This is a genomic window from Streptomyces sp. NPDC006372, assembly GCF_040612515.1.
Classification (GTDB): Bacteria; Actinomycetota; Actinomycetes; order Streptomycetales; family Streptomycetaceae; genus Streptomyces.
The window spans coordinates 56,652-111,496 of record NZ_JBEXQJ010000026.1 but is presented as its reverse complement, the minus strand read 5'-3'; the positions used below and the strand labels follow the sequence as shown (position 1 = coordinate 111,496).

Below are 54,845 nucleotides of genomic sequence, written 5' to 3'. Positions count from 1 at the left end.
TGCGGGGTGCGGCCGGTCGTGTCGCGGACGTGCAGGAGGAGCGCGGCCAGCGCGTTGGGGATCGAGGAAGACTCCAGCGTCAGCACGCGGTAGCGGTTGTGGAGCACCTCGCCGCGTACGGTCAGGCTCGCCTCGAACTCGGACGGGTCGGTGACCGTGACCTCGACGAAGACGAAGTCCTCCTGCTCGGAGAGATCGTTGTCGTTGCGTATCTGCTCGATCTTGTCGCGGTACTCGGCCTTGTCCCGTCGGTCGGGCTCGTTGGCGATGAACCGCATCCGGCGGCTGGCCATGTCCCGGACGAAACGTTCCGCCATGGGGTCCAGCGTCACGCTGGTCACGCGGAGTTCGAAGGCACGGGCCAGCCGGGACAGCAGGGAGACCAGGATGATGCCGGCGATGAAGCAGGCGCCGATCTTCACGCCGTCCGGGCGCTCGATGACGTTCGCGACGGTGGTGTAGAGGAACACCGCGGAGATGACCGCGAACGCGATGGTCCAGTTCCGCTGCCGGGCCTTGCGGGCGGCGATGGTCACCGCGATCGCGGCGGAGCTGATGAGGACCAGCACACCGGTGGCGTAGGCGCCGCCCTGGGCGTTGACGTCGGCGTCGAAGATCCACGTGACCAGGAAGGCGATCAGCGTGAAGACGATGACCATGGGCCGTACGGCGCGCGCCCAGTGCGGGGCCATGCCGTAGCGGGGCAGGTAGCGCGGCATCAGATTGAGCAGCCCCGCCATCGCGGAGGCGCCGGCGAACCACAGGATGGCGATCGTCGAAATGTCGTAGATCGTGCCGAAGGAGTTGCCGAGGTACTCGTGGGCCAGATAGGCGAGCGCGCGCCCGTTGGCCGGGCCGCCCGGCTGGAACTCCTTCTCGGGGATGAGGAGGGTGGTGATGAAGCTGGTGGTGATCAGGAAGACGCTCATGATGAGAGCGGCTGTGGTGAGCAGCTTCTTGGTGTCGCGGATGCGGCCGGTCGGCCGCTCCTCCGTGTCGTCCTGGTCGCCCTTGACGTGGGGCATCACGGCCACACCGGTCTCGAAGCCGGAGAGGCCGAGCGCCAGCTTCGGAAAGACGAGCAGGGCCACGCCGATCATGAGGAACACGTTGCCGTGCTGGGCGGTGAGCGCGCTGGACCAGTCGGTGACCACATGACCGGCCGTGACGACGTGGTAGAGGCCGACGACCACCACGACCGCGTTCAGCGCGAGGTAGATGCCCACCAGGGCGACCGCGACGCCGATCGCCTCCAGGAAGCCCTTGAGGAACACCGCGCCCAGCAGGGCCACCAGGACGAGGGTGATCAGCAGCTGCTTGTCGTGCAGGACGTCGGTCAGATGCGGGTTCTCGACCAGGTGAGTGGAGGCGTCGGCGGCCGACAGGGTGATGGTGATGAGGAAGTCGGTGGCGGCGAAGCCCAGCAGGGTCAGGACGAACAGCTTGCCCTGCCAGAAGGAGAGCAGCCGCTCCAGCATGGCGATCGAACCCTCGCCGTGCGGGCTCTCCTCGGCGACCCTCCGGTACACCGGCAGGGCGCCGGCCAGGGTGACGATCACCAGCACGATGGTCGCGATCGGTGACAGCAGGCCGGCGGCGAGGGCCGCGATGCCCGGCTGGTACCCGAGCGTGGAGAAGTAGTCGACACCCGTCAGGCACATCACCCGCCACCAGGGCTGCCCCTTGTGCGGGGGCTCGGGCTCGGCGTGAGGACCGGTGTGGCCGCGGCTCTTGCCCATGTCGGACAGGCCCTCCAGCATCCAGGCGCGCAGGCGGCTGGATGGGGCGGGCTCCGTACGGCTCGGTGGCCGGTGCTCGGTGGTGGCCATCGACGTGCTCCCGATGTGGTTCAGCGTGGTTCCGGCCATCCCTGGACGGCCCGATCAGCGTAAGCGGAGCGTGATGCAGTGGCCTCTGAATGAGGGGCCCGAGCGCGTCAAGCTTCCGTTAAGACTGGGCCCGAGCGCCCCGGCCGGGGGCGGTCAGCGAGTCGAAAACGCGAGCTGAGGGTGTGTGACGCGGCTGCCGAGCCGCCCGCCGGTGCGGCTGAGCGGCGGCCGCGGTCGATCCGTGGCCGGCCCGCGATGAACACCCTGTGTGATCGGGAGCGTGTTTCCTCCGTAACGTTCGTCTGGCAAATCGAATGTTTCGCCCACCGGTCAACGTCCCTTCAGGGACTGGAGATTGCCTCATGCCGAGGGGTTGTCACCCTTTGGCCGCTGTCTCTAAGGTGCGGCATCAACGCAGCTTTCTGAATCTGAGCCGAAACTTTCGAGGAGCGCATGATGGCCGACCCGGCACTGTCCCGCCGCGGCTTCCTGGCGGCCTCCGCCGCTGCCGGTCTGGGGATGACGGCACTGACCGCATGCGGCGGGGACTCGGACGGAGGGTCGTCGGGGACGACCACCATCGAGTGGTGGAACATCTCCACCACCCAGCCGACCAAGAGCGTGTGGGCCGCTCTCGCCCGGAAGTTCGAGGCGCAGAACCCCAAGGTCAAGGTAAAGATCGTCCAGCTCGAGAACGACGCCTACAAGTCGAAGATGACGGCCCTGACCTCCTCGGGGAAGCTGCCCGACATCTTCCACACCTGGGGCGGCGGCGTACTGCGGCAGCAGGTCGACGCCGGACTCGTCGAGGACCTCACCGACAGGACCAAGCCCTGGGGCGACGCCCTGCTGCCGGTCGCCAAGAAGCCGTACCTGATCGACGACAAGGTCTACGGCGTCCCGTTCGACATCGGCATGATCGGCTTCTGGTACAACAAGGCGCTCTTCAAGAAGGCCGGCATCAGCGCGCCCCCGACCACCTGGAGCGGCTTCCTCGACACCGTGCGCAAGCTGAAGTCCGCCGGCGTCACGCCCCTGGCGCTCGCCGGCAAGGAGAAGTGGCCCGGCATGTACTACTGGGCCTACCTCGCGATGCGCACCGCCGGCGCCGGGGCGCTGCAGAAGGCCTACGACGCCAAGGACTTCACCGGCGCGCCCTTCGTCGAGGCGGGCGAGCACCTCGAGGAACTCGTCGGCCTCCAGCCGTTCCAGAAGGGCTACCTCGGCGCCGCCTACTCCTCCCCGACCGGGCAGGCCGCCGCCGTCGGCAACGGCAAGGCGGCCATGGAGCTCATGGGGCAGTGGGCGCCCGTGGTGCAGGCCGACGCGGGCAAGGGCCTGGGCAAGGACCTCGGATTCTTCCCCTTCCCCGCGGTCGAGGGCGGCAAGGGCGCCATCACCGAGGTGTTCGGCGGAGGCGGCGGCCACGCCCTGCGCCGGGGCGCGCCGCAGGAAGCCGTCGACTTCCTCAAGTTCTTCGCGTCCGAGGCCACCGACCTGGAACTGGTGAAGAAGACCGGCGTGCTGCCCGTCGTTCCGGCGGCCGAGAGCGCCATCGCCGACCCCAACATCAAGGCCGTACAGGCGCAGTTGAAGAAGGCCACCGGTTTCCAGCTCTACCTCGACCAGGCGTACGCGCCCGCCGTCGGCCAGGAGATCAACGACAGCGTCGCCGCGCTCATCTCCGGTTCCAAGTCGCCGGAGCAGGTCGCCCAGTCGGTCACGAAGACCGCGAAGGAAGAGCAGTAGCCGGCGATGACCTCGACGTTCCTGCCGGACAAACGGACCGGCCCCGGCCCCGGCCTGCCGCCCCCGGTCGCGGACCGGCCCCGGGGGAGGGCCCGGCGCCGCGCGCTGAACTGGCTGACCGCGGTCGGCTTCCAGCTGCCCGCCCTGGTGCTGTTCATGGGGCTCGTGCTGCTGCCGATGCTGTTCGCCCTGTACACCGCCTTCTTCCGCTGGGGCGGCTTCGGCATGCCCTCGGACTACGTCGGCGGCGAGAACTTCACCCGGCTCTTCCAGGACGACGTCTTCCTCGGTGACCTGTGGCGCTGCCTGGTCCTGGTGGTCCTGACGCTCGCGCTCCAGCTGCCGTTCGCACTCGCCATGGCGGTCCTGCTCAACCAGCGGATGCGCGGCCGGGCGGTCTACCGGATGCTGTTCTTCGCCCCGTACGTGCTGTCCGAGGCGATCACCGGCGTCCTGTTCGGCATGATCTTCGCCCCGGACGACGGCTTCGCCGACCAGCTCCTCGGACGTATCGGACTGGACGGGCTGGGCGGGGAGTGGTTCGCCGACCCGTCCACCGTGATGGCGACCCTGTTCCTGGTCATGACCTGGAAGTACTTCGGCTTCCACATGATGCTGTACCTGGCCGGGCTCCAGGCCGTCCCCAGGGAGCTGACCGAGGCGGCGCTCATCGACGGGGCCGGGCCCTGGCAGCGGTTCCGCAACGTGACGCTGCCGCTGCTCGCGCCCACGCTGCGCATCAGCGTCTTCCTGGCGGTCATCGGGTCGATCCAGCTCTTCGACCTGGTGTGGGTGACCACCGCGGGCGGCCCCGACCACCACTCCGAGACCATGGCCGTGACCATGTTCCAGTACGGCTTCAAGCGCTACCAGGTCGGCTACGCGAGCGCGATCAGCGTGGTCATGTTCGGCATCAGCCTCGTCTTCGCCCTCGCCTACCAGCGGTTCGTGCTCCGGCGCGACCTGGAAGGGGCCACCACCACCATGCGGGGTGACGGAAAATGACGGCCGGTCAGCGATCTCGCAGGGCCCCCCGGGGCAAGAACCTTCCTCTGCACCTCGTCCTGATCCTGGTCGGCGCGGGCATGGCCGTCCCCCTCCTCTACGCCGTGCTCTCCGGCTTCAAGTCCACGGATGAGCTCTCCCGCAACCCCGTCGGTCTGCCCGAGTCGTGGGTCACCTCCAACTACACGCAGATCCTCGGCTCGGGGGACTTCTGGCGGCTGATCGGCAACAGCACGCTGATCGCGGTGGGCACGACCGTCCTGGTCGTCGCCGTCTCCGCGCTGTCGGCCTTCTCCTTCGCGCGGTTCGCCTTCCGCGGCCGGGAGGTGCTGTTCACGCTGTTCACGATGGGGCTGATGTTCCCGTTCGCGGTCGCGGCCCTGCCGCTGTTCCTGCTGCTGCGCTCCCTGGACCTGCTGGACAACCCCCTGGGTGTGATCCTCCCGCAGGCGGCCTTCGGGCTGCCGATGACCATCATCATCCTGCGTGGCTTCTTCCGGCAGATCCCGGGCGAGCTGGAGGAGGCGGCCACGCTCGACGGATGCAGCTCGTTCGGCTTCTTCTGGCGGGTGCTGCTCCCCATGGCGCGGCCCGCGCTCGGCACCGTCTCGGTGCTGGCCGTCGTCACCAGCTGGAACAACTTCTTCCTGCCGCTGCTGGTGTTCACCGACGCGCAGTGGTGGACGCTGCCGATCGGTGTGCAGCAGTTCCAGGGGCAGTACTCCGCGGAGTACGCCAAGGTCTTCGCCTATCTGGTGCTGGCCATGGTCCCCGCCCTCGCCTTCTACTCGGTCGCCGAGCGCCAGCTCGTCGGCGGCCTCACCGCCGGCGCGACGAAGGGCTGACGCGCCGCGACCGTCCGGCTCACCGACCCACCTGATCGTGAGGAGTCGCACCATGCGCAGGACCGCCATACGACTCGGACTCGCCGGGGCGCTCGCCGCCGTGCTCGTGGCCGGAGGCATCGCCACCGGGCCCGCGGTACAGGCGGCGGAGCGGCACGGCAAGGAACCGACCCTCGCCGACCTCGCCCAGCGGCACGGCCGCTACTTCGGCAGCGCCACCGACAACCCCGAGCTCGTCGACGAACCGTACAAGGCCCTGCTCGGCAGCGAGTTCGGCCAGATCACGCCCGGCAACGGCATGAAGTGGTACGCGACCGAGCCGCAACAGGGCGTGTTCGACTTCTCCCAGGGCGACGAGATCGTGAACCTCGCCCGCGCGGGCCGGCAGAAGGTGCGCGGCCACACCCTGGTCTGGCACAGCCAGCTGCCCGGATGGCTGACCGGGCGGGAGTGGACGGCTCCGGAGCTCAGGGCCGTGCTGAAGAAGCACATCCAGACCGAGGTACGGCACTACCGGGGCAAGGTGTTCGCCTGGGACGTCGTCAACGAAGCGTTCAACGAGGACGGTACGTACCGCGAGTCGGTCTTCTACAAGACGCTCGGGCCCGGCTACATCGCCGACGCGCTGCGCTGGGCGCACCAGGCCGATCCGCGCGTCAGGCTGTACCTCAACGACTACAACATCGAGGGGATCGGCCCGAAGAGCGACGCGTACTACCGGCTGGCCAAGGAGCTCAAGGCCGCAGGTGTCCCGCTGCACGGCATCGGCCTCCAGGCCCATCTGGCCCTCCAGTACGGCTATCCCACCACCCTGGAGGACAACCTCCGCCGCTTCTCCCGGCTGGGGCTGGACACCGCGCTGACCGAGGTCGACGTACGGATGCAGCTGCCCGCGACCGAGGAGAAGCTGGCGCAGCAGGCCGAGTGGTACCGGGACCTGACCGAGGCGTGCCTGGCGGTGCGCCGCTGTGTCGGCATCACCGTCTGGGACTACACCGACAAGTACTCGTGGATCCCCGCGTTCTTCCCGGGCGAGGGCGCGGCCCTGCCGTGGGACGAGCAACTGCGCCCGAAGCCGGCGTACTTCGCGCTGCGTGGAGCGCTCGGGGGCAAGTAGCGGGGCGAGTGCGCCCCGCCGTACGAGGGCTGGTGGGGCGCTTGCCGGGACGACGTCATCGCCCCGTTGGGGGACGGCCTGTTGGGCGAGGGGGAGGTGGTGCCGTGCTCGCCCTGACGACCAGGTCCGTTCCCAGTTCCACCCGGGGTGAGTCCGGCTGTTCGTCGCGGGCGAGGCGGAGGACCGTGCGGACGGCCAGTTTGCCCATGTCGGCCAGGGGCTGGCGGACGGTGGTCAGCGGCGGAGCCGACCAGCGGACTTCCGGAAGATCGTCGAAACCGACCACGCTCATGTCCTGCGGCACCCGCAGCCCGCGTCGGCGCAGCGCCTCGATCGCTCCGAGAGCCATCTGGTCGCTGGCCGCGAAGACGGCGGTCGGCGGTTCGGGCAGGCCGAGCAGCGCTTCGCAGGCGGCGAAGCCGGACTCGGGACGGAAGTCCCCTGGCACGACGAGAGACTCGTCCAGCGCGATGCCGGCGCCTTCCAGGGCCGCGCGGTAGCCGTCCAGCCGGGCCCGGGAGCACAACAGCCGCGGCGGGCCGGCGATCAGGCCGATCCTGCGGTGGCCCAGTGCGAGCAGGTGCTCGGTGGCCGCCATGCCGCCCGACCAGTTCGCCGCGCCGATGGTGGGCGCCTCCAGGGCGGGCGAGCCGGCCGGGTCGACGACGACCAGCGGGACGCCGAGAATGCGCAGTTCCTCGTGGAGCGTCGGCTCCAGTGCGGAGGTGACGAGGATGACGCCGTCGGAGGCACGGGCCCGCAGATTGCGCATCCACTCGCGGGCGTCGCCCGACCGCCCGTGGATCGCCGACACCACCGTGCCGACCCCGGCCGCGTGGGCCACCTCCTCGACCCCCCGGATGATCTGTACGGCCCAGGGACTGTCGAGGTCGTTGAAGACCAGGTCGAGCAGGGCCGCACGGGTGCCCGGGGACGCGGCGCGCCTGCGGTAGCCGTGCCGGCGCAGCAGGTCCTCGACCCGGGCCCGGGTCTGCGGCGACACGTCGGACCGGCCGTTCACGACCCGGGACACGGTCGGTACGGAGACGCCGGCCTGCCGGGCGATCTCCGTGATCGTGACCTTGCCCCCGGTGTCGGCCTCACGTGCTGCCACTTGCCCCACCTCCGTCGACGTACGACCGCGAAACTTCCAGGAGTCTTCCGGAAAACGGGCATCCGTGGGAAGGCGTACGGGCCATGGACGGGAAGTCGCGAGGGGTGACAGGCAGTGACGGCGCCCGGACATGCGTCGGGGCCGGTTCGCAATCGAGCTGCGGCCGGCCCCTCTTTGTCTGCGGGCGGACGGCACTCCGCCCGGCGGCTCTCAGGCCGCCGTCATCACCTGGCTGCCGGCCAGCGGACGGTGCGGGTCGATGACCCGGCCGTCGGGCAGGAGCTCACCGGTGTCCTCGAAGAGCACCACGCCGTTGCACAGCAGGCTCCATCCCTGCTCCGGGTGGTGCGCCACGAGGCGGGCGGATTCCCGGTCGGCGGAGTCGACGGAAGGGCACGGTGTCTGGTGCTGGCACATGGGTGGGATCTTTCGCTCTGTCGTGGTGGATGAGATGACCGAGTCCGCTGAATCGGCTGTGTCGGCTGTTTTGTCTGTTCCGCGGCTAGAAGTATCGTTCATGGCCGCCCCCCGTTGTCATTAAGTCGTCGGAACCCAGTGTTGCCCCACGGGCGTCAATCCGCAGGGATTTCGCGGCACCGCTTCTCACAGGTTCATGACGCGTCACCCGCGCGGACGGTTCATCCCAACTGGACTGTCACTTCGGGTGGTTCGCGGTGGCCGGATGGGGCTAGTCCGGTCGGGCCAGGTGCCTTTTACGGCTCGTACGAGCTATTCGGCGCTCGTACGAGCGATAAAAGCGGACCCCGCCGCCGGAAATCCGGCGACGGGGTGCGGGAAACCTCGCGGGGCGGCGTTTCAGGCGGGTGAGCCGAGCAGTCTCGTGGGAGTCGCCCGATGGGTCAGCACCGGGAGCAGTTCGGCGACGCGGTGCGGGCGGTGGGCCGCGATGCCGGGAGGAGCGGGTGCCAGCGGGACGAGCAGGTCGGTGGCGGCGGGATGGCCGGCGGCGCCGTCCGCGGTGCAGTCCTCGTGCAGCCAGAGCGTCAGCATGTACAGGCTGGGCACTGACAGCAGGCGGGGCTGGTACGGCTGCGGCATCGTCTCGGCCTGACGCAGGGCGTGCTCGGTGGAGGTGATGTACGGGCCTTCGAAGAAGTGGGAGAAGGCCCAGCCGTCGGGGGTCAGCATGGTCTCCGCCGCGGCCACGGCCCGCTCGCCGCAGCGGATCAGGAAGCGCCATCCGGCGAGCCGGGTGGCCGACACGCCCTCGGCGGTGACCCGGTCGAGGACGTGGACGGGTAGCGGGAGTTCGGGAGTGGCGGGCCCCTGGGCGCGGAGCAGGGAGGGGGTTCGGGCCTCGCGGACCGCGGTGGGCGAGGAGAGCGCAGTCAGGACGGAACGGAGTGCGGGCGCGGGAGCCGGAGGGACATGCAGCGGCATGGTGGGTCGCCTCTCATTCAAAAGGCACGGTGGCGCGAGGGCGGGGGCGGACGGCGCTGTCAGCTCACGAGGGTGGGCGGAGGCAGGGGCCGGGTCTCCAGAACGAGAGGGGGGTGGGGTCCGCCGAACTCGCTTCGACGACAGGACCCGTCGACCGTGGGCGCCAACCTTCTGCCTTGTTCGCGGAGTTTATACGACACGGGTTCAGACTGTGTTTCGTCTAGCCGTTTCCGGTGAGTAGAACAAGGGTACATTCGGTCGGCGATACGCGAGAATTATCCCGATTTCAGAGGGCGGTGCGAGGCGGTGACCTCGGTGAATGTCCGCGAGGCGGTCGGCCCATTCTCGTCGGCGTTTTTCACGAGTTCGCGGTACCCGAAAACCGGGCCTCTGCGTCATGCCGAGTGAATGTGCCACCGGTTACACGTGGCCAGCGTAGCGGGCCGCGGTCCCCTCCGGGACGTTATCGATCGCTTTTGCTGGGCATCCTCCACCTGACCGGGACCCCGGCGGCCGGATCTTCGGCCCGCATCATCTGAGGAGGGACGCATCGATGGGGGAGAAGGTCGTGGCAGGCCAGTTCGACCTGTCCGATCGCCAGCGCTACCGCGACAAGCTCCGTCGGTGCCTGGCGAGCTTGGAGCGGCTCCTGGCGGAGAAGCGGTTCGATCGCCCCAAGAACCTCATGGGGCTGGAGATCGAGCTGAATCTCGCGGGCGCCGACGGCATGCCGAAAATGTTGAACGCACAGGTCCTTGAACGTATCGCCAGTCGTGATTTCCAAACAGAACTCGCCATGTTCAACCTGGAAGTCAACATTCCTCCACACCGTATCGACGGCCGGGTATTCGACCGGCTGGCGGAGGAACTCCGTACGTCACTGGCATATGCCGACCGAAAAGCCGGTGAGGTCGACGCCGGAATCGTGATGATCGGTATTCTGCCGACCCTCGACCGGGACGACCTGGTCTCGTCGAACCTCTCCGACGTCGACCGGTACACCCTCCTCAACGACCAGATCGTGGCCGCCCGCGGGGAGGAGTTCACCCTCGACATCGACGGCGTGGAGCACCTGAGCTGCACCTCGAAGTCCATCGCTCCGGAGGCCGCCTGCACCTCCGTGCAGCTGCACCTCCAGGTCACCCCGTCCCGCTTCGCCGACGTGTGGAACGCGGCCCAGGCGGTCGCCGCCGCACAGATCGCGGTCGGCGCCAACTCGCCGTTCCTGTTCGGCCGCGAGCTGTGGCGCGAGTCGCGGCCGCCGCTGTTCCAGCAGTCCACCGACACCCGCCCACCGGAACTCCAGGCCCAGGGCGTCCGGCCGCGTACCTGGTTCGGGGAGCGCTGGATCACCTCGGCCTACGACCTCTTCGAGGAGAACCTGCGCTACTACCCGGCGCTGCTGCCGATCTGCGACGACGAGGACCCGCTCGACGTGCTCGACCAGGGCGGCACCCCGGCGCTCGCCGAGCTCGTCCTGCACAACGGCACCATCTACCGCTGGAACCGCCCGGTCTACGGCGTCGCCGACGGCGTCCCGCACCTGCGGGTGGAGAACCGCGTCCTGCCCGCCGGTCCCACCGTCATCGACGTCGTCGCCAACGCGGCGTTCTACTACGGCGTCGTCCGCGCCCTCGCCGAGGAGCCCCGGCCGGTGTGGACCCGGCTGCCGTTCGAGGCGGCCGCCGCCAACTTCGACGCCGCGTGCAAGGACGGCATCGACGCCCGCTTCACCTGGCCCCGCCGCGGCCGGTACGGCGGCACCACGCAGGTCGACGCGGTGAGTCTGATCCGCGACGAACTGCTGCCGCTCGCCGAGGCCGGGCTGGACGCCTGGGGCGTCGAGCCGGCCGACCGCGACCTGTACCTGGGCGTGATCGAGGAGCGGTGCCGGCGCCGGGTGAACGGGGCGAGCTGGCAGGCCGCGACCTTCCACCAGGCCCTCGACGCGGGCCTCGGCCGGGACGACGCGCTGGCTGCCACGACCCGGCGCTACCGCGAGCTGATGCACAAGGGAGACCCTGTGCACAGCTGGCCGGTGGGGCTGCCCGAGCCGGTGGCGCTGAGCTGACACCGCCGCCGGGGTGACATGCCGCTGCCGCCATACTGATCCGACAGGTCGGTGAAGTGGAGGCAGGTGTGCAGGCGGAGGCGACCCCGGTGGGCGACGATTCCATCCCCCAGCAGCGGCTCTCGCGGCGGATGCTGCGCAACGAGACGCTGCTCGTGCTGGCGCTCTCGCTGGGGGCGAGCGGAGTCTCCGCGCTGATCAGCTTCATCGGCTCGGTCACCAAGCCGGGCGGGCTCAGGGACCAGGCGGCCACGATGAACGCCTCGGCCGCGCCCGGACGCCCCTGGCTCGACCTGGCCTGGCAGCTCTTCGGGATCACCACGGCGCTCGTCCCCGTCGCCCTCGTCGCGCACTTCCTGCTGCGCGAGGGCGCGAGCCTGCGCACCGTCGGCTTCGACCGCACCCGCCCCTGGCCCGACCTCGGCCGCGGCGCGGCGATCGCGGCGGTCATCGGCAGCACCGGAATCGCCTTCTACCTGGGCGCCCGCGGCCTCGGCTTCAACCTCACCGTGGTGCCCGAGGCGCTGCCCGCCGTGTGGTGGAAGTACCCCGTGCTGATCCTCTCGGCGATCCAGAACGCGGTGCTGGAGGAAGTGATCGTCGTCGGCTATCTGCTGCGCCGCCTGGGTCAGCTGGGCTGGACTCCGACGGCGGCCCTGGTGGGCAGCTCGGTCCTGCGCGGCTCGTACCACCTCTACCAGGGCATCGGCGGCTTCATCGGGAACATGGCCATGGGCGTCGTCTTCGTCTACCTGTACCGGCGCTGGGGGCGCGTAGGCCCGCTGGTGGTGGCTCACTCGCTGCTCGACATCGGGGCGTTCGTCGGATACGCGCTGCTCGCGGGCAAGGTGGGGTGGCTGCCGACGGCCTGACCGGTCGAGGGAGGGGCGTACGACGGTGTCGTACGCCCCTTCGCCGGTTCTAGGCGAGCAGCTCGCCCTCGATGACGGTCACCGCCCTGCCACTCAGCAGGGTGCGGTCGCCGCGCAGCTCCGTGCGGACGCGGCCGGAGCGGGCCGAGGCCTGGAGGCCGGTGAGGACCGGGCGGCCGAGGCGCTCGGACCAGAACGGGGCGAGTGCGGTGTGGGCGCTGCCGGTCACCGGATCCTCGTCGATGCCCACGTTCGGGAAGAAGCAGCGCGAGACGAAGTCGTAGCCTCCGGCGGGGTCCTGCGCGCGAGCCGTGGCGATGACACCGCGCTCGGACTGGGCGGCGAGGGCCTTGAGGTCCGGCCTGAGGCCGTGCACCGACTTCTCGTCGGCGATCTCGACCAGCAGGTCGCCGATGTTCGGGCCGGTGTCGAGGACGGTGAGGGGCTCGGCGCCCAGCGCCTCGGCCAGGCCGTCCGGAGAAGCGACCCGGGAGAGCGGAGCCGTCGGGAAGTCGAGCGTGACGGAGCCGTCGCCGGCGGGCGTGGCGACGAGGACGCCACTGCGGGTGGCGAACCGCACCGGGCCCTCGTGGGCGCCGGTGGTGTGCAGGACGTGGGCGGTGGCCAGGGTCGCGTGGCCGCACATGGCGACCTCGGTGGCCGGCGTGAACCAGCGCAGCGCCCAGTCGGCCTCGCCGCCCTCGGGGAGGGGGTGGGCGAAGGCGGTCTCGGCGTGGTTGACCTCCAGGGCGATGTCCTGGAGCCGGCTGTCGTCCGGGAAGGAGTCCGCGTCGTTCAGGAGCAGTACTCCCGCCGGGTTGCCGGAGAAGGGGCGATCGGTGAAGGCGTCGACGATTCGAATCCGCATGCCCAGACGCTAGAGGCTCCGCGAAGGCGCGAACCAAGGCCAATTCGAGAGTGCTGGCCCTGGTTTGCCGGCCGGAGGCCAGGGGCGCGCCAGTGAGACCGGTCTTGTCCGGCGAACTATTCCGATATATCGTTGAAGCATCGCGACAGATCAACGATGGAATGGAGAGTGGTTGCGATGCGTACCCATGGTTTCGAGCACGGGCATGGACATGGCGGACCGCGGCACGGCCGGGGCGGTTTCGAGGGGCTGCGCGCGGCCTTCGGTCCGTTCGGGCCGGGTGGCCCCGGCGGTCCCGGCTGGGGAGGGCCCGGTGGTCCGGGCTTCGGTCCCGGCCCCTGGGGTGGCCGAGGGCGTGGCGGGCCGAGGGGAAGGGCCCGGCGCGGCGATGTGCGGGCCTCGATCCTGGCCCTGCTGAAGGACCGGCCGATGCACGGCTACGAGATGATCCAGGAGATCGCCGAGCGCAGCGGCGGGGCGTGGAAGCCCAGTCCGGGCTCGGTCTATCCCACCCTCCAGCTGCTGGAGGACGAAGGGCTGATCATCAGCGAGTCCGAGGGCGGCAAGAAGCTGTTCTCGCTCACCGAGGCGGGCCGTGCCGCGGCCGACGAGGGGCCCGAGGCGCCCTGGGAGGAGGCCTCCCGCGGGGTCGACTGGGAGGCCCTCGGTGAGATCCGCCAGGCCGGTTTCGGGCTCATGGAGGCCTTCGGGCAGGTCTGGAAGACCGGCAGCAAGGAGCAGCGGGAGAAGGCGCTCGGCGTCATCAACGAAGCCCGCAAGAAGCTGTACCTGATCCTCGCCGACGAGGACTGAGGTTCAGCCCTTCGCGGGGCAAGCCACGCGTGGAGCAGGCGCCCCTGGAGCGATCCGGGGGCGCCTCGGCGTGCCGGGCGGTCAGGTCACCAGCCCGCCCAGCTTGCGCAGCGACTCGTTCAGGGCCGCCGTGCCCGAGTCCCTGAGCTTGCCCGCCATCAGCGACACCGCCGCGCCCGTGAACTCGCCGTCGATGCGGACCGTCGTCGCCGAGCCGTCGGGTGTGAGGGTGTAACGCGTCGCCACCGTCACGCCCATCGGGCCCTTGCCGCGAATGGCGAGCAGCCGGGCCGGTTCCAGCTCCTCGACGGTCCACTCCACCTCGGCCGGGAAGTTCATGAGCCTCATGTTCTCCTGGAACGCGGCTCCCACTTCGAGGGGCTCGGGACCGCCCGAGGGAAAGCTGGTGTGCGTCGCGTTCCACTCGCCGTGCGCGGGCCAGTCGGTGAGCTTGGCCCACACCTTCTCGGCCGGTGCCCCAATGCGTGCCTCCGCGCTGACTTCGGCCATGCGTACACCTCTTCGTGTCGGGCTGAGTGTCGCGGAACGTAGCCGGGTGAGCCGCAATGTTCAATACTGACGAACTGTCAGAAGTGTGGGTCGTCTCGGGCGCAAGGGTCTGATCTCCTCCTTGAGGAGGAGATTCCGGTCGGCGAAGTCCACTTCCTGTGGGACGCGAAAATGCTTCGCTCCGAGGATGCCCCGGGCTCTCGGGACTGATGGGGTGTGGGGTGTGCAACGCCCCATCCCCCGGCAGTCGGCCCATGAGCACGGCAGCCGCCGCGCGGAGAACGATGCCAGGCTCGGTGACGAGCTGGCATCGGTGATCGGAGGTGCCCGCCGCCGGGCGGTCCGGGACGGGGACCGGCAGATCGACACCGCCCATCTGCTCCACTCGCTACTGGAGTCCGACCCCGAGTTGCGCGCCGCCATCGGTGACGGGCCGCAGGTCGCGCGACTGCTCGGGTATCTCGTCCAGCGCAGCATCGGTTACGGACTGCGCTGGCAGAGCGGTGTGGAGGACTCCGGCGCCGTCCCGCTGGTGACGGAGACGGCGGGCTTCTCACCGCTGGCCGCCGCGTCGATGGAGTACGCCTGTGAACGCGCCGCCCGGCACGGCGGACCGGCCCGCGGGGCCGACCTGCTCGCGGCGATCCTCGTGGACCGGCAGGCACGCGCCGTCGAGGTGCTCGGACGGGCCGGGATCGACCCGCGCGGGGTGCTCGCCCGACTCGATGGCCGGCCCGACCGGCCCGAGGAATGGGTCGGCGGCGGCGATTCCGTTCGCTGACCGTACGGCGGCGCGCGGCGTCCAGGCTGTGAGACAGGTGCCATAGAGGGTGACGCTCCTGTCAGGTCCTGTCATCATGTGCCGGTGCGTACGTCTGACAGCAGCGCGAGCAGGCGCGGCAGGGGCGCGGGGCTCGGCCTCGCGCTCGTCTCCGCGGTGGCCTTCGGCGGATCCGGTGTCGCGGCCAAGCCGTTGATCGAGGCGGGCCTCGACCCGCTGCACGTGGTGTGGCTGCGCGTGGCCGGGGCGGCCCTGGTGATGCTGCCGCTCGCCGTGCGCCACCGTGCCCTGCTGCGCCGCCGCCCCGGACTGCTCGCCGGGTTCGGGCTACTGGCCGTCGCCGGCGTCCAGGCCTGCTACTTCGCCGCCCTCTCCCGTATCCCCGTCGGCGTCGCGCTGCTCATCGAGTACCTGGCCCCCGCCCTGGTGCTGGGCTGGGTGCGGTTCGTGCAGCGGCGGCCCGTCACGCGTGCCGCGGCGGTCGGTGTCGTCCTCGCGGTGGGTGGACTCGCGTGTGTCGTCGAGGTGTGGTCGGGCCTCGGCTTCGACGCCCTGGGGCTGCTGCTCGCACTCGGCGCGGCCTGCTGCCAGGTCGGCTACTTCGTCCTCTCCGACCAGGGCAGCGACGCCGGGGACGAGGCGCCCGACCCACTGGGGGTCATCGCCTACGGGCTGCTCGTCGGCGCGGCCGTGCTGACCGCCGTCGCCCGGCCCTGGCGCATGGACTGGTCCGTGCTCACGGGTACCGCGCGCATGGACGGCACACCCGTCGCCGCCATCGCGCTGCTGGCCTGGATCGTCCTCGTCGCCACCGTCGTCGCGTACGTCACCGGTGTGCTCTCCGTGCGCCGGCTCTCCCCGCAGGTCGCCGGGGTCGTGGCCTGTCTCGAGGCGGTCATCGCCACCGTCCTGGCCTGGATCCTGCTCGGCGAGCACCTCTCGGCGCCGCAGATCGCAGGCGGTGTGATCGTGCTGGTCGGCGCGTTCATCGCGCAGTCCTCGACACCGGCGAAGGGGTCCGAGGGCCCGGTGGCGAGCGGCGGCCCGGAAAGGGAGTTGTCCAGGCCAGGAACGGCCGCCTAGAGTGCCGATCATGTCTTCGAACGCACTCGTTCTTCCGCCTCCGGCCGCCTGAGGCGGGCCCTCCGGAAAACGCGCCCGGTGTTGTCGCCGGGCCGAACGGTGCTGCCCGCAGACGAAGTCCGCGGACCCCGTCGATCCCACTGATCCGGGGTTCTTCCCGAACTTCCGCGCACCAGCCGCCGCCGATGCCGCGCGGCGCGCCGTGCGCGCCTGCGGAGAGAACACGTGTCGAAGACCGTCTCCGGCCTGCCCGTCGGGCGAGGCCTGCTCTATCTGATCGTCGCCGGTGTCGCCTGGGGCACCGCGGGCGCGGCTGCCTCACTGGTCTACCGGACCAGTGACCTGGGACCCGTCGCCCTGTCGTTCTGGCGCTGTGCCGCCGGTCTGGCGCTGCTGCTCGCCGTGCGCCTGGTCCGGCCCCGCGCCCGGGCGGCCGTGACCGAGCCGCTCGGCCGCAGGGCGCTGCGGGCCGGGGTCACCGGGCTCGGGCTCGCGGTGTTCCAGACGGCCTACTTCGCGGCCGTCCCGGCGACCGGCCTCGCCGTCGCCACCGTCGTCACCCTGGGCGCCGGGCCCGTGCTCATCGCACTCGGTGCCCGGCTGACCCTGGCCGAACGACTGGGCCGGGGAGACACCGTGGCCGTCGTGGGTGCCCTCGCGGGGCTCGCGGTCCTCGTGCTGGGCGGCGGGGGGACGGCCGTACGCCCGTGGGGTGTGCTGCTCGCGCTGCTGTCGGCCGCCGGGTACAGCGTGATGGCGCTGCTCACCCGCCGGTGGGGCCGGGACGGTGGAGCCGATGCCTCCGGGACGACCGTCGGGGCCTTCGCCGTCACGAGCCTGTGCCTGTTGCCGTTCGCGCTGGCGGAGGGGCTGGTGCCGCACACCGTGGAACCAGGGCGGCTCCTGGCGCTGCTGGCGTACGTCGCCGCTGTCCCGACCGCCCTCGCCTACGGGCTCTATTTCGCCGGGGCCGCCGTTGTGCGGTCCGCCACGGTCTCGGTGATCATGTTGCTCGAGCCGGTGAGTGCGGCGGTGCTCGCCGTTGTCCTGCTCGGTGAGCGGCTGACGGTGGCGACGGTGGCCGGAACCCTGTTGATGCTGGGGTCGGTGGCGGGGCTTGCGGTGGGGGAGGCGCGGGGGCGCGGGAGGAGCCGGGTGCGTTCGTCCGATGGCGGCTGCGAGCCGTCCCCGGCTGGTCGCGCCGTTCCCCGCGCGCCTTCAGGTCAGTGAGCCTCGAAGGTAGTCGGGCAGTTCTGTGCCGGCGGCGAGGCCGGGGTCGGGGATCGGGGTGCCGTAGGTCTTCCGCACCGGGACCACTCCGGCCCAGTGGGGGAGGGCGAGGTCTTCCGGTTCGTCGTTCACGCCTCCCGTGCGGAGCTTGGCGGAGACCTCCTCCAGGTCCAGGCGGATCACCGCCGTGGCGGCCAGCTCCTTCTTGTCGGCCGGCCGGGAGTCGGCGGCGCGGCCCGGTACGACCTGGTCGACCAGCGCGTCCAGGGCCTGGCGCTTCTCCTCGGGGTCCGTCACGTCGCGGGCGACCCCGTGCACCACCACGGAGCGGTAGTTGATCGAGTGGTGGAAGGCCGAGCGGGCCAGGACCAGGCCGTCGACGTGGGTGACGGTCAGGCAGACCGGCAGGCCCGGGTCCGCCTGGCCGGCCGCCCGGAGCGGGCGCGAGCCCGTCGAGCCGTGCACGTAGAGCCGCTCACCGACCCGGGCGTACAGCGTCGGCAGTACGACCGGCGCGCCGTCGCGGACGAAGCCGAGGTGGCAGACGTAGGCCTCGTCGAGTATCGCGTGCACCAGGTCCCTGTCGTACGCCGCCCGGTTCGCCGAGCGGGTGGGGACGGTGCGGTCGGTCGGGGCGTAAGCGGTGGTGGGCTGCGACGGCGTCTGCGCGGTCCCCTGCATGGCGCTCTCCATTGCACTAGTGCATAATTGGCTTTGTGCTAGGAGAGTATCCGATCAGCGGACGCCGTGCAGCGGACATTTCGGCGAGCGTCGAGCGGGCGGTGGGGACCGGCGCCTTGCAGCCCGGTCAACTGCTCCCGCCCATGCGGGAGTTGGCGGAGCGGCTCGGGGTGAATCCCAACACGGTCGCGGCCGCGTACCGGACCCTGCGGGAGCGCGGGGTCATCGAGACGGGGGGTCGGCGCGGCAGCCGGGTGCGCTCCGCGCCCGCGACGACCGGGCGGGATCACATCAGGGTGGACGTCCCCGAAGGTGTGCGGAACGTGGCGAACGGCGATCCGGACACGGCGCTGCTGCCGCCGCTCGCGGCGGCTTTCGCGGCGGCCGCCGCCGAGGGTGACCGTGCGCCCGTGCTGTACGGGCACGATCCGCTGGATCCGGAGCTGGCCCGGCTCACCCGCGCCGGGTTCGACGCAGACGGAGTGCCGGACGGGCCGCTCGCCGTGGTGTCGGGTGCGCTCGATGGTGTCGAACGGGTGCTGGCGGCCCACCTCAAGCCCGGCGACGCCGTCGCCGTCGAGGACCCCGGCTGGGGCCGCACCCTCGACCTCGTGCCCGCGCTCGGGCTGAGGACCGTCCCCGTCGGCGTCGACGACGAGGGGCCGCGCGCCGACGACGTGCGGCGGGCGCTGGCGGCCGGGGCGCGTGCCCTGATCGTCACGGGCCGGGCGCAGAACCCGACCGGCGCCGCGGTGAGCGCCACGCGCGCGCGTGCCCTGCGGTCGGTGCTCCCGGAGTACCCGGAGACCTTGCTGATCGAGGACGACCACGGCCACGGCATCGTCGACGTGCCCCTCCACCCCCTGGCCGGCGTCACCCGGCACTGGGCGTTCGTGCGCTCGGCCGCCAAGGCCTACGGGCCTGATCTGCGCCTCGCCCTGCTCACCGGGGACGGCGTCACCGTCGACCGGGTCCGCGGACGGCAACGGCTCGGGCCGGGCTGGGTGAGCCTGCTGATGCAGCGTGCCCTGGTGCGGCTGTGGGCCGACGGGGCGGTGGACACACGCGTGGTGGCAGCCACGTACGGGCGGCGCCGGGACGCGCTGATCGGCGCGCTCGACCGGCGCGGCGTCGCGGCACACGGGCGCAGTGGCATGAACGTGTGGGTGCCCGTACCGGACGAGACCGGTGCCGTCGCCCGGCTGCTGCACGCCGGCTGGGCCGTCGCCCCCGGTGCCCGTTTCCGGTTGAGCGCACCGCCCGGCGTCCGGGTCACCGTCTCGACGCTCACCGAGGACGAGACCGAGGCACTGGCCGACGCGATCGCCTCGGCGCTCCGGCCGTCTCCCGCGCGGAGTTACGTCTGAGGCGCGGAGCTACATCATCCGAGACATGAGTTACATCTGAGGCGGAGGCGGCCTGAGCGCCGGGGAGGGGGACGCGTCACGACCGGGGCTTCGGCCGGACCTGTGTGAGTGCCGCGCCCGTCAGGACGATCACCGCCCCGACCGGTGTCGACCACGCGAGCGACTCGCCGAGGAGCGCGACGCCCGCCGCCGTGGCGATGACCGGGATGAAGTACGTGACCATCTGGGCCGTCGTCGGGCCGACCTCGGCGACCAGGCCGTACTGGAGGAGCACCGCGAGGCCCGTGCCCAGCGCCCCCAGGGCGGCGATCGCCAGCAGCGGCACGGGGGACAGCTCGGCGGGCAGGGTCGTGAACAGCGGGGTGACGACGGCCAGCTGGACCGTCGCCAGCAGCAGTTGCGCGCCGGTCATCGACAGGTGCGAGTGGCCGGTGCCCGCCAGGGTGCGGCGGACGTAGATCCAGCCGATCGGGTAGCTGAGGGAGGCCAGCAGGGCCAGCGCCGTGCCGCCGGCGTCCAGGCCGTGGAAGCCCTGCCAGGCGCCCAGCACGGTGAGGACGCCGAGGAAGCCGAGCCCCAGCCCCGCGACCCGCACCCGGGTCGGACGGTCCTCCGACAGGGCGACCAGCGACAGTGCCATGCCCCACAGCGGCGAGGTCGCGTTGCAGATGCCCGCCAGCGTGGACGGGATGGTCAGCTCCGCGTACGCGAACAGCGAGAACGGCAGGGCGTTGAGCAGGAACGCGGAGACCGCCAGATGCCCCCAGACACGCGCCCCGCGCGGCAGTCGCTCACGGCGTACCGCCATGGCGGCGGCCAGCACCGCCGTACCGAACACCAGCCGGCCGAGCGTGACCTGGAAGGGCGCGTATCCCTGGGTGCCCACCTTGATGAGGAGGAAGCTGAAGCCCCAGATCAGGGACAGGGCTGCGAAACGGAGACGCCAGTCGAGACGGCGACGGGGCCGGGGGCCGCTCGAAGGGGGCGCGACAGTGACCCGGCTGCGGGGGGTGACGGTGCTCATGGCAGCCACGATGGTGGACAAGACCTCGTAGCACAATCGAGATTTCACACCCGGTACTGCGTAGTATCGCTTACATGTTGAACCTGGAGCGCCTGCGCACCCTCGACGCCCTCGCCCGGCACGGCTCGGTCAGCGGCGCGGCCGAGGGCCTGCACATCACGACGTCCGCGGTCTCCCAGCAGATGTCCAAGCTGGAGCGGGAGGTCGGCCAGCAGCTCCTCGCCAAGAACGGCCGGGGCGTGCGGCTCACCGACGCCGGCCGGCTGCTCGCGGAGCATGCCGCGCGCATCCTGTCCCAGGTGGAGCTCGCCCAGTCCGATCTGGAGGCGCAGCGCGGGCAGGTCGTCGGTGAACTCAGACTGTCGGCGTTCCCCACGGCGGCTCGCGGGCTGTTCCCGCTCGCGCTGTCCGCGCTGCGCCGGGAGCATCCGGCGCTGCGGCTGCGCTCGTGCGAGCTGGAGCCGGAGCACGCCCTCGCCGGTGTGGTGCGCGGCGACCTCGACCTCGCGGTGGTGCTCGACTGGTACAACAAGCCGATGGCGCTGCCCGACGGCCTGGTCAAGGCGCCGATCCTGGACGACCCCGCCGATGTCGCCATGCCGGCCGGCCACCGGCTCGCGGGGCGCGACGAGGTGGACCTCGGCGAGTTCGCCGACGACGAGTGGATCACCTGGGGCGACGGGGAGTTCTGCCACGAGTGGCTGATGTTCACGCTCCGGTCCCGGGGCATCGAACCGATCGTCGGCCACCGCGCCGCCGAGACCCACACCCAGCTCGCGCTGGTCGCCGCGGGCCTCGGCGTGTGCATCGCTCCGCTGCTCGGCCGCCGCCCCGTACCCGACGGGGTGGTGACCGTCCCCGTCGCTCAGCGGGTGCGGCGGCATGTGTACGTCGTCTGGCGTGCGGACGCCGACCGCCGCCCGTCGATCCGGGCGGCGGTGAAGGCCCTCCAGGCGGCGGGGGAGAGCCTCGGCTGAGGCGCTACTGTCCGGCCAGCTTGCGGAAGTCCCAGGAGACCACCTTCTCGGGCGTCAGCCGCAGCCAGGCGTGCCGGCCGTCGTGCGGCATCTCCTCCAGGCCGAAGTTCTTCCGGGCGAACAGCATCTCCGGGACGTCGAGTTCGGCGCGCAGCTCGCCGGTGCGCGGTATCTCGCCCACGAACTCGACGGTCCCGGACAGCTCGGCGCCGCGCAGCTCGTCGTACTCCTCACCGGTGTCGACCACGATGGCCACCCGCGGGTCGCGCCGCAGGTCGGTCCACCGCTTGCTGCGCACGACCGAGTACAGCCACATCGACCTGCCGTCCCAGGCGAACCACAGCGTGCTCACATGCGGAGCGCCGCCCGCCGACACCGTGGCGACCCGGCAGGTGCGCTGCGTGGTGAGGAAATCGTCCAGCTCACCGGGCGTCATCATGATCTTCCGGCCCCGGCGCTGCTGCGTGACGGTCATGCTCCCCCTCTTTCTTTCTCCCACGTCGTGCCAGAGGGAGATCCTCTGACATCACGTCAGAAAAAGAATGCGATGTCTTCCTTCCGTGCGCAACGGTGGCTACGCTCGCCCGACCCGCCACCGGCGCCCAGGGGGAACCGTGCCCTCGTACGCAGAGCTCAGTGAACTCCTCGATCCGCCGACCACCGTGCTGCTCACCGTCGAATGCCAGGAAGGCGTGGTCGGAGAGGACAGCGCGCTGCCCGAACTCGCCGAGGCGGCCCGCTCCGGCGGAGTGCTCGCCAACGTCGCCCGCCTGGTGGCCGCCGCCCACGCGGGCGGTGTCCAGGTCGTCCACGCCATCGCCGAACGCCGCCCCGACGGCCGCGGCGCCAGCCGCAACGCCCGCCTCTTCCGCGCCGCCGAACGCCTGCCCGTACGGCAGCTGACCGGCACGCACGCGGTGCGCGTCGCGGCCCCGATCGAGGTCGCCGAGGAGGACCTCGTCGTCCGGCGCCTGCACGGGCTGTCGCCGCTCCAGGGCACGGACGTCGACCCGCTGCTGCGCAACCTCGGCTGCCGCACGCTGATCGTCACCGGCGTCTCGGCCAACGTGGCGGTTCCCAACGCCGTGTTCGACGCCGTGAACCGCGGATACACCGCCGTCGTCCCGGCGGACGCCATCGAGGGGGTGCCCGCCGAGTACACCCCCGCGATGATCCGCCACACCCTCGCGTTGGTCGCCACGGTCGCGACCACGGACGAGGTGCTGGCATGTCTCACGCGTCCCCGGGACGAGCTCAGGCGAGCGTGATCGAGTCGCCGTCGACGGTGATCTTCATCTCCGGCAGCGGCTTGGGCGCCGGGCCGCTCTTCACGCTGCCGTCGGTGATCGAGAAGTTGCTGTTGTGACAGGGACAGTTGATGACGCCGTTCGCGATGCTCTTCACCGCGCAGCCCTGGTGGGTGCAGGTGGCCGAGAACGCCTTGAACTCGCCCGCGGTCGGCTGGGTGACGACCACCTTCTGGTCGGCGAAGACCTTGCCGCCGCCCTCGGGGATGTCGGCGGTCGACGCGAGCGCGCTGCCTGCCGCGGCACCGCCCCCGCCGCTCGACGGGGTGCTGCCCGCCCCCTGGTCGCCCTGGGCGGTGCCGGACGAGCCGGAGGAGTCGACGGAGCCGGACGAGCTGTCGTCCGAGCCTCCGCAGGCGGTCAGCGCGGCGGCGAGGCCCGCCGCTCCGGCCGCCGCCACGACGGTACGACGGGCCGGTCCGGATGCGGGCTGGAGCGATGCGCTGGTCATACTGACATTTCCCTTCGGGAGGCTTGCGATGATCTGCCGGGAGGTACGGGCCCGGCGGACCACCTGTTCAGACGGTGCCCAAATCCTGACCCGGCCGGGAGCAGCTGTGGACAAAACCTCGCTGTCGGTTCGCTGTCGGTTTCCCGCCCGCCGCCACGACGCCGACAGCGGTCCCGGGCCATCGCGTCAGTAACCTGGGGCGATGCTCAAGGAAGTGATCGCGACCCGTTTCGTCACGCCCCTGCGGGAGGGCGGTTCGCTGCCGGGACTCGTCGAGGCCGATGACTCCGGGACGTACGTCCTGAAGTTCACCGGCGCGGGACAGGGGCGCAAGACGCTCGTCGCCGAAGTGGTGTGCGGGGAGCTCGCCCGCCGGCTCGGGCTCCGGGTGCCGCGGCTGGTCACGGTCGAGCTCGACCCGGAGCTGGGGCTCTCCGAGCCCGACCAGGAGGTGCAGAGCCTGCTCAGGTCCAGCGGCGGGACCAACCTCGGCATGGACTTCCTCTCCGGTGCGCTCGGCTTCGACCCCCTCGCGTTCCCGGTCGGCCCGGAGGAGGCCGGGCGGATCGTCTGGTTCGACGCGGTGGTGGGCAACGTCGACCGGTCCTGGCGCAACCCCAACCTGCTGATGTGGCAGGGGGAGTTGTGGCTCGTCGACCACGGGGCGACCATGATCTGGCACCACAACTGGCCCGGTGTGCAAGCCTCCGCGGCCCGCCCGTACGACGCCTCCGACCACGCCCTGGCGCCCTTCGGGCCCGATGTGGCCGGTGCCGCGGCCGAGTTGGCGCCGCTGGTCACCGAGGAACTGCTCGCCGACGTCACGGCCCGCGTCCCGGACGCCTGGCTGACGGGCGAGCCCGGTTTCGACACACCCGACGACCTGCGGCGGGCCTATGCGCGGCCCTTGCTCGCCCGGGCCGCCGTCATCCACGACCGTATCCAGGGGATCAAGTGAGCGACCGGCACATCATCAGGGGCGGGACGCGGGACCGCCAGGTCTACGAGTACGCGATCCTGCGCGTCGTCCCGCGCGTCGAGCGCGGCGAGTGCATCAACGCCGGGGTACTCGTCTACTGCCGCGCCGAGTCCTACGTCGGTGCCCGCACGCACCTCGACGAGGCACGCCTGCTGGCCCTCGACCCCCGGGCGGACGTGACGGGCATCCACGCCGCCCTGCGGGCCGTGGAAGGCGTCTGCGCGGGCGGCACGGCGGCCGGCCAGGCATCGGGAGACGATCCGGGCCGCCGTTTCCGCTGGCTCGTCGCCCCCCGTTCGACGATCGTCCAGCCCGGCCCCGTGCACACCGGCCTGACCACCGATCCGGCGGCGGAGACGGAACGGTTGCTGGACCTGCTGGTGCGCTGACGGACCGGTCGGGGACACGGTCGGGCCGGGTCCCCGACGTCACCGCACACGCACCTCGGACGTCACCGCAGACGTGACTTCAGACGTCGCCTCAGGAAGAAGCCCGCCGTGAGCAGGGCGCTCAGGGCGAAGGTCAGCCCGATGGCCACGTCCCAGCGGCTCGGCCCGGAGGCCACCGCGCCGCCCACCCCGCCCCGCACGCCGCGGGACGGGGCGGTGGTGGGGGTGATGGTGGCGGGGGCCGTCGGGCTGACGGAAGGGGTGGCGGTGGTCGTGGGGGTGGGCATGTGTGTGGGGGAGATGATGCCCGAGCCACGGCGGGGCAGCGCCTCACACGCGATGCCGTCGTCCGGGCCCTCGTCCTCGTCGAGTTTGTCGGGATCGCTCGGATCCGCGTCGAAAACGGCCTGCGCGTCCTCCTGGAACGCGAAGTCACGGCAGTCCCGGTCGGTTCGGGCATGAGCGGGGGCGGCCAGCGGCATGATCGCGGCGATCGCGAACAGCATGCCGATGGCACCGGTGCGACGGCGCATGGAGGGTCTCCCTGTTTCCGGCCACGGGTGGCTCGCGCTTCGACGCTAGGTGTCGAACGGCGCGTCGGCGCGGCGGTCGTGGGCTGATCGGGTGGCCGGGGCGGCTGGTCAGGGCCGGGTGGGGGACGGGTGTGGTCCGCTGGGCCTTGTGGGTCCGGGTAATGGATCACATGCCGGGCCCGGCCGTTGACACCGCGTGCCAGGGCTTCTAGCGTCACACCCACTGAAGGTACTAAGCGGTCGCTCACCTGAGGAGAAGCAGCCATGTCCACCACTGAGCAGCGGGTCGCCGTCGTCACCGGCGCCGCGCGCGGGATCGGCGCCGCCACCGCCGTACGCCTGGCCGCCGAGGGCCGCGCTGTCGCCGTGCTCGACCTCGACGAGGCGGCCTGCAAGGACACCGTCGAGAAGATCACCGCCGCCGGCGGCAAGGCCGTCGCGGTCGGCTGTGACGTCTCGGACGAGGCGCAGGTCGAGGCGGCCCTCGCCCGCGTCGTCGAGGAGCTCGGTGCGCCGACGATCCTGGTCAACAACGCGGGTGTGCTCCGCGACAACCTGCTGTTCAAGATGAGCGTCTCCGACTGGGACACCGTCATGAACGTGCATCTGCGCGGCGCCTTCCTGATGTCCAAGGCCTGTCAGAAGCACATGGTCGACGCCGGATTCGGGCGGATCGTCAACCTCTCGTCGTCCTCGGCGCTCGGCAACCGCGGGCAGGTCAACTACTCGGCCGCCAAGGCGGGCCTCCAGGGCTTCACCAAGACCCTCGCCAAGGAGCTCGGCAAGTTCGGCATCACCGCCAACGCCGTCGCCCCCGGCTTCATCGCCACCGAGATGACCAAGGCCACCGCCGAGCGCGTCGGCATGGGCTTCGAGGACTTCAAGGCCGCGGCCGCCACCCAGATCCCGGTGGCCCGGGTCGGCGAGCCCGACGACATCGCCAACGCCATCGCCTTCTTCACGGGCGAGGCGGCCGGGTTCGTCTCCGGCCAGGTGCTGTACGTGGCCGGCGGGCCGCTCGACTAGAGGACAGCAGACATGACTTCCGTGGAACTCTCCGGCAAGGCCGCCCTCGTCACGGGCGGCAGCCGCGGCATCGGCTACGGCGTCGCCGAGGCGCTCGTCGCACGCGGTGACCGCGTGTGCATCACCGGCCGCAACGAGGACTCCCTCAAGGAGGCCGTCGAGCAGCTCGGCCCCGACCGCGCGATCTACGTCGTCGGCAAGGCGCACGACGAGACCCACCAGGCCGTCGCCGTCGAGCGCACGATGGAGGCCTTCGGCCGCGTCGACCATCTGGTCAACAACGCCGGAACCAACCCGGTGTTCGGGCCGATCGCGGACCTCGACCTGGACGTCGCACGCAAGGTCTTCGAGACCAATGTCGTCTCCGCGCTGGGCTTCGCCCAGAAGACCTGGCACGCCTGGCAGAAGGACAACGGCGGCGCCATCGTCAACATCGCCTCCGTCGCGGGCCTGTCGCCCTCGCCGTTCATCGGCGCCTACGGCATCAGCAAGGCGGCCATGATCAACCTGACGGTGCAGCTCGCCCACGAGTACGCGCCCAAGGTGCGGGTCAACGCCATCGCCCCGGCGGTCGTGAAGACCAAGTTCGCCCAGGCCCTGTACGAGGGCCGGGAGGAGGAGGCCGCTGCGGCCTACCCGCTGGGCCGGCTCGGCGTGCCCTCGGACATCGGCGGCGCGGCCGCGTTCCTCACCTCCGCGCAGTCCGACTGGGTCACCGGCCAGACGCTCGTCGTGGACGGCGGCATCTTCCTCAACGCCGGCACGGGCTGACGGCGGCGCGCACGCGGCTCGGCACGGGCGTCCCTCGACATGAGCGGCGCCCGTGCCGACGTCATGGTCTCCCCAAGGGCGATGACAACGTCGTCAAGGGTTTACTGATCAAGGAGTCATGTCCGGGGGAGGGTCAGCGGGCACGGCACTGCGGTATGGTCTGCCGACCCTTGGTATGGCAGATCGAGGAGCGTGCGCGTGTTCAACCGGAACCGATGCCTGCGGCGGGTGGCGGCCATCGCGTCCATATCGACCCTGCTCGCCGGCTGCGGCGTGCTGTCGTCCGACACCCCGGAGGACGAAGGGCCGATCGTGGTGGGCACCACCAGTGCCCCCAGCACGCTGGACCCTGCGGCCTCCTGGGACAGTTCCTGGGAGCTGTTCCGCAACATCTACCAGACGCTCCTGAGCTATCCGACGGGCGCGAGCGAGCCGCAGCCGGACGCCGCCGAGCAGTGCGGCTTCAGCGACTCCTCGAACCAGGTGTACCGCTGCGAGCTGCGCGAGGGCCTGACGTTCTCCAACGGGGAAGCGCTCGACGCCCAGGCCGTGAAGTACTCCTTCGACCGGATCCGCAAGATCAACGTCAACGGCGGCCCCGCCGGTCTGCTGGGCAGCCTGGAGCGGGTGCAGGCGCCGAACGACCGCGAGGTGATCTTCCATCTCAACAAGCCCGACGCCACCTTCCCGTTCGTGCTCGCGACCCCCGCCATGTCGATCGTCGCCCCGCAGGAATATCCGGAGGACTCCCTGCGGCAGGGCGATGACGTCGTCGGTTCCGGGCCGTACAGCCTCGACTCGTACAACGACGGCAAGGAAGCCGTCCTCGTGCGCAACGACGCCTACAAGGGCTTCGCGAAGCGCCAGAACGACGCGGTCACCATCCGCTACTTCCAGGACTCCGGTGCCATGGTCAAGGCCCTGCGGGACCAGCAGATCGACGTGACCTACCGCGGTCTTGCCGCCGGGGACGTCGTCGAGCTCCAGGGCACCAAGGAGGAGGAGATCCAGCTCGTCGAGGGCACGGGCACCGACATCAACTACCTGGTGTTCAACCCGAAGGACCCCTGGGCCAACCGCAAGGCCGTGCGCCAGGCCATCGCGCAGGTCGTGGACCGGGCGGCGATCGCGCACAAGGTCTACAAGGACACCGTCGACCCGCTGTACTCCATGGTCCCCAAGGGCCTCACCGGCCACACCACGGGCTTCTTCGACGACTACGGCGACCCCGACGTCGCCAAGGCCCGCAAGACCCTCACCGACGCGGGCATCAACCGGAAGGTCCCGCTCACCCTCTGGTACACGAGCGACCGGTACGGCTCCGAGACCGCCGCGGAGTTCAAGGAGCTGAAGCGCCAGCTCGAGGAGTCCGGCCTGTTCACGATCAACCTCAAGAGCCGCCCCTGGAAGACCTACGTCGAGGGCTACCGCAAGGGCGAGTACCCGGTGTTCGGGCGTGGCTGGTTCCCCGACTTCCCGGACGCCGAGAACTTCATCGCGCCGTTCGTCGGCGAGCAGAACGCCCTGGGCACGCCCTACCCGGCGCCCGAGATCACCGGCGACCTGCTGCCCCGGTCGCGCCGCGAGAGCGACCGCGCGAACGTGGTGAAGGAGTTCGAGGAGGCCCAGCAGATCCTCGTCGACGACGCACGGCTGCTGCCGCTGTGGCAGGGCAGGCAGTACGTGGCGGCGAGCCGGGACGTCTCGGGCGCGGAGCGGGCCCTGGACCCGTCGACGATCATGATGATGTGGGAGCTGCACCGCAAGACCGCCTGGTAGCCGGGACGGGACCGGGGCTCCCCGGGCACGATGTCAGTGGTCGCCGGTAGGTTCTGAGGCCTGGAAGTGACCGCACATCGTGAGGACGTTGACGTGACCGACACCGCCATGCTGCCCGAGTCCTGGCGCGGGGTTCTGGGTGACGAGCTGCAGCAGCCCTACTTCAAGGAGCTGACGGAGTTCGTCGAGGAGGAGCGGGCGAAGGGCCCCGTCCACCCGCCGCGCGAGGAGGTCTTCGCCGCGCTGGACGCCACGCCGTACGAGAAGGTGAAGGTCCTGATCCTCGGTCAGGACCCTTACCACGGCGAGGGACAGGGGCACGGGCTGTGCTTCTCGGTCCGGCCCGGTGTGCGGATCCCGCCGTCCCTGCGGAACATCTACAAGGAGATGCACGAGGAACTGGGTACCCCCCTCCCGGACAACGGCTATCTCATGCCGTGGGCCCAGCAGGGCGTCCTGCTGCTCAACGCGGTGCTCACGGTCCGTGGCGGCGAGGCGAACTCGCACAAGGGCCGGGGCTGGGAGAAGTTCACCGACGCGGTCATCCGCGCCGTGGCGGGCCGGCCCGACCCGGCGGTGTTCGTGCTGTGGGGCAACTACGCGCAGAAGAAGCTCCCGCTGATCGACGAGACCCGGCACGTGGTGGTCAAGGGCGCACACCCCTCGCCCCTGTCCGCGAAGAAGTTCTTCGGTTCCCGGCCGTTCACGCAGATCGACGCCGCGGTGGCGGCCCAGGGCCACGAACCCATCGACTGGACGATTCCGAACCTGGGCTGAGGGCCGGCACCGATCGCCGCCCCGCCGGCGGCGTACGGAGCGGCCTGAGCCGGATCCTCCCGTTCTGCGGTTAGCGTCGGGAGGAGACAGCGGCCGAGCGTGCGGAGGGCGTGGTGGCGGAGCGGCAGGGGCAGGCGGCGGCGGATGCCGTGCTGACGCGGATCGGGCAGGTCGTGATCCTGCACCACGCGGGAGACCGGGAGGAGGCCCGGCGGCGCTTCCTGGACCTGTGGGCGGAGCTCGGGGAGCACGGTGACCCGCTGTACCGCTGCACCCTCGCCCACTACCTGGCCGACACGCAGGACGACCCCGCGGACGAACTGGCCTGGGACCTGCGCGCGTTGACGGCGGTGGAGGAGATCGCCGGTGGCGGTCCCGCCTCCCGGGAAGAGGCGCTCGCGGTGCGCGCCTTCTACCCCTCCCTGCACCTGAGCCTGGCCGCCGACTACGCCGGACTCGGTCAGTGCGATGCCGCCCGCACCCATCTGCGGCGGGCCAGCAGGGCTGCCGCCGACCTCGCCGACGACAGCTACGGGGAGGGTGTACGGGCCGCCATCCGACGGTGGGAGGCCCGGCTGGGAGAGGGCGACGGAGGGGCGTGGACGCCGCCGCGGCAGCGGCCCTGACCCAGGGGAGTCAACGTCCGTAGGCGTCGCGGCAGATGGTCGCCTGCGGGCTGTCCGCCGGCCACCCTCCGTAGCGCCTGCCCAGCGCACAGACGTCCGCGTTGTTCGGAACGTTCTTCTGGACGTCCTGCCGTACCCGGCCCGAGACGTCGGGGACGTCGACAGGCTGCCGGTGCGGGCTGCGCGGGCTCGGCTCGCGCGGCTCCGGCCGGACCGGGCGCGGGCGGTGGTCGCGGTGTCCGGACGGCACGGTCCGCTCCGGCGAGGCCGCCGCGGGGGCGGCCGGGCGGGGCTCGGACGCGGCCGGCTCCGGGCTGCGGGACGTCTCGATGAGTTCGAGGGCCTCTCGGGCCGGTGCCTGCACGACCTGGGTCTCCGACGCCCCCTCCGACCGCGGCGCCGACGGCCGGGACGGTGCCGTCGGCGGGCCGGGAACGGAGGGGCGCTGGACCGTCATACAACCGGACAGGGCCGAGACAGCCACGGTCACCAGGAGCGTCGCGGTGGTCGTCGTTCGATGCACCCGCGCCACTCTGCTGCGTCCGGCCCCCGGTGGGGCAGCGGACAGGCGGAGGATGCCCCGCACGGGTGATCTCGCGCCCCGTACGGAGGCCGTCGGTGTGCCGCGGGTGACGTCAGTAGCCGGTCGAGCCGTCGATGCGCTCACGGATCAGGTCGGCGTGGCCGTTGTGCCGCGCGTACTCCTCGATCATGTGGGTGTAGAGCCACCGCAGATTGAACTGCTCGCCGGTGCGCCGGTGCTTGCCCTCGGAGAGGTCGTCCAGGCCGAAGCGGGCCGCGTTGCGGCGGGCGGTCTCGATCTCGGCCTGCCAGGTGGCGTACGCCTCCTCATAGGTGTCCGCCTCGGTCAGGTGGAACTCGCCGTCGAGGTCCTCGTCGCTGAAGTAGATCGGGGCCGCGTCCTCGTTCGTCAGGACCCGGCGGAACCAGCTCCGCTCCACGTCCGCCATGTGCCGCACCAGCCCCATCAGGGTCAGCTCGGAGGGCTCCGCCGCGGCGGACCGGAGCTGTTCGTCGCTCAGACCCTCGCACTTCCAGGCGAGGGTCTGCCGGTGGTACTCCAACCACCCCTCCAGCATGGTGCGTTCGTCGGCGGTCGGGTCAGGCATGTGGCGTTCGGTCGTCATGGCCGCATCCTTTCCCAGCACCTCGTACGGCACCACGGCTTTTTCAGGCCCTGGCCATCCCGGCCAGCAGTTCCCGCAGCCCGGCCCGGACCTCTGCCAGGCTCGGCACCTCGGCACCGAACGACCCCGCGACGCAGCTGAACATCAGCCCGTCCGCCCACGCGATCAGCGACAGCGTGTGCCGGGCCGGATCCGTCGAGCCCATCCCGGTGGCCAGGGCGGCGAGCTGGTCCCGGAAGCGGGCGCCGGTCGCGTCGAAACAGGCCCTCAGCTCGGGGCGGCGCGTCGCCTCCAGGGCCAGCTCGTAGCGGGCGAGCGTCAGGGCGCGGTTGCTCGTCAGGGCGCGGTGGGTCGCCAGGGCCAGTGCGTCGGCGAGGGAGTCGGTGCCGGACCGGGGGCCGGGCATCTCGTGCAGCGCCAGCACCCGTGCCTCGCGGTCGGCCAGCCGCCGCACCGCCAGCTCCAGCAGGGCCTGCCGGGTCCGCGCGAGGTTCGACGTGGAGCCCTGGGGCAGACCGGCGGCCTCGTCGACCGCCCGGTGCGTGAGGCCCCGCATCCCGCGCTCGGCGAGCAGGGCGAGGGCCGCGTCGGCGACGAGGTCGGAGCGGGAAGGGCCGGCGGCGCGTACGGACATGGTGCTCACGCTACCGGTCTCACTACGGGTGTAGTAACGTCGATGGCGAACTACAGGTGTAGTTGCACGGATGGTCAGTCCCTGGCCCGGAGGAGGAGTCATGGCACGGTCCGAGCGGATCGTCGTGATCGGCGGCGGCATCGGAGGCCTGACCGCGGCGGCCGCCCTGCACCGGCGCGGCCGGCACGTCACCGTGCTGGAGCGAGCCCCCTCGCTGCGGCCGGTGGGCGCGGCCATCTCGCTCGCCCCCAACGCGCTGCGGGCGCTGGACGTCATCGGCCTCGGCGACACGATCCGCGCCCTCGCGGCCTGGGCGGGGGACGGCGGGCTGCGCACACCGAGCGGGCGGTGGCTCTCGCGCTCCTCCGCGGACGCCGCCGCCGAACGCTTCGGCGGCCCGCTCGTGCTGCTGCACCGCGCCACGCTCATCGAGCACCTGGCCGCGCAGCTCCCGCCCGGCACCGTCCGCACGGCCGGCGCCGCGACCCTCACCGACCACGGCGACACCGACCGGCCGGCCCGAGTCACCACCGCGGACGGCGAGCTGGAGGCCGACCTGGTGGTGGCCGCCGACGGCGTCCGGTCCGCGGTACGCCACGCGCTCTTCCCCGGCCACCCCGGAGCCGTCTACTCCGGGTTCACCACCTGGCGGGTCGTGATCCCCGTCCCCGGCGCCGAGTTCGCCTCCCACGAGACCTGGGGCAGGGGCCACATCTGGGGCACCCACCCGCTCAAGGACGGCCGTGTCTACGCCTACGCCGCCGCCGTGACACCCGCCGGCGGCAGCGCCCCCGACCACGAGCGGGCCGAGCTGCTGCGCCGCTTCGGCGACTGGCACGACCCGATCCCCGCCGTGCTCGCCGCCGCCCGCCCCGAGGACGTCCTGCGCCACGACGTCCATCACCTCGCCCAACCCCTGCCCGCCCACCACCTCGGCCGGGTCGCCCTGGTCGGCGACGCCGCGCACGCCATGCCACCGACGCTGGGCCAGGGCGGCAACCAGGCCATCGAGGACGCGGTCGTCCTCGCCCACCACTGCGACGACCTCCCCGCCTACACCGCCGCCCGGCTGCCCCGCACGACCGCCGTCGCACGCCAGGCCGTGAAGGTGGCCCGTCTCAACCTCATGACCAGCCGTGCGGGGACCGTCGTACGCGACAACGCCGTGGCCGCGCTGTCCAAGACCGGGCCCGCCCTGTTCCTGCGCGGCTTCGACGGCATCGCCGACTGGCGGCCCCCGCAGCACCCGTATGCTTCCGGACAGGCCCCGGCAGGAAACCGTTAGAGGAGAACACCCCGTGAAGGTCGGCTGCATCGGACTCGGCGACATCGCGCAGAAGGCCTACCTGCCGGTCCTCGCCTTCCAGCCCGGGACCGAGCTGCACCTTCAGACCCGTACGCCGGCCACGCTCGCCCGGGTCGCCGACGGGCTGCACATCCCCGGGGAGCGGCGGCACACCACCCTCGACTCCCTGCTCGCGGCCGACCTCGACGCCGCCTTCGTGCACGCCCCCACCGTCGCGCACCCGGAGATCGTGACGCGGTTGCTGGAGGCGGGCGTCCCGACGTACGTCGACAAGCCGCTCGCCTACGCACTCGACGACTCCGTGCGGCTGGTCGAGCTCGCCGAGGAGCGGGACGTGAGCCTCGCCGTCGGCTTCAACCGGCGGCACGCCCCCGGCTACACCCAGTGCGCCGACCACCCTCGCGAGCTGATCCTGATGCAGAAGAACCGCATCGGGCTGCCGGAGGAGCCGCGCACGATGATCCTCGACGACTTCATCCACGTCGTCGACACCCTGCGGTTCCTGGTGCCCGGGGCGGTCGACGACGTGACCGTGCGTGCCCGGGTCCGCGACGGCCTGCTGCACCACCTGGTGCTCCAGCTCGCCGGGGACGGCTTCACCGCACTCGGCGTGATGAACCGGCTCAGCGGTTCGGCCGAGGAGATCCTGGAGGTGTCCGGGCAGGACACCAAGCGGCAGGTGATCAACCTCGCCGAGGTCGTCGACCACAAGGGCCAGCCGACCGTGCGACGGCGCGGGGACTGGGTGCCGGTGGCCCGGCAGCGCGGGATCGAGCAGGCGGTGCTGGCCTTCCTCGACGCCGTGCGCACGGGCCGGGTACTCAGCGCCCGGGACGCGCTGGAGACCCACGAACTGTGCGAACGGGTGGTACGTGCGGTTCTGGAGCGGCCCGCCTGAGCCGCAGGGTCCGGACGCCCTCGCCGGCCGCCCACAGGGCGAGGACCAGCATCGCCGCGTGCACCGTCCAGTCGCCGTAGCGGACGTAGGGCGTGGTGCCGTGGGCGAGGGGGACCGCGTAGATCTGAGCGGCCGAGGCGTCCGTGCCGAGCCACGGGCCGACGCGCTGCCCGCTCGGGCCGTAGACGGCGGAGACCCCGGTGAGCGTCGCGTGCACCATGGGGCGGCCGGTCTCGGCGGCGCGCAGGGCGCCCAGGGATGCGTGCTGCTCGGGGGCCCAGCTGTGCTGGAATGTCGACGTCGACGACTGGCCGATCAGCACGTCGACGCCTTCCCGGGTGAGGTGGCGGGTCATGTCGGGGAAAGCCGTCTCGAAGCACACCATCGGGCCGACGCGCAGCCGGTCTCCCACATTCATCACGACCTGTTGCGAGCCGCGCCTGCGGTCCTCGCCCGCCGCCTTGCCGACGGAGGTGGCCCAGCCGAGCAGGGAGCGGGCCGGGATGTACTCGCCGAACGGGACGAGCCGCATCTTGTCGTACCGCTGACCGGTCAGGCCGTCCGGGCCGACCAGGACCGAGCTCTTGTAGATGCCCGGCACGTCGGAGCGCCGGGCGTCCACGTTGACCATGATGTCCGCGCCCGTCGCACGGGACAGGTCCGCGAGCCGCCGGGCGAGGTCGGGCCGGTCCCCGAGGTCGAAACCGACGCTGCTCTCACCCCAGACGATCAGGTCGACGTCCTGGCCGGCGAGGCGGCGGGTGAGCTGTTCCTCGCGGGCGAGCCGGCGGTCCGGGCCGTCGATGACGCCCGGCTGGACGACGGCGATCCGGAGATGGCCGTCGACGGTGGGGCGGGGCGAGAGCGTCCAGGCGGCCGACGTGGCCGCAGCCGTGGCGACGATGCCGGCCACGGCGGGCACACGGGATTGCCGGACCGCCACGAGCACGGTCACCGCGACGTTGACGGCGACGACCAGGAAACTGAGCAGCCACACCCCGCCCACCGAGGCCAGCCGCAGCGCCGGCTCGACCTGCCACTGACTGGAGCCGAGCATGCCCCAGGGCCCGCCGAGGCCCTGCCAGGAACGGATCAGTTCGGCGCCCAGCCAGCCCGACGGCACCACCAGCAGCGCGCCCGCGACCTGGGCCGGCGAGGGGACGCCCGTGAGCAGACGGCGCACCAGCCAGCCCCACGGGGCCCACAGCGCGCCGAGCAGGGCGGCGATGACGAACGTGAACACGTTCAGGCTCGGCAGCAGCCAGTGGTGCATGGCCAGCATGAAGCCGAAGCCGCCGCACCAGCCCTCGTACACCGCCCGTTTCCCGGTCGGCGCGGTGCGCAGCAGCAGGAGCCAGGGGACCAGGACGATGTAGGCGCACCACCACAGGGACGGAGCGGGAAAGGCAAGGACGGGCAGGGCGCCCGCGACCGCCGCGGCGGCCGAGCGGCGCCGGGGGGAGGCGAGCCAGTGGCCGAGCGTCTTCATAGGCGCCTCCTACCCCGCGGGTGCCTCCAGTGTGCGCCCTGCGGACGATCTAGGACAGCGGACGCCGGGTCAGTGGATCACAGGTGCCTAATGCCGCTCGGGGAGGCGCCGCCACTTCTCCCGTACGACCACCTCGCTCAGTCGCCAGCCGTCGTCCGTGCGCAGCAGCGCGAAGGCGTACCGGCCACCGCACACGAAGTCGGGCGCGGGCCCGGACGTGGCCATGGGATTGACGTAGTCGGCCTGGACCCGCGCAGTGTCGCCGGTGTCCTGCTCCCAGACTCCGAACCGCACGCGCCGGTTGACGATCAGATGCTGCCGCATCGGGAACGATCGCAGGCTCTCGGCGAGCCACGCGGCGACCGCCGCGGCCTCGCCTTCGATACCGCCGGCCGAGCGGTAGTCGGCGCGCCCCTCCGGGGCGAACAGATTGCGGTACGCCTCCCAGTCCCCGTCGTCGACGGCGACCGCGTAGTCGGTGATCATCCCGTCGACGGCCAGCCGGTCTCTCACGGTGGCGAGCTCCACGCGCTGCGTCATCGGCTCAGTGTTGGGCATGGGCGGTGCCCAGCCAAGAGCCGTGCGTGATATTCGGTGGCCGCCGGGGGCTCCCGGGGCCCAGCCTGTCCTTCGTGAACGATCGACAAGAACCGCGATTCCGTATCCGCGCCCGCCACACCGACTCCACGATCACCGTCTACCAGGCCTACCGCCCGGAGATCGGCGGCCCCGCCGCCCGCGACGGTCGCTTCCCGGCGTCCTGGAAGCGCGACCGCATGACATGGATCAAGCCGTCGTTCCTGTGGATGATGTACCGCTGCGGCTGGGGCACGAAGGAGGGCCCGGGAGACGGTCCTGGCGGTCGAGATCAGCCGGGACGGTTTCCTCTGGGCGCTGCGCAACGCCTGCCTGTCCCACCACGTCCCCGACCTGCACGGGGACCAGGCCGCCTGGAAGCGGCAGTTGAGGCAGGCACCCGCGCGGGTGCAGTGGGATCCGGAACGGGATCTGCGGCTCGAGCCGCTGCCGTACCGGTCGCTTCAGCTGGGGCTCGCGGGGGAGGCGGCGGCGCGGTACGCGGACGAGTGGATCGTGGGGATCGAGGACGTCACGCCGCTGGCCGCCGAGGTTCATGCGCTGGTGCGGGCGGGTGAACTCGACGCGGCCGCCGGGCTGTTGCCCGAAGAGCGGCCCTTCCACGTCGACGATGAGGTGCTGGCGCGGCTGCGCGCCTAGGCACGGCGGGCAGGGCCGGTCAGGCCGCCTTGACGACGCCGCCGCGGATCGCGGCGGCCCACTCGACGACGAGCAGCTCGTACTCCGCGCGCTCTTCGGCCGACAGGATGCCGCCCGTGCGCCGCCACAGCGCGCGGATCTCCTCGTTGACCTCGACGGCGGAACGCACGGAACCAGGGGTCACGGAATCGGGGGACATGCGGACAAGCCTAGGGGCAGCCACTGACAGCCCGCTACCGGACGGCTACCCGATCCCTATGCGGTTGGTCACGAGAGCCGGATCACACGGCGCCGTCGTCAGCCCGCCGACTCGGCCGCGTGCGGACTCAGCGCACCCATCGTGACCAGGACGATGATGAGGATGCCGAGCGCGATCCGGTACCACACGAACGGCATGAAGCTCTTGGTGGTGATGAACTTCATGAACCAGGCGATCACCATGTAACCCACCACGAACGCGACGATCGTCGCGAAGATCGTCGGCCCCCACGAGACATGGCCGCCCTCCGTCGCGTCCTTCAGCTCGAAGACGCCGGAGGCGAGCACCGCGGGGATGGCGAGCAGGAAGGAGTAGCGGGCCGCGGCCTCGCGCGTGTAGCCCATGAACAGGCCACCGCTGATGGTGGCGCCGGAGCGGGAGACGCCCGGGATGAGCGCCATGGCCTGGCAGACGCCGTAGATCAGGCCGTCCCGGACGCCCAGGTCCTCCAGGGCCTTGCGCTGCTTGGGCGCGCGGTGCCGGCCGCCGGCCTCGTCGCGGGCCGCGAGCCGGTCGGCGACGCCCAGGACGATGCCCATGCCGATCAGCATGGCCGCGGTGATCCGCAGGTCGCGGAACGGTCCCTCGATCTGGTCCTTGAGCGTCACACCGAGCACACCGATCGGGATCGAGCCGACGATGACGAGCCAGCCCATCCGCGCGTCGGGATCGCCGCGCAGTTCCTTGTTCGTGAGCGAGCGGGTCCACGCCGACAGGATCCGCCCGATGTCCTTGCGGAAGTAGATCAGCACGGCGGCCTCGGTGCCGATCTGCGTGATCGCCGTGAAGGCCGCGCCCGGGTCCTCCCAGCCCGAGAAGGCCGCCGTCAGCCGCAGGTGCGCGCTGGAGGAGACGGGGAGGAACTCGGTCAGCCCCTGGACGAGTCCGAGGATGAGTGATTCGAACCAAGACATGAGGTAGCGGAGTCCAAGTGCCGATCGTGGAATGGACGACGGGCACACCGGACCGCCCTGTGTGATGAGCGGGGAATCAGATGTGCCGAGGGGGAAGCGTAGCGCCCCCGGGTGACCGCCCGTACACAGGGGTTTGGAAGCCGGCCGTGCGCACGACGGGTCCGGCTCAGGCCGCCGTGGGTCCGGTCACCGACCAGCCGGGCGTCTGGGGGCGGGCCGTGAGGTCCTCGTGGCGCACCTCGTCTCCGCAGGCCCGGCAGGTGACGACCGGGGCGAGCGCCTGGCCGCAGGAGTGGTCGAGGATCATCGGCCGGTCGCCGTCCGTCCGCAGATGGCGGTCGCCCCACGCCATCAGGGTCATCAGTACCGGCTCCAGTTCCAGTCCGGCCCGGGTGGGCCGGTACTCGAAGCGCTGCGGCCGCTCGCTGTACGGCTGCCTGTCCAGGATCCCGGCGTCGACGAGCCGGCGCAGCCGGGTGGCGAGGATGTCACGGGGTGCGCCGATGTTGCGCACCAGCTGGTCGAAGCGGCCGTTGCCGAGGCACACCTCCCGCAGCACGAGCAGGGAGTACTTCTCGCCGACGAGCGCCAGGGTGTCGGCGATGGAACAGGGGCGCGGGTCCTTGGTGGCGGCCATGGAGGCCAGTCTAGGAGAGGGTTGGAATTTCCAACTCAGCGGGTTACGGTGAGTTCGGATTTCCTACTCACTGGTAGCCACGGAGGCCCGCCCATGCGTGACGCAGTGATCGTCGAAGCCGTACGCACCCCCATCGGCAAGGGCAAACCGAACGGCGCCCTCGCGCACATCCACCCGGTCGAACTCCTCGCCCACACCCTGCGCACCCTCGTCGAGCGCTCCGGTTGCGACCCGGCGCTGATCGACGACGTCATCGGCGGCACCGTCGACCAGGTCGGCGAGCAGGCCATGAACACCACCCGCTACGCCGCCCTCTCGGCCGGCCTGCCGGAATCCGTCCCCGCCACCACGGTGGACCGCCAGTGCGGCTCCTCCCAGCAGGCCGTGCACTTCGCCGCCCAGGGCGTCCTCTCGGGCGCGTACGACCTCGTCGTGGCCTGTGGGGTCGAGTCGATGAGCCGGGTGCCGATGTGGTCGAACGTGCCTCCCGGCAAGGACCCCTTCGGGCCCGGGATCGCGGAACGCTACCCCGAGGGACTCGTGCCGCAGGGCATCAGCGCCGAGCTGATCGCCGCCAAGTGGTCCATCTCCCGGGAGCAGATGGACGCCTTTGCCGTCTCCTCGCACGGGAAGGCCGCAGCGGCCTGGGAGAACGGGCTCTTCGACGCCGAGGTCGCGCCCCTGGAGGGCGTCACACGCGACGAGTGCGTACGGCCGGGCAGCACCACCGAGATCCTCGCCGGGCTCAAGCCCGCCTACTACGACCCCGGTTTCGCCGAACGGTTCCCGCAGATCGAGTGGAACGTCACGCCGGGCAACGCCAGCCCGATCAACGACGGCGCCTCGGCCGTGCTCATCACGTCGAGCGAGACCGCGGCCCGGCTCGGGCTGCGCCCGCTCGCGCGGCTGCACAGCTTCGCCGTCACCGGCTCCGACCCGCTGCTGATGCTGACGGGCGTGATCCCGGCGACCGAGAAGGTGCTGCGCAGGGCGTCGCTGACGCTCGACGACATCGACCTGTTCGAGGTCAACGAGGCGTTCTCCAGTGTCGTGCTGGCCTGGCAGCAGGAGACCGGCGCCGACCTCGCCCGGGTCAACGTGCACGGCGGGGCCATCGCGCTCGGGCATCCCCTCGGTGCGAGCGGGACCCGTCTGACGACGACCCTGGTGCACGCCATGCGGGAACGCGGCGCCCGGTACGCGCTCCAGACCATGTGCGAGGCGGGCGGGCTCGCCAACGCCATGGTGCTCGAGACGGTGTGAGCCGGACGGGCGTAACGCTTCGTCAGAGCTGGCGCAGGCGGTGCCGCTTGCGCCAGGCCACCACCACGCCCGCCAGCGCGGGCAGCGCGATGCAGGCCAGGGCGATCAGGAACGCGGGGGACGTCGGGGCCGAGGCACGGGCGCCGGCGACGACGTACGCGGCGGTGTTCGGGATCGAGCCGAGCCCCGTCGCCAGCAGGAACGGCAGCAGGCCCATGCGGGAGACGGCGGCACAGTAGTTCGCGGCCCAGAACGGCACACCCGGGAACAGCCGCACCGCCAGCATCGACCGGAACCCGTGCCGGCTGAGCTGCCCGTCCACGGCCTGCAGCCAGCGCCCGCGCAGCAGCGGCCGCAGGGCGTCCTGGCCCAGCGCCCGGCCGAGACAGAAGGCGATCCCGGCACCGAGCACCGTGCCGGCCAGGGACACGCCGAGCCCCAGCTGCGAACCGAACAGCGCGCCCGCCGCCAGGTTCAGCAGCGGCCTCGGCACGAACGCCACGGTGCACACGCCGTACGCCACCGTGAACACCAACGCCGCCGCGGCCCCGCCGAGCTGCGGAGGCCAGCCCTGCGTCAGCAGCCGCTGCGGCTCGAACAGCAGCACCGTGCAGGCACCCGCGGCGAGCAGTGCGACGAGCAGGGAGAGCCGCGACCACGGAGACAGCAGGACTCTCACGCAGCGGGCGGCGAAACCGGTGGATGCGACGGGCGAGGCGGTCGTGGCCGGGGGAACGGCGACGGCGAGCTCCGCGGCGGTGGCCCGGGGAGAGGCCGTGGCGGTGCCCCCAGAGCGGGTGGTGGCATCGAGCATCCGGTGACACTAACCGACAAATGTGTGTGATCGCCGTATGGTTCGTCTCACGAGCGTCACAGCCGGCCGTGCGCGACCCCGCGCCGAAGCCGCCGAAAACCATTCGACGTGGGGTAAAGCGTCGGCGATGATCGACGTCATGTTCCGGCACGCCTTCGCCCTCGCAGCATCCGTGGTCACGGATGCCCCGAAGGCTGCCGTCGATCTCACCGCCTTCACCGACGGCGCCCGAAGCTGACCCTCTCCGGTTCGTCCGGCGGACCCCGCAAGGGGAGGGTCGGGCAAGTCCTCGGGGTCCCACTTCATGACTAGACGCTTCGAGGTACAGCCATGTCCAAGACGGCCTACGTCCGTACGAAACCGCATCTCAACATCGGCACCATGGGCCATGTCGACCATGGCAAGACCACCCTGACGGCCGCCATCACCAAGGTCCTCGCCGACCGCGGCACCGGCGCGTTCGTGCCGTTCGACCGGATCGACCGGGCGCCCGAGGAGGCGGCGCGCGGCATCACCATCAACATCGCGCACGTGGAGTACGAGACCGACACCCGGCACTACGCCCACGTCGACATGCCGGGCCATGCCGACTACGTCAAGAACATGGTCACCGGCGCGGCGCAGCTCGACGGGGCGATCCTCGTCGTCTCCGCCCTCGACGGGATCATGCCGCAGACCGCCGAACACGTGCTGCTCGCCCGGCAGGTGGGTGTCGACCACATCGTGGTCGCCCTCAACAAGGCCGACGCGGGCGACGAGGAGCTGACCGACCTGGTCGAGCTGGAGGTTCGCGACCTGCTCACCGCGCACGGCTACGGCGGTGACTCCGTACCCGTCGTACGCGTCTCGGGTCTGAAGGCGCTGGAGGGGGACCCGCGCTGGACGGCGTCGATCGAGGCGCTGCTCGACGCGGTGGACACGTACGTGCCGATGCCGGAGCGGTATCTGGACGCGCCGTTCCTGCTGTCCGTCGAGAACGTGCTGACCATCACCGGCCGGGGGACCGTGGTGACCGGTGCGGTGGAGCGGGGTGTGGTGCGGGTCGGTGACCGGGTGGAGGTGCTCGGGGCGGGCGTCGAGACCGTGGTGACCGGGTTGGAGACCTTCGGCAAGCCGATGGAGGAGGCGCAGGCCGGGGACAACGTCGCCTTGCTGTTGCGGGGGGTGCCGCGGGATGCCGTCCGGCGGGGACATGTGGTGGCCGCGCCGGGGAGTGTGAAGCCGCGGCGGCGGTTCTCCGCGCAGGTGTACGTGCTGTCCGCGCGTGAGGGTGGGCGTACGACGCCGGTTTCCAGTGGGTACCGGCCGCAGTTCTACATCCGGACCGCGGATGTGGTGGGGGTCGTCGACCTCGGTGAGGTGGGGGTGGCTCGGCCCGGTGACACGGTTGCCATGACTGTGGAGTTGGGGCGGGAGGTGCCGTTGGAGCCGGGGCTCGGGTTCGCCATTCGTGAGGGTGGACGGACTGTGGGGGCGGGGACCGTGACCGTGGTGGGTTGAGGTGGTGGGGGACTGCGGGGTCGTTGTGGCTGGTCGCGCCCGCGCGGCGGAGCCGCAGACCAGCACAGCCCCGCGCCCCTTGGGGGCGTTGTCGGCCAGGCACAATGAAGGGGTGAACGAGCCCGTACCCGTCGCCCGGTCCGTCGATCACGGGTTTGCCAAGCTGATGCCCGACATCGATCGGGAGCGTGCCTGGTTGCTGACCGTCGACGGGGCGCCGCAGTCCTACGTCGATCTGGACGATCCGACGCATCTGGAGTTCGAGTACGCGCGGCGGCTCGGGCATGTGCTGGACGTGGTGGGGGAGCCGGGGGCCGCGCTGGACGTGCTGCATCTGGGTGGGGGCGCGCTGACCCTGCCCCGGTACGTGGCCGCGACCCGGCCGGGGTCCCGGCAGGACGTCGTCGAGGTCGACCGGGGGCTGCTGGAGCTGGTGGCCGAGCATCTGCCGTTGCCGGAGGGAACGTGTGTCACTCTGCATGCGGCGGATGCCCGGGGGTGGCTGGAAAACGGTGCCTCGGACTCGGCGGACGTCATCGTGGCCGATGTGTTCGGCGGGTCGCGGGTGCCGGCGCATCTGACGTCCGTCGAGTACGTCCGTGAGGCCGCGCGGGTGCTGCGGGACGGCGGGTGCTACCTCGCGAACCTGCCCGACTCCGCGCCGTTCGCCTTTCTGCGGTCGCAACTCGCCACTCTGGGCACCGTGTTCGAGGAGCTCGCGCTGATCGCCGAGCCGGGGGTGCTGCGGGGGCGCCGGTTCGGGAACGCCGTGCTCGTCGCCGGGCGCCGACCCGTCGACGTCGCCGCCCTGGCGCGGCTCACCGCAGCCGACGCCTTTCCCGCCCGGGTCGAACACGGCACCGCCCTGCGGGAGTTCATCGGTGGCGCGCGGGCGGTGCGGGACGAGGACGCCGTGCCGTCACCCGAGCCCCCCGACGGGGCGTTCGGTATCGGCTGACTCGCTCCCGGTGGCCCCGCCGCGCGTGACGTGCGTGGTCCTGCGCCGCAGGTTGCGTATGTCCGGTACGCACAGCGCGGCCGCCGTGACCAGGACGACCATACCGGCGCAGCCCCACAGGGCCGCCGTGCGGCCGAAGGTCTCCTCCGCGGGGCCGGCCGCCGCCGTGGCGAGCGGCACCAGCGCGACGGAGCCGAACCAGTCGTACGCCGAGACGCGGGAGAGCTTGTCCTCGGGGATCTCCTGGTGCAGGGCGGTCATCCAGGACACGCCGAACACCTCCACCGTCGCGCCGGCGACGAACATCACCACGTACAGGACACCGAGGGGCACCGGCACGGCGAGCGCTGCCGAGGGCAGGGCCAGGGGGAAGACGCAGAGGGTGCCGGCGAAGAGCAGACGGCGGGGTTTCCAGCGGGTCATGAGTACGGCTCCGGCGACCGTGCCGGCCCCGAACACCCCCAGGGCGAGACCCCATGGGCCCGCGCCACCGAGATGGTCGCGGGCGACGAGCGGGCCGTAGACGGCGTCGGCGGCGGCGACGACCGCGTTGGCGATGGAGAACTGGACGACGACGGCCCACAGCCAGGGCCGCCCGGAGAACTCCCGCCAGCCGTCCCGCAGATCGGCGAGCAACCCGCCGCCGGGCGTGCGCGGCGGGATGTGACCGACGTCGAGCAAGGCCCGCAGCAACCCGGCGACGGCGAAGGCCGCCGCGTCCGCCGCGAGCACCCAGCCGGGACCGATCACGGCGACCATGGCACCGCCGAGCGCGGCACCGCCCAGCGCCGCGCCCTGCATCGCCATCCGGAACACCGCGAACGCCCGGCCCGCCTGTTCGCCCTCGACCGAGGACATCAGCATGCCCTCGGCGGCCGGGCCGAAGAAGGCCTGCCCGGTGCCGCCCAGGGCGGCGAGCAGCATCATCTGCCACAGCCGGGGGTCGCCGGTCAGCACCAGGGCGGCGAAGACGGCCTGCGAGAGGCAGTTCAGGGCGTTGGCCGCGACCATCACGTGGTGCCGAGGCAGCCGGTCCGCGACGGCGCCGCCGATCAGCAGGAACAGCACCAGCGGGAGCGTCCGCGCCATGGCGACCAGACCGACGTCCCCGCCGTCACCGCCCGTCTCCAGGACGGCGAACGCCGCCGCGACCAGGGCTCCCTGGCTGCCCAGGTTGGTGACGACCGCGGCCGCCGTCAGCAGGGAGTAGTTGCGGCCCGCCCAGGCGGGTCGGCGGGGGAATCGCGAGGAGGCGGTGGGGGACGTCACCGGCCGACTATCGCCGGGGAGGGGCCGGCTTGCCAAACGGATTCTGACGGCCCCCTGCCCGTCACGCCCCGTTGGGCGGCTCCTTGGTGAGGCGCACCGTGCTCAGGATCTTCTGGACGGTCGCCTCGGACAGCTCGTCCTTGACACCCTTGGCGCCGAACAGGTTCCAGGTGACGAAGTCCCCGGCGCCGTTCTTGAAGGCGAAGGTGATCGCCTTGCCTTCGCTGTCGCACTTGCCGTTCTGGGGGGTGTTCTCCGAGTGCGCCGTGGCGACACTGCCCTTGATGCCCGACTTGGTGGTGTACGGCTTGGGCTTGGTGTACTTGACGCTCTTCTTGTCGGGCTGGGTGTAGCCGCCGAAGATCCACCACGGTACGCGGGTCTCGGCCGCCTCGTCCGTGGTCTTCGCGCCGTCCTCACCGCGGGTGCCGGCGGTGACCAGGGCGGTGTCCTCCTCGCGGCCGTCCTTGTCGGGGTCGCTCGTGCACCACTTGGACTTCAGGTAGGCGGGGGCGGTGACGGTGGTGCGGTCCAGCTCACCGTCCTTCTTCTCCCACTCGAAGCCCACACTCGTACCGGGTGTCTCGATCTCCCAGTCGGCGGGGACGTCGAACTCGGTGCCGAAGCGCGTGTTGACGACGACCTTCCAGCCCGGGATGGTCGCCTTCTCCGCCTCACCGCCGCGCGGGTTGTCCTCCGAGGCGGAGGCGCTCGGCTCCTCGGGGGTTTCCTTGGAGACGGTCGGGGCCGGCTTCTTGTCGTTCTTCCCGTCCGCCGTGTCGCTCTCGTCGCCGCCGAGCACCAGGAAGCCGGTGACACCGGCCGCCACGACCACCGCCGTGGCGGCGATGATCGCGACCAGCTTCGTCCGGTTGCCGCCACCACCCTGCGGGGGCTGCGGCGCACCGGCCGGCGCGGGCGAGCCCCACTGGGGCTGCTGCCCATAGGGATTGGGCTGCTGATAGCCCGGCTGCTGATACGGATTCGGCTGCTGGTACCCCGGCTGCTGGTACGGGTTGTTCGCTTGCGGGTTCTGCTCGCCCCCGGGCGGCTGCTGTCCTGGCCACATGGGCAGCAACCCTAGCCGCGCTCCGATCGGATCCGGTCACCGCCTGTGCACGGAGACGTAGCAACCCGGGAACAGGACGGCGCGGACGGTTGCGGTGGCAACCGGTGCGGCGGTCGTCACACCGCCCTGGCCAGTCGTCTCTACTCGTGAGTAACATGCGGCCATGAGCGCAGACCAGATGTCCATCGGCGAGATGCTCGCCGCCACGGTGCCCATGGCCCGGACCCTGAACCTCGAGTTCCTCGAGACCACGCCGGAGCGGGCCGTGCTGTCCCTGCCGGACCAGAGCGAGTACCACAACCACGTGGGCGGTCCGCACGCCGGTGCGATGTTCACGCTCGGGGAGTCCGCGAGCGGGGCGATCGTGCTGGCCGCGTTCGGGGACCAGCTCTCGCGGGCCGTGCCGCTCGCCGTCAGTGCCGAGATCGCCTACAGGAAGCTGGCGATGGGGCCCGTGACCGCCACCGCCACGCTGGGCCGCCCGGCCGGCGAGGTCGTCGCGGAACTGGACGCCGGTGGGCGTCCCGAGTTCCCGGTGACGATTGCCATCCAGCGGGCGGACGGTGCCGTGACCGGCGAGATGACCGTGGTGTGGACACTGCGCCCCAACGGCTGACCGGGCTGCGGTGTTCGGGGCCCCGGCCGGGGTGGGGAACCCGGGCCGGGGCCTCGTCCCGTCTCAGGCGGCGACGCGTCGGTGTGCGGCGTGAGTGTCCTCCAGTTCCGCGACGAAGTCCCTGAGCCATGACACGAACTCCGGCCCGAGGTCGGGCCGGTCGCAGGCCAGCCGCACCACCGTGCGCAGGTAGTCGGCCTTGTCGCCGGTGTCGTGGCGCAGGCCCTTGAAGACGACCCCGTGCACGGTGCCGCCCGCGGCCAGTTCCTGGAGGGCGTCGGTCAGCTGGATCTCGCCGCCCCGGCCCGGTGCGGTGCGCTCCAGGACGCCGAAGACGGCCGGGTCGAGGACGTAGCGCCCGATGACGGCGTAGCGGCTCGGGGCGTGCTGTGGGGCCGGCTTCTCGACCAGGCCGGTGACGCGGACGACGTCCTCGTCACCGGTCGGCTCGACGGCGGCGCAGCCGTAGCGGTGGATCTGTTCCGGTGGGACCTCCATCAGGGCGACCACACTGCCGAGCCGCCGGTCGCGGACGTCGAGCATCCGGCTCAGCAGCGTCTCGCGCGGGTCGATGAGGTCGTCGCCGAGGAGGACCGCGAAGGGCTGGTCGCCGATGTGCCGACGGGCGCACAGGACGGCATGGCCGAGGCCCAGCGGGTCGCCCTGCCGGATGTGGTGGATGCTCGCCAGCCGCGCCGGGTCGCGCACCGCGTCCAGTCGTACGGTGTCGCCCTTGGCCGCCAGCGCCTGTTCCAGCTCGAAGGCGTGGTCGAAGTGGTCCTCGATGGCCCGCTTGTGCCGGCCGGTGACCATCAGGACGTCGTCGAGTCCCGCCGCTGCCGCCTCCTCGACGACGTACTGGATGGCGGGCTTGTCGACGACCGGCAGCATCTCCTTGGGCGTCGCCTTCGTGGCGGGCAGGAAGCGGGTGCCGAGGCCGGCCGCCGGGACGACCGCCTTGCGGACGGTTCGGGCGGGAGCGGCCGGTTCGGAAGGGTGGGGGGCGTTCATGCGGCCCAGGCTGGCGCGCGGAGATGAGAGCACGCCGAGAGCCGCATGGGAGAAGGCTGTGGAGTTGAAGATTTCGTGGACCAACCGCCTTTGCCCGTACACAAGTCGAGCCTCTCGGCAGCGGTGTTGTCGAATGCCGGTGCGGATACCGCCGGTAACATATCTGAATTTCCCGCGTTTTGAACGTGGGTCATGCGAACTCCTTGTTACCTGTGAGTCGTATGTGCGAAAGTGAGCCGCCTCACAGTCAAGTCCGCGGCTGACGCGGCACAGGTATGCACCAATCACCCACCTGCTTTCCGACGGACGCGCAATTCGCATGCCGTCCTGCGGCTGGAAGGAAATGGTTCCGTGCAATCCCCCTACCCCCCACGCCCTCCCTACGCTCCCCGCCCCGGGGCCCGGCCCGCGGATTCCGACCGCAATCTCCTCGCCCGGGCCGGCGAGCCCGCCGAAGGCCCGCGCGCGGTCGCGCTGTTGCTGGCGCGGCACTGGCGAGCGGTCCACGAGTACGCCGTGATCTGTCTCGCTTCCGCGGACGATTCGGCGTCGATGGCGGCCGCCGCCGCGTTTCGCAGGGAACTCGGCGGACCGGGCGGCGGCGCCCTGCGCCCACGACTGCTCGCGGCCGTGCGGGACACGGTCGGGGAGTGGGCCGCCGATGACGGCATTTCCGAGGTGCTGCCGGAACTCCGTAAACCCGTCGGGGGCCGCGGTCTGCGCGCCGCACGGTCCGCGACACCCGAAAGGCGACGCCTCGCCGAGCGCGCATTCCGGGCCCTTCCCGGGGCTTCCCAATGCCTGCTCTGGCACACGGAGGTGGAGGCCGAGCCCCTTTCCGTACCGGCCGGTCTGCTGGGCGTCGACCCGGGCACCGCGTCGGCGGCGCTGGCGCAGGCGCGCGAGCAATTCCGGGCGGGGACTGTGCGGGCGCACCGGGAACTCGCGCCGAGCCAGGAATGCCGCTACTACAACCGCCTGCTCGACGTTCCGATGCGCCGCGGCGGAGCCCTGCTGCCGGACGTGCAACGGCACCTGATGGCCTGCCGGTACTGCCGTCACGCCGCCGAACAACTCAGCCATTTCGAGGGCGGACTCGAGGATCTGCTCGTCGAGACGGTGCTGGGCTGGGGCGCCCGCCGCTACCTCGCGTCACGGCCGGGCCGCGACGAGGGCCGGAGCGCCCTTGCCGCGCCGCCGAGCCACGGCCGCCACCGTCTCCCCGCCCGTGTGCTCCCGGCGGGCGGCCGGCCCGGGGCGCCGAGGAAACACACCAGGGCACTGGTCGCCGCCGTCGGTCTGACCTCCCTCGTGCTGCTCGCGACCCTGTTCGCCGCCCGGGGCTGGACCGAGGAGAGCGGCACCGCCGGCCCCCGGGCCACATGGGGAGCGGTCAGCGGCCATTCGGTCGACCCGGACCCCCTGGGGACCTCCTCGGCCGCATCCGCGGACGGCCCGGCCGAGGTGGGCCGGGGGCGGCTGCGCAACCTGGAGGCCGGCCTGTGCCTCGACGTCCGGGGCGGTCGGGACCGGGCCGACGCCGTGCTGACATCCTGCTCCGCCGGGTCCCCGCAGTGGTCCTACCGGGACGACGGCATGCTGCGCAGCGCCGCCGACCCCACCCTCTGCCTCGACTCCGACCCGGCCGAGGGCTCGGTCGTGACGGCGGGCTGTCTGGTGCACGCAGGGGTCGTGCGCTACGACCTGACCGTGCGCGGCGAACTCCTGCCCCGCGATGGCCGGGGACTCGCCGTGGCGCCCGGGAAGGGGCACGACGTGATCGTCACCGACCGCGACGGCTCGCAGGCCCAACGCTGGGCGCTGGAACCGGCCGGATCCCAGGGCAGTGCGGGGGAGCTCCGGGAGAAGCGGGCCCAGGACGCCCCTGGGGAGAGCCGCCGGGACCGGAAGCAGCCGCGGAAGGGCACCCCGCCCGGCCCTCGGGCCGGCCCCCCGCGGACCAGCTCCGGGGAGCTGCCCCAGCAGCGGTACGAGACGCGGTTCGCCCGGGTGGACTGCTGCGATGAGGCCGAACCGGGGGCCGTTCCCGGCGACACGGGCTCGTCCGGCATCGCTGCACCGGGGCCCGCGGCCGCCGAGGTAGCCATGGCCGCGACCACTACCGCGGCGAGGCTCCACCCTGCTGCGCTCCCGTAGACCGGACCCTCCGGGCCCGCCCTTTTGATGGGCCAACCGGGGCTGAGACGGCTGTACCGGATCTCCGACGGCGCATGGCCGAGAGGCGCCTGGCATCGAACCGGAACAAACTGGTACTCCTCCTGAGGCCGTCGCAGAACCCAGGGAGTCACTCATGCCCGAGGCCCCGCGCCAGGACAGCAGCACCGCACCGACCGACGAGGAACTGCGCACCCTGGACGCCCACTGGCGGGCCGCCAACTACCTGGCGGCCGGTCAGATCTACCTGCTGGCGAACCCCCTGCTCACCGAGCCGCTGCGACCCGAACACATCAAACCGCGGCTGCTGGGGCACTGGGGCACCTCCCCCGGCCTCAACCTCGTGCACACCCACCTCAACCGGGTGATCAAGGCCCGTGACCTGGACGCCCTGTGCATCTGGGGCCCGGGCCACGGCGGACCGTCGGTACTGGCCAACTCCTGGCTGGAGGGCAGCTACGGCGAGAAGTACCCCGACGTGACGCGGGACGCGCAGGGCATGGAGCTGCTGATGCGGCAGTTCTCCTTCCCCGGCGGCGTGCCCAGCCATGTCGCCCCGGAGGTGCCCGGCTCGATCCACGAGGGCGGCGAACTCGGCTACTCCCTCGCCCACGCCTACGGCGCCGCCCTGGACCACCCCGGCCTGCTGGTCGCCTGCGTGATCGGCGACGGCGAGGCCGAGACCGGCCCGCTGGCCGGCTCCTGGCACGCCAACAAGTTCCTGGACCCCGTCCACGACGGCGCCGTCCTGCCGATCCTCCACCTCAACGGGTACAAGATCGCCAACCCGACCGTGCTGTCCCGCCTGCCCGAGGCGGAGCTGGACGCGCTCCTGCGCGGCTACGGCCACGAGCCGATCCACGTCAGCGGCGACGACCCGGCCACCGTCCACCGCGCGATGGCCCAGGCGATGGACACCGCCCTCGACCGCATCGCCGAGGCGCAGCACGCGGCCCGAGAGGAGGACGTGACCGAGCGCCCGCACTGGCCGGTGATCGTGCTGCGCACCCCCAAGGGCTGGACCGGCCCGGCCGAGGTGGACGGTGAGCCGGTCGAGGGGACCTGGCGCTCCCACCAGGTGCCGCTGGCCGGCGTCCGCGACAACCCGGAACACCTGCGGCAGCTGGAGGCCTGGCTGCGCTCCTACCGGCCCGAGGAGCTGTTCGACGCCGAGGGCCGACCGGTCGCCGACGTTCTCTCCTGCGTTCCCGAGGGCACCAGGCGGCTCGGCGCCACGCCCTACGCCAACGGCGGACTGCTCGTCCGCGACCTGCCGGTCCCTCCCCTGGACGACTTCGCCGTCCCGGTCGACAAGCCGGGCACCACGATGCACGAACCCACCCGGGTCCTGGGCGACCTCCTCGCCCGGGTCATGCGGGACACCGCGCCCCGCCGCGACTTCCGCCTGGTCGGCCCGGACGAGACGGCCTCCAACCGGCTCCAGGCCGTCTTCGACGCCAGCGGCAAGACCTGGCAGGCCGGCACGCTGCCCGAGGACGAACACCTGGACCGGCACGGCCGGGTGATGGAGGTCCTCTCCGAACACCTCTGCCAGGGCTGGCTGGAGGGCTACCTGCTCACCGGGCGGCACGGGCTGTTCTCCTGCTACGAGGCGTTCGTGCACATCGTCGACTCGATGGTCAACCAGCACATCAAGTGGCTGCGCACCTCCCGGCGCCTGCCGTGGCGCGCCCCCATCGCCTCCCTCAACTACCTGCTCACCTCCCACGTGTGGCGGCAGGACCACAACGGCTTCTCCCACCAGGATCCCGGCTTCGTCGACCACATCCTCAACAAGAGCCCCGAGGTCGTCCGCGTCTACCTCCCGCCGGACGCCAACACCCTGCTGTCCGTCGCGGACCATGCCCTGCGCAGCCGCGACTACGTCAACGTGATCGTCGCCGGGAAACAGCCGTGCTTCGACTGGCTGTCGATGGACGAGGCCCGCGTGCACTGCGCCCGCGGCGCCGGCATCTGGGACTGGGCCGGCACCGAGGACGGCCTGCGCGAGCCCGACGTGGTGCTGGCCTGCGCCGGTGACGTCCCCACGCAGGAGGTCCTGGCCGCCGCGCACCTGCTGCGCCGGCACCTGCCCGAACTGGCGGTCCGCGTGGTGAACGTCGTCGACCTCGCCCGGCTGCTGCCCGAGGAGGAGCACCCGCACGGCATGAACGACTTCGAGTACGACGGCCTCTTCACCACCGACAAGCCGGTGATCTTCGCCTACCACGGCTACCCGTGGCTCATCCACCGCCTCGCCTACCGCCGCGCCGGCCACCAGAACCTGCATGTGCGCGGCTACAAGGAGTCCGGCACCACGACCACGCCCTTCGACATGGTGGTCCGCAACGACCTCGACCGCTACCGCCTCGTCATGGACGTCATCGACCGCGTCCCGGGGCTGGCGGTGCGCGCCACGGCCGTACGCCAGCGGATGGCCGACGCCCGCACCCGCCACCACGCCTGGATCCGCGAGCACGGCACCGACCTGCCCGAGGTCGCCGAGTGGACGTGGAACGCCTGAGCCCCGGAAGGCGTCCTGTAACCGGGTAGGCTTCCCGGGCACGCAGGGAGGCTCGGGGAAAGGAATCGGCGTTGCACGTCCAGGAATGGCTCGAAACGGTACCCGCGGTCGCCGTCTACGCGCTGGTGGGGCTGGTCATCGGCCTGGAAAGCCTGGGCATCCCGCTGCCCGGCGAGATCATCCTGGTCTCCTCCGCGCTGCTCGCCTCCCAGCACGGCGAGATCGACCCCGTCGTCCTCGGCGCCAGCGCCACGGCCGGCGCGATCATCGGCGACTCGATCGGCTACGCCATCGGCCGCAAGGGCGGCCGCCCCCTGCTGGCCTGGCTGGGGAACAAGTTCCCCAAGCACTTCAGCGAGGGGCACATCGCCACCGCCGAGCGCTCCTTCGAGAAGTGGGGCATGTGGGCCGTCTTCTTCGGCCGCTTCGTCGCCCTCCTGCGCATCTTCGCCGGCCCCCTCGCGGGCGTGCTGCGCATGCCCTACTGGAAGTTCCTCATCGCCAACGTCCTCGGCGGCATCGTCTGGGCCGGCGGCACGACCGCGGTCATCTACTACGTGGGCATCGTCGCCGAGTCCTGGCTGAAGCGCTTCTCGTGGCTGGGCCTGGTGGCGGCGGTCCTGGTGGGCCTGACGTCCATGCTGGTGATCAAGCGCAAGGCGAAGAAGGCGGGCCAGAGGGTGGAAGTGACGGAGGCCCAGGTTCCTTAGGGGCGCGGGGAACTGCGCGACCAGCCCCCACGCTCCCGTGCTCGCACGCGACCTACGCATGCACCTCGCGATGCGCCTTCGCCAACTCGGCGTACATCGTGCCGTTGAGGGAAATCCCCTGCCGCTCCTCCTCCGTCAACGGCCGCTTGACCTTGGCCGGCACCCCGGCGACCAGCGACCCGGCCGGTACCACCATCCCCTGCGGCACCAGCGCCTGCGCGGCGACCAGCGACCCCGCCCCGATCACCGCACCGTTCAGCACGGTCGCCCCCATCCCGACCAGACAGTCGTCCTCGACGGTCGCACCGTGCACCACCGCGTTGTGCCCGATGGACACCCGCTCACCCACCGTCACAGGGAACCCCGGGTCGGCATGCAACGTGCAGTTGTCCTGGACATTGCTGCTCGCACCGACCGAGATCGCCTCGACGTCGCCCCGCAGCACGGCCCCGTACCAGACGCTCGCCCCGGCACCCAGCGTCACGCCCCCGATCACCGACGCCGTCGGCGCCACGAACGCCGTCTCGTCGATCTCCGGCTCCCGGCCCCCGATACCTGTGATCATCGCCCGCTGTCCCATGCCCGCCTCCAGAAACGTCGTAGACAACGCGCAAACCGTACGACACCCGGTGGGGCGAAGATCACAGGCCTCCGACGCCGCGGGGTGAGCTACCGGTGAGTACCGTGACCCCGTGCCGAAGCGCAAGAACACGTTCTCATCCTGGCGGCGCGGCCTCGCGCAGCGCGTCGTCCACGCGGGCTGGGCCTGGGTGCAGCGCACGGGCTCCGTCTCCGCCGAGCATCCCGGGCGCTACCGATTCGGCGCGATGGGAACAGGTACCAGACTCGCCTTCCCGCTCGGCACGGTCTTCGGCGAACCCTGGATCCATCTCGGCGCGCACTGCATCATCGGCGAGCAGGTCACCCTCACCGCGGGCCTGATGCCCGACCTCGACCTCGGCCCGGACCCGATCCTGCGCATCGGGGACGGTGTCGTCCTGGGCCGTGGCAGCCACGTCATCGCCGACACCACGGTCACCATCGGCAGCGACTGCTACTTCGGTCCGTATGTCTACGTGACGTCGACGAACCACTCCTACGACGATCCGCACGAGCCGATCGGCAAGCAGTGGCCGCGGATGGAGCCGGTGGAGATCGGGCCCGGCTGCTGGATCGGCACCGGCGCGGTCATCCTGCCCGGGGCCCGCATCGGGCGGAACGTGGTGGTGGCCGCCGGGGCGGTCGTCCGGGGCGCGGTGCCCGACCACGCCGTGGTGGCGGGGGCGCCGGCCCGCGTCGTACGGCGCTGGACACCCGCCGACGGCTGGCAGCCGCCGCTGCGCACCCCGCCGCCGGTGCCGATACCCGAGGGCGTCACGCCCGACCAGTTGCGCGCCCTGTCGGACCTGGACGAGGAGACCGCGGCGCGACTGGCCGAGCTGGACGAGGACGCGGCGGCCGGGCTCGCGGAGCTTGAGCCGGGATCCTGAACCGCCGGGTTCAGCCCGATGCCAGCAGGACCGTCCCCACCAGCGCCAGGCCCGCGCCCGCGGCCTGCACCGCCCGCAGCCGCTCGCGCAGGACGCCCCGCGCGGCCACCGCCGTCACCACCGGGTAGAGCGAGGCGAGCACGGCGGCGACGGTGACGGGGCCGTGCTGCGCGGCGATCGAGTACGTGCCGTTCGCCGCGACGTCCGCGAGGCCGACGAAGGCGAGCGCCGGGAGGGAGCGCCACGGGAAGCCGTCCGCCGGGAGGGCGGGCGCCCCGCGCCGCACCGACACGTACAGCGCCGTTCCGCCGGCGGCGACGTTCGTCACCCGCTGCACGAACAGAGCGAGGAACAGGCCCGTCAGGGTGGAGGACGCCTCGGCGATCAGGGCCATCACCGCGCCGAAGCCGAACGCCGCGAGAAGGGTCAGGGCGATGGCCTGGCGCTGCACGGGGGCGCCGCGGAACTGGGGGCCGCCGGCGAGGCAGACGCCCGCGACGGCGACCAGGATGCCGGCGAACTGCAGGACGCCGGGCCGCTCGCCCAGCACCAGACCGACCCCCACCGGCACGGCCACGCCGACCGAACCCAGCGGCGAGACCACACCCATCGGGCCCAGTGCGAGCGCCTTGTAGAAGGCGAGCATCGCCACCGGCCCGACGAGGCCCGCGGCGACCGCGAACCACAGCTGCGGCCCCGCCTCGCTCCAGCCGCCGGTCGCCACCACGACCGCACCGAGCACGGTCACCGCGATCGACTGCGACACCACGACCACGGTGAGCGCGGGGGTGCGCCGGGCCAGCAGTCCGCCGCCGAAGTCGGCCAGACCCCACAGCAGGCTGGTGGCCAGAGCGAAGAGTGCTGTCATCGTTCGGAAGCCTCGCAGTACAGTTCAGTGAACGATCAGGTCAACCACACCATAGTGCAGTCCGTTGCACTGTGTCATACAG

At 71.6% G+C, this 54,845-nt stretch carries 55 protein-coding genes and 1 pseudogene (1 of these 56 only partly in view); 31 read left to right on the top strand and 25 right to left on the bottom strand.

Going from position 1 to position 54,845, the window contains the following annotated elements:
* Positions 1-1,829: the 5' portion of an amino acid transporter gene (locus tag ABZ016_RS30700; protein ID WP_356919959.1), read on the bottom strand. It extends 151 nt beyond the left edge of the window; the window shows 1,829 of its 1,980 coding nt (coding positions 1-1,829); it begins with the start codon at positions 1,827-1,829; the stop codon falls past the left edge of the window.
* Between the two features lie 456 nt (positions 1,830-2,285).
* Here ABZ016_RS30700 and ABZ016_RS30695 point away from each other — a divergent pair, with 456 nt between their 5' ends.
* Genes ABZ016_RS30695 through ABZ016_RS30680 form a run of 4 tightly spaced genes read left to right on the top strand, consistent with a single transcriptional unit; the run spans position 2,286 to position 6,545 of the window.
* On the top strand, positions 2,286-3,578 hold the full coding sequence (locus ABZ016_RS30695; RefSeq protein WP_356919958.1) for an extracellular solute-binding protein: 1,293 nt from the start codon (positions 2,286-2,288) through the stop codon (positions 3,576-3,578).
* A gap of 6 nt (positions 3,579-3,584) precedes the next feature.
* Positions 3,585-4,583, top strand: coding sequence for a sugar ABC transporter permease (locus ABZ016_RS30690; protein WP_356919957.1), 999 nt, complete (start codon positions 3,585-3,587; stop codon positions 4,581-4,583).
* Positions 4,580-5,428 (top strand): carbohydrate ABC transporter permease, encoded by an 849-nt coding sequence (locus ABZ016_RS30685; RefSeq protein WP_356919956.1) that lies wholly within the window; start codon positions 4,580-4,582, stop codon positions 5,426-5,428. The genes ABZ016_RS30690 and ABZ016_RS30685 overlap by 4 nt, the downstream gene beginning before the upstream one ends.
* A 52-nt stretch (positions 5,429-5,480) precedes the next feature.
* Positions 5,481-6,545, top strand: a complete 1,065-nt coding sequence (locus tag ABZ016_RS30680; RefSeq protein ID WP_356919955.1) for an endo-1,4-beta-xylanase — start codon at positions 5,481-5,483, stop codon at positions 6,543-6,545.
* A 55-nt stretch (positions 6,546-6,600) separates the two neighbouring features.
* Here ABZ016_RS30680 and ABZ016_RS30675 read toward each other — a convergent pair whose 3' ends face one another.
* The 3 genes from ABZ016_RS30675 to ABZ016_RS30665 all read right to left on the bottom strand — a co-directional run bounded on the left by ABZ016_RS30675 (position 6,601) and on the right by ABZ016_RS30665 (position 9,060).
* Positions 6,601-7,659: a LacI family DNA-binding transcriptional regulator gene (locus tag ABZ016_RS30675; RefSeq protein WP_356919954.1), complete on the bottom strand. Its 1,059-nt coding sequence runs from the start codon at positions 7,657-7,659 to the stop codon at positions 6,601-6,603.
* Positions 7,660-7,869: 210 nt separating this feature from the next.
* Positions 7,870-8,076: a DUF5999 family protein gene (locus ABZ016_RS30670; RefSeq protein ID WP_345665770.1), complete on the bottom strand. Its 207-nt coding sequence runs from the start codon at positions 8,074-8,076 to the stop codon at positions 7,870-7,872.
* 399 nt (positions 8,077-8,475) lie between these two features.
* A complete protein-coding gene (locus tag ABZ016_RS30665; RefSeq protein ID WP_356919953.1) occupies positions 8,476-9,060 on the bottom strand; it encodes a hypothetical protein in 585 nt (194 codons plus the stop codon).
* A 553-nt stretch (positions 9,061-9,613) separates the two neighbouring features.
* Between ABZ016_RS30665 and ABZ016_RS30660 the strand changes: the two genes are divergently transcribed.
* Together ABZ016_RS30660 and ABZ016_RS30655 are read left to right on the top strand one after the other, a co-directional pair.
* Entirely contained in the window at positions 9,614-11,131 is a 1,518-nt protein-coding gene (locus ABZ016_RS30660) for a glutamate-cysteine ligase family protein (protein ID WP_356919952.1), read from the top strand.
* Between the two features lie 68 nt (positions 11,132-11,199).
* Positions 11,200-12,003, top strand: coding sequence for a type II CAAX endopeptidase family protein (locus tag ABZ016_RS30655; RefSeq protein ID WP_356919951.1), 804 nt, complete (start codon positions 11,200-11,202; stop codon positions 12,001-12,003).
* A 49-nt stretch (positions 12,004-12,052) separates the two neighbouring features.
* On the opposite strand, the gene ABZ016_RS30650 is transcribed toward ABZ016_RS30655, so the two are convergent.
* Positions 12,053-12,871, bottom strand: a complete 819-nt coding sequence (locus ABZ016_RS30650; protein WP_356919950.1) for a PhzF family phenazine biosynthesis protein — start codon at positions 12,869-12,871, stop codon at positions 12,053-12,055.
* A gap of 177 nt (positions 12,872-13,048) precedes the next feature.
* Between ABZ016_RS30650 and ABZ016_RS30645 the strand changes: the two genes are divergently transcribed.
* Complete coding sequence (locus ABZ016_RS30645) at positions 13,049-13,684, top strand: PadR family transcriptional regulator (protein ID WP_356919949.1); 636 nt, start codon at positions 13,049-13,051, stop codon at positions 13,682-13,684.
* 81 nt (positions 13,685-13,765) lie between these two features.
* Here the strand turns inward: ABZ016_RS30645 and ABZ016_RS30640 are convergent, their stop codons facing one another.
* Positions 13,766-14,194, bottom strand: coding sequence for an SRPBCC family protein (locus ABZ016_RS30640; protein ID WP_356919948.1), 429 nt, complete (start codon positions 14,192-14,194; stop codon positions 13,766-13,768).
* A gap of 223 nt (positions 14,195-14,417) precedes the next feature.
* Between ABZ016_RS30640 and ABZ016_RS30635 the strand changes: the two genes are divergently transcribed.
* The 3 genes from ABZ016_RS30635 to ABZ016_RS30625 all read left to right on the top strand — a co-directional run bounded on the left by ABZ016_RS30635 (position 14,418) and on the right by ABZ016_RS30625 (position 17,288).
* Complete coding sequence (locus ABZ016_RS30635) at positions 14,418-14,975, top strand: Clp protease N-terminal domain-containing protein (RefSeq protein WP_356919947.1); 558 nt, start codon at positions 14,418-14,420, stop codon at positions 14,973-14,975.
* 78 nt (positions 14,976-15,053) lie between these two features.
* The gene (locus ABZ016_RS30630; RefSeq protein WP_356919946.1) at positions 15,054-16,058 is read left to right on the top strand and encodes an EamA family transporter; all 1,005 of its coding nucleotides are present in this window, start codon (positions 15,054-15,056) and stop codon (positions 16,056-16,058) included.
* Between the two features lie 225 nt (positions 16,059-16,283).
* Entirely contained in the window at positions 16,284-17,288 is a 1,005-nt protein-coding gene (locus tag ABZ016_RS30625) for an EamA family transporter (protein WP_356919945.1), read from the top strand.
* Here ABZ016_RS30625 and ABZ016_RS30620 read toward each other — a convergent pair.
* On the bottom strand, positions 17,277-17,969 hold the full coding sequence (locus tag ABZ016_RS30620) for a pyridoxamine 5'-phosphate oxidase family protein (protein WP_356919944.1): 693 nt from the start codon (positions 17,967-17,969) through the stop codon (positions 17,277-17,279). The genes ABZ016_RS30625 and ABZ016_RS30620 overlap by 12 nt on opposite strands.
* 35 nt (positions 17,970-18,004) lie before the next feature.
* On the opposite strand from ABZ016_RS30620, the gene ABZ016_RS30615 reads away from it, so the two are divergent.
* Positions 18,005-19,336 carry an aminotransferase class I/II-fold pyridoxal phosphate-dependent enzyme gene (locus tag ABZ016_RS30615; RefSeq protein WP_356919943.1) on the top strand — a complete coding sequence of 444 codons (1,332 nt, stop codon included), beginning with the start codon at positions 18,005-18,007 and terminating at the stop codon, positions 19,334-19,336.
* Between the two features lie 76 nt (positions 19,337-19,412).
* Here the strand turns inward: ABZ016_RS30615 and ABZ016_RS30610 are convergent, their stop codons facing one another.
* A complete protein-coding gene (locus tag ABZ016_RS30610; RefSeq protein WP_356919942.1) occupies positions 19,413-20,360 on the bottom strand; it encodes a DMT family transporter in 948 nt (315 codons plus the stop codon).
* 74 nt (positions 20,361-20,434) lie between these two features.
* Here ABZ016_RS30610 and ABZ016_RS30605 point away from each other — a divergent pair, with 74 nt between their 5' ends.
* The gene (locus ABZ016_RS30605) at positions 20,435-21,337 is read left to right on the top strand and encodes a LysR family transcriptional regulator (protein WP_356919941.1); all 903 of its coding nucleotides are present in this window, start codon (positions 20,435-20,437) and stop codon (positions 21,335-21,337) included.
* A 4-nt stretch (positions 21,338-21,341) separates the two neighbouring features.
* On the opposite strand, the gene ABZ016_RS30600 is transcribed toward ABZ016_RS30605, so the two are convergent.
* A complete protein-coding gene (locus ABZ016_RS30600) occupies positions 21,342-21,812 on the bottom strand; it encodes a pyridoxamine 5'-phosphate oxidase family protein (RefSeq protein ID WP_356919940.1) in 471 nt (156 codons plus the stop codon).
* 139 nt (positions 21,813-21,951) lie between these two features.
* Between ABZ016_RS30600 and ABZ016_RS30595 the strand changes: the two genes are divergently transcribed.
* Positions 21,952-22,605 (top strand): cysteine hydrolase, encoded by a 654-nt coding sequence (locus tag ABZ016_RS30595; RefSeq protein ID WP_356919939.1) that lies wholly within the window; start codon positions 21,952-21,954, stop codon positions 22,603-22,605.
* Here ABZ016_RS30595 and ABZ016_RS30590 read toward each other — a convergent pair.
* On the bottom strand, positions 22,592-23,095 hold the full coding sequence (locus ABZ016_RS30590; RefSeq protein WP_356919938.1) for a Rieske (2Fe-2S) protein: 504 nt from the start codon (positions 23,093-23,095) through the stop codon (positions 22,592-22,594). The genes ABZ016_RS30595 and ABZ016_RS30590 overlap by 14 nt on opposite strands.
* 202 nt (positions 23,096-23,297) lie before the next feature.
* Here ABZ016_RS30590 and ABZ016_RS30585 point away from each other — a divergent pair, with 202 nt between their 5' ends.
* Entirely contained in the window at positions 23,298-24,053 is a 756-nt protein-coding gene (locus tag ABZ016_RS30585) for a HipA family kinase (RefSeq protein ID WP_356919937.1), read from the top strand.
* Positions 24,050-24,463, top strand: a complete 414-nt coding sequence (locus ABZ016_RS30580; RefSeq protein WP_356919936.1) for a DUF3037 domain-containing protein — start codon at positions 24,050-24,052, stop codon at positions 24,461-24,463. The genes ABZ016_RS30585 and ABZ016_RS30580 overlap by 4 nt, the downstream gene beginning before the upstream one ends.
* Positions 24,464-24,525: 62 nt before the next feature.
* On the opposite strand, the gene ABZ016_RS30575 is transcribed toward ABZ016_RS30580, so the two are convergent.
* On the bottom strand, positions 24,526-24,996 hold the full coding sequence (locus ABZ016_RS30575) for an excalibur calcium-binding protein (protein ID WP_356919935.1): 471 nt from the start codon (positions 24,994-24,996) through the stop codon (positions 24,526-24,528).
* Positions 24,997-25,260: 264 nt separating this feature from the next.
* On the opposite strand from ABZ016_RS30575, the gene fabG reads away from it, so the two are divergent.
* From fabG to ABZ016_RS30550, 5 genes are all read left to right on the top strand, one after another.
* Positions 25,261-26,022, top strand: coding sequence for a 3-oxoacyl-ACP reductase FabG (gene fabG, locus ABZ016_RS30570; protein WP_356919934.1), 762 nt, complete (start codon positions 25,261-25,263; stop codon positions 26,020-26,022).
* Between the two features lie 12 nt (positions 26,023-26,034).
* Positions 26,035-26,793, top strand: a complete 759-nt coding sequence (locus tag ABZ016_RS30565) for an SDR family oxidoreductase (protein WP_356919933.1) — start codon at positions 26,035-26,037, stop codon at positions 26,791-26,793.
* A gap of 198 nt (positions 26,794-26,991) precedes the next feature.
* Entirely contained in the window at positions 26,992-28,572 is a 1,581-nt protein-coding gene (locus tag ABZ016_RS30560; RefSeq protein WP_356919932.1) for an ABC transporter substrate-binding protein, read from the top strand.
* A gap of 93 nt (positions 28,573-28,665) precedes the next feature.
* Positions 28,666-29,349, top strand: a complete 684-nt coding sequence (locus ABZ016_RS30555; protein WP_356919931.1) for a uracil-DNA glycosylase — start codon at positions 28,666-28,668, stop codon at positions 29,347-29,349.
* Between the two features lie 113 nt (positions 29,350-29,462).
* On the top strand, positions 29,463-29,975 hold the full coding sequence (locus ABZ016_RS30550) for a hypothetical protein (RefSeq protein ID WP_356919930.1): 513 nt from the start codon (positions 29,463-29,465) through the stop codon (positions 29,973-29,975).
* Between the two features lie 10 nt (positions 29,976-29,985).
* On the opposite strand, the gene ABZ016_RS30545 is transcribed toward ABZ016_RS30550, so the two are convergent.
* The 3 genes from ABZ016_RS30545 to ABZ016_RS30535 all read right to left on the bottom strand — a co-directional run bounded on the left by ABZ016_RS30545 (position 29,986) and on the right by ABZ016_RS30535 (position 31,757).
* On the bottom strand, positions 29,986-30,498 hold the full coding sequence (locus tag ABZ016_RS30545) for a hypothetical protein (RefSeq protein WP_356919929.1): 513 nt from the start codon (positions 30,496-30,498) through the stop codon (positions 29,986-29,988).
* Positions 30,499-30,610: 112 nt separating this feature from the next.
* A complete protein-coding gene (locus tag ABZ016_RS30540) occupies positions 30,611-31,123 on the bottom strand; it encodes a DinB family protein (RefSeq protein WP_356919928.1) in 513 nt (170 codons plus the stop codon).
* 43 nt (positions 31,124-31,166) lie between these two features.
* Positions 31,167-31,757 carry a TetR/AcrR family transcriptional regulator gene (locus ABZ016_RS30535; RefSeq protein WP_356919927.1) on the bottom strand — a complete coding sequence of 197 codons (591 nt, stop codon included), beginning with the start codon at positions 31,755-31,757 and terminating at the stop codon, positions 31,167-31,169.
* A gap of 100 nt (positions 31,758-31,857) precedes the next feature.
* Between ABZ016_RS30535 and ABZ016_RS30530 the strand changes: the two genes are divergently transcribed.
* Positions 31,858-33,042, top strand: a complete 1,185-nt coding sequence (locus ABZ016_RS30530; protein WP_356919926.1) for an FAD-dependent monooxygenase — start codon at positions 31,858-31,860, stop codon at positions 33,040-33,042.
* A 13-nt stretch (positions 33,043-33,055) separates the two neighbouring features.
* Positions 33,056-33,961 (top strand): Gfo/Idh/MocA family oxidoreductase, encoded by a 906-nt coding sequence (locus tag ABZ016_RS30525; protein WP_356919925.1) that lies wholly within the window; start codon positions 33,056-33,058, stop codon positions 33,959-33,961.
* Here ABZ016_RS30525 and lnt read toward each other — a convergent pair.
* Together lnt and ABZ016_RS30515 are read right to left on the bottom strand one after the other, a co-directional pair.
* The gene (lnt, locus tag ABZ016_RS30520) at positions 33,885-35,450 is read right to left on the bottom strand and encodes an apolipoprotein N-acyltransferase (protein ID WP_356919924.1); all 1,566 of its coding nucleotides are present in this window, start codon (positions 35,448-35,450) and stop codon (positions 33,885-33,887) included. The two genes, ABZ016_RS30525 and lnt, sit on opposite strands and share 77 nt — an antisense overlap.
* An 87-nt stretch (positions 35,451-35,537) precedes the next feature.
* Complete coding sequence (locus tag ABZ016_RS30515; RefSeq protein ID WP_356919923.1) at positions 35,538-35,990, bottom strand: nuclear transport factor 2 family protein; 453 nt, start codon at positions 35,988-35,990, stop codon at positions 35,538-35,540.
* 92 nt (positions 35,991-36,082) lie between these two features.
* Here ABZ016_RS30515 and ABZ016_RS30510 point away from each other — a divergent pair.
* Positions 36,083-36,686: pseudogene (locus ABZ016_RS30510) on the top strand (DUF4291 domain-containing protein).
* A gap of 19 nt (positions 36,687-36,705) precedes the next feature.
* Here the strand turns inward: ABZ016_RS30510 and ABZ016_RS30505 are convergent.
* The 3 genes from ABZ016_RS30505 to ABZ016_RS30495 all read right to left on the bottom strand — a co-directional run bounded on the left by ABZ016_RS30505 (position 36,706) and on the right by ABZ016_RS30495 (position 38,496).
* Positions 36,706-36,885, bottom strand: coding sequence for a hypothetical protein (locus tag ABZ016_RS30505; protein ID WP_356919922.1), 180 nt, complete (start codon positions 36,883-36,885; stop codon positions 36,706-36,708).
* Between the two features lie 98 nt (positions 36,886-36,983).
* Entirely contained in the window at positions 36,984-37,859 is an 876-nt protein-coding gene (locus tag ABZ016_RS30500) for an undecaprenyl-diphosphate phosphatase (RefSeq protein ID WP_356919921.1), read from the bottom strand.
* A 166-nt stretch (positions 37,860-38,025) separates the two neighbouring features.
* Positions 38,026-38,496: a helix-turn-helix domain-containing protein gene (locus ABZ016_RS30495; protein ID WP_356919920.1), complete on the bottom strand. Its 471-nt coding sequence runs from the start codon at positions 38,494-38,496 to the stop codon at positions 38,026-38,028.
* Positions 38,497-38,589: 93 nt separating this feature from the next.
* Between ABZ016_RS30495 and ABZ016_RS30490 the strand changes: the two genes are divergently transcribed.
* Positions 38,590-39,759 carry a thiolase family protein gene (locus ABZ016_RS30490; protein ID WP_356919919.1) on the top strand — a complete coding sequence of 390 codons (1,170 nt, stop codon included), beginning with the start codon at positions 38,590-38,592 and terminating at the stop codon, positions 39,757-39,759.
* A 22-nt stretch (positions 39,760-39,781) separates the two neighbouring features.
* Here ABZ016_RS30490 and ABZ016_RS30485 read toward each other — a convergent pair whose 3' ends face one another.
* Positions 39,782-40,573, bottom strand: coding sequence for a TVP38/TMEM64 family protein (locus ABZ016_RS30485; RefSeq protein WP_356919918.1), 792 nt, complete (start codon positions 40,571-40,573; stop codon positions 39,782-39,784).
* Between the two features lie 330 nt (positions 40,574-40,903).
* Between ABZ016_RS30485 and tuf the strand changes: the two genes are divergently transcribed.
* Positions 40,904-42,073 carry an elongation factor Tu gene (gene tuf / locus ABZ016_RS30480; protein ID WP_356919917.1) on the top strand — a complete coding sequence of 390 codons (1,170 nt, stop codon included), beginning with the start codon at positions 40,904-40,906 and terminating at the stop codon, positions 42,071-42,073.
* A gap of 112 nt (positions 42,074-42,185) precedes the next feature.
* Complete coding sequence (locus ABZ016_RS30475; protein ID WP_356919916.1) at positions 42,186-43,031, top strand: fused MFS/spermidine synthase; 846 nt, start codon at positions 42,186-42,188, stop codon at positions 43,029-43,031.
* On the opposite strand, the gene ABZ016_RS30470 is transcribed toward ABZ016_RS30475, so the two are convergent.
* Together ABZ016_RS30470 and ABZ016_RS30465 are read right to left on the bottom strand one after the other, a co-directional pair.
* Positions 42,993-44,300, bottom strand: coding sequence for an MFS transporter (locus ABZ016_RS30470; RefSeq protein WP_356919915.1), 1,308 nt, complete (start codon positions 44,298-44,300; stop codon positions 42,993-42,995). The two genes, ABZ016_RS30475 and ABZ016_RS30470, sit on opposite strands and share 39 nt — an antisense overlap.
* 61 nt (positions 44,301-44,361) lie before the next feature.
* Positions 44,362-45,369, bottom strand: a complete 1,008-nt coding sequence (locus ABZ016_RS30465; protein ID WP_356919914.1) for a hypothetical protein — start codon at positions 45,367-45,369, stop codon at positions 44,362-44,364.
* Between the two features lie 178 nt (positions 45,370-45,547).
* Here ABZ016_RS30465 and ABZ016_RS30460 point away from each other — a divergent pair, with 178 nt between their 5' ends.
* A complete protein-coding gene (locus ABZ016_RS30460; protein ID WP_356919973.1) occupies positions 45,548-45,985 on the top strand; it encodes a DUF4442 domain-containing protein in 438 nt (145 codons plus the stop codon).
* A gap of 63 nt (positions 45,986-46,048) precedes the next feature.
* Here ABZ016_RS30460 and galU read toward each other — a convergent pair whose 3' ends face one another.
* Positions 46,049-46,996, bottom strand: coding sequence for a UTP--glucose-1-phosphate uridylyltransferase GalU (gene galU, locus ABZ016_RS30455; RefSeq protein WP_356919913.1), 948 nt, complete (start codon positions 46,994-46,996; stop codon positions 46,049-46,051).
* 351 nt (positions 46,997-47,347) lie between these two features.
* Between galU and ABZ016_RS30450 the strand changes: the two genes are divergently transcribed.
* The 3 genes from ABZ016_RS30450 (at position 47,348) to ABZ016_RS30440 (ending at position 52,405) form a co-directional block, all read left to right on the top strand.
* Positions 47,348-49,153 carry an RICIN domain-containing protein gene (locus ABZ016_RS30450; RefSeq protein ID WP_356919912.1) on the top strand — a complete coding sequence of 602 codons (1,806 nt, stop codon included), beginning with the start codon at positions 47,348-47,350 and terminating at the stop codon, positions 49,151-49,153.
* Positions 49,154-49,307: 154 nt separating this feature from the next.
* Complete coding sequence (locus ABZ016_RS30445; RefSeq protein ID WP_356919911.1) at positions 49,308-51,695, top strand: phosphoketolase family protein; 2,388 nt, start codon at positions 49,308-49,310, stop codon at positions 51,693-51,695.
* 71 nt (positions 51,696-51,766) lie between these two features.
* Positions 51,767-52,405 (top strand): DedA family protein, encoded by a 639-nt coding sequence (locus tag ABZ016_RS30440; RefSeq protein WP_356919910.1) that lies wholly within the window; start codon positions 51,767-51,769, stop codon positions 52,403-52,405.
* Between the two features lie 52 nt (positions 52,406-52,457).
* On the opposite strand, the gene ABZ016_RS30435 is transcribed toward ABZ016_RS30440, so the two are convergent.
* Positions 52,458-52,985, bottom strand: a complete 528-nt coding sequence (locus ABZ016_RS30435; protein ID WP_356919972.1) for a gamma carbonic anhydrase family protein — start codon at positions 52,983-52,985, stop codon at positions 52,458-52,460.
* 112 nt (positions 52,986-53,097) lie between these two features.
* Between ABZ016_RS30435 and ABZ016_RS30430 the strand changes: the two genes are divergently transcribed.
* Positions 53,098-53,895 carry an acyltransferase gene (locus ABZ016_RS30430; protein WP_356919909.1) on the top strand — a complete coding sequence of 266 codons (798 nt, stop codon included), beginning with the start codon at positions 53,098-53,100 and terminating at the stop codon, positions 53,893-53,895.
* Between the two features lie 10 nt (positions 53,896-53,905).
* Here the strand turns inward: ABZ016_RS30430 and ABZ016_RS30425 are convergent, their stop codons facing one another.
* Entirely contained in the window at positions 53,906-54,763 is an 858-nt protein-coding gene (locus ABZ016_RS30425) for a DMT family transporter (RefSeq protein ID WP_356919908.1), read from the bottom strand.
* Positions 54,764-54,845 lie beyond the last annotated feature (82 nt).

Excerpts from the sequence above, each read along its gene's own strand:
- ABZ016_RS30495 (WP_356919920.1), bottom strand. The coding sequence starts at position 38,496 with ATGGCCGCCACCAAGGACCCGCGCCCCTGTTCCATCGCCGACACCCTG.
- ABZ016_RS30425 (WP_356919908.1), bottom strand. The coding sequence starts at position 54,763 with ATGACAGCACTCTTCGCTCTGGCCACCAGCCTGCTGTGGGGTCTGGCC.
- ABZ016_RS30485 (WP_356919918.1), bottom strand. The coding sequence starts at position 40,573 with ATGCTCGATGCCACCACCCGCTCTGGGGGCACCGCCACGGCCTCTCCC.
- ABZ016_RS30490 (WP_356919919.1), top strand. The coding sequence starts at position 38,590 with ATGCGTGACGCAGTGATCGTCGAAGCCGTACGCACCCCCATCGGCAAG.
- ABZ016_RS30575 (WP_356919935.1), bottom strand. The coding sequence starts at position 24,996 with ATGCGCCGTCGCACCGGTGCCATCGGCATGCTGTTCGCGATCGCCGCG.
- ABZ016_RS30585 (WP_356919937.1), top strand. The coding sequence starts at position 23,298 with ATGCTCAAGGAAGTGATCGCGACCCGTTTCGTCACGCCCCTGCGGGAG.
- ABZ016_RS30535 (WP_356919927.1), bottom strand. The coding sequence starts at position 31,757 with ATGTCCGTACGCGCCGCCGGCCCTTCCCGCTCCGACCTCGTCGCCGAC.
- ABZ016_RS30685 (WP_356919956.1), top strand. The coding sequence starts at position 4,580 with ATGACGGCCGGTCAGCGATCTCGCAGGGCCCCCCGGGGCAAGAACCTT.
- ABZ016_RS30445 (WP_356919911.1), top strand. The coding sequence starts at position 49,308 with ATGCCCGAGGCCCCGCGCCAGGACAGCAGCACCGCACCGACCGACGAG.
- ABZ016_RS30660 (WP_356919952.1), top strand. The coding sequence starts at position 9,614 with ATGGGGGAGAAGGTCGTGGCAGGCCAGTTCGACCTGTCCGATCGCCAG.
- galU (WP_356919913.1), bottom strand. The coding sequence starts at position 46,996 with ATGAACGCCCCCCACCCTTCCGAACCGGCCGCTCCCGCCCGAACCGTC.
- ABZ016_RS30620 (WP_356919944.1), bottom strand. The coding sequence starts at position 17,969 with ATGCAGGGGACCGCGCAGACGCCGTCGCAGCCCACCACCGCTTACGCC.
- ABZ016_RS30680 (WP_356919955.1), top strand. The coding sequence starts at position 5,481 with ATGCGCAGGACCGCCATACGACTCGGACTCGCCGGGGCGCTCGCCGCC.
- ABZ016_RS30610 (WP_356919942.1), bottom strand. The coding sequence starts at position 20,360 with ATGAGCACCGTCACCCCCCGCAGCCGGGTCACTGTCGCGCCCCCTTCG.
- ABZ016_RS30515 (WP_356919923.1), bottom strand. The coding sequence starts at position 35,990 with ATGACGCAGCGCGTGGAGCTCGCCACCGTGAGAGACCGGCTGGCCGTC.
- ABZ016_RS30435 (WP_356919972.1), bottom strand. The coding sequence starts at position 52,985 with ATGGGACAGCGGGCGATGATCACAGGTATCGGGGGCCGGGAGCCGGAG.
- ABZ016_RS30695 (WP_356919958.1), top strand. The coding sequence starts at position 2,286 with ATGGCCGACCCGGCACTGTCCCGCCGCGGCTTCCTGGCGGCCTCCGCC.
- ABZ016_RS30690 (WP_356919957.1), top strand. The coding sequence starts at position 3,585 with ATGACCTCGACGTTCCTGCCGGACAAACGGACCGGCCCCGGCCCCGGC.
- ABZ016_RS30665 (WP_356919953.1), bottom strand. The coding sequence starts at position 9,060 with ATGCCGCTGCATGTCCCTCCGGCTCCCGCGCCCGCACTCCGTTCCGTC.
- ABZ016_RS30460 (WP_356919973.1), top strand. The coding sequence starts at position 45,548 with ATGTCCATCGGCGAGATGCTCGCCGCCACGGTGCCCATGGCCCGGACC.
- ABZ016_RS30645 (WP_356919949.1), top strand. The coding sequence starts at position 13,049 with ATGCGTACCCATGGTTTCGAGCACGGGCATGGACATGGCGGACCGCGG.
- ABZ016_RS30565 (WP_356919933.1), top strand. The coding sequence starts at position 26,035 with ATGACTTCCGTGGAACTCTCCGGCAAGGCCGCCCTCGTCACGGGCGGC.
- ABZ016_RS30650 (WP_356919950.1), bottom strand. The coding sequence starts at position 12,871 with ATGCGGATTCGAATCGTCGACGCCTTCACCGATCGCCCCTTCTCCGGC.
- ABZ016_RS30465 (WP_356919914.1), bottom strand. The coding sequence starts at position 45,369 with ATGTGGCCAGGACAGCAGCCGCCCGGGGGCGAGCAGAACCCGCAAGCG.
- ABZ016_RS30670 (WP_345665770.1), bottom strand. The coding sequence starts at position 8,076 with ATGTGCCAGCACCAGACACCGTGCCCTTCCGTCGACTCCGCCGACCGG.
- ABZ016_RS30590 (WP_356919938.1), bottom strand. The coding sequence starts at position 23,095 with ATGACCAGCGCATCGCTCCAGCCCGCATCCGGACCGGCCCGTCGTACC.
- ABZ016_RS30500 (WP_356919921.1), bottom strand. The coding sequence starts at position 37,859 with ATGTCTTGGTTCGAATCACTCATCCTCGGACTCGTCCAGGGGCTGACC.
- ABZ016_RS30640 (WP_356919948.1), bottom strand. The coding sequence starts at position 14,194 with ATGGCCGAAGTCAGCGCGGAGGCACGCATTGGGGCACCGGCCGAGAAG.
- ABZ016_RS30540 (WP_356919928.1), bottom strand. The coding sequence starts at position 31,123 with ATGACGACCGAACGCCACATGCCTGACCCGACCGCCGACGAACGCACC.
- ABZ016_RS30600 (WP_356919940.1), bottom strand. The coding sequence starts at position 21,812 with ATGACCGTCACGCAGCAGCGCCGGGGCCGGAAGATCATGATGACGCCC.
- ABZ016_RS30505 (WP_356919922.1), bottom strand. The coding sequence starts at position 36,885 with ATGTCCCCCGATTCCGTGACCCCTGGTTCCGTGCGTTCCGCCGTCGAG.
- fabG (WP_356919934.1), top strand. The coding sequence starts at position 25,261 with ATGTCCACCACTGAGCAGCGGGTCGCCGTCGTCACCGGCGCCGCGCGC.
- tuf (WP_356919917.1), top strand. The coding sequence starts at position 40,904 with ATGTCCAAGACGGCCTACGTCCGTACGAAACCGCATCTCAACATCGGC.
- lnt (WP_356919924.1), bottom strand. The coding sequence starts at position 35,450 with ATGAAGACGCTCGGCCACTGGCTCGCCTCCCCCCGGCGCCGCTCGGCC.
- ABZ016_RS30605 (WP_356919941.1), top strand. The coding sequence starts at position 20,435 with ATGTTGAACCTGGAGCGCCTGCGCACCCTCGACGCCCTCGCCCGGCAC.
- ABZ016_RS30530 (WP_356919926.1), top strand. The coding sequence starts at position 31,858 with ATGGCACGGTCCGAGCGGATCGTCGTGATCGGCGGCGGCATCGGAGGC.